The organism is Microbispora sp. NPDC046973 (assembly GCF_040644495.1).
GTDB lineage: Bacteria > Actinomycetota > Actinomycetes > Streptosporangiales > Streptosporangiaceae > Microbispora.
In genome coordinates this window covers 171,502-220,049 of record NZ_JBEYWQ010000015.1, presented here as the reverse complement: position 1 = coordinate 220,049, position 48,548 = coordinate 171,502, and the positions used below count along the sequence as shown (strand labels likewise).

Annotated in this window: 50 protein-coding genes (1 of these 50 running past the window's edge); 15 read left to right on the top strand and 35 right to left on the bottom strand. The window is 71.9% G+C overall.

The features are described 5' to 3' along the window. The first annotated feature begins 135 nt into the window (after nucleotides 1–135). A complete protein-coding gene (locus ABZ860_RS26400) occupies nucleotides 136–1,572 on the top strand; it encodes an aldehyde dehydrogenase (RefSeq protein ID WP_357224893.1) in 1,437 nt (478 codons plus the stop codon). Between the two features lie 217 nt (nucleotides 1,573–1,789). Here the strand turns inward: ABZ860_RS26400 and ABZ860_RS26395 are convergent, their stop codons facing one another. The 4 genes from ABZ860_RS26395 to ABZ860_RS26380 all read right to left on the bottom strand — a co-directional run bounded on the left by ABZ860_RS26395 (nucleotide 1,790) and on the right by ABZ860_RS26380 (nucleotide 5,086). Further along, complete coding sequence (locus ABZ860_RS26395) at nucleotides 1,790–2,545, bottom strand: alpha/beta fold hydrolase (protein ID WP_357224892.1); 756 nt, start codon at nucleotides 2,543–2,545, stop codon at nucleotides 1,790–1,792. A 66-nt stretch (nucleotides 2,546–2,611) separates the two neighbouring features. Then, nucleotides 2,612–3,394 carry a hypothetical protein gene (locus tag ABZ860_RS26390; protein WP_357224891.1) on the bottom strand — a complete coding sequence of 261 codons (783 nt, stop codon included), beginning with the start codon at nucleotides 3,392–3,394 and terminating at the stop codon, nucleotides 2,612–2,614. Between the two features lie 28 nt (nucleotides 3,395–3,422). Further along, a complete protein-coding gene (locus tag ABZ860_RS26385) occupies nucleotides 3,423–4,646 on the bottom strand; it encodes a divalent metal cation transporter (RefSeq protein ID WP_357224889.1) in 1,224 nt (407 codons plus the stop codon). Then, a complete protein-coding gene (locus ABZ860_RS26380; RefSeq protein ID WP_357224888.1) occupies nucleotides 4,643–5,086 on the bottom strand; it encodes a hypothetical protein in 444 nt (147 codons plus the stop codon). Before ABZ860_RS26380 ends, ABZ860_RS26385 begins: the two co-directional genes overlap by 4 nt. Before the next feature lie 305 nt (nucleotides 5,087–5,391). Here ABZ860_RS26380 and typA point away from each other — a divergent pair, with 305 nt between their 5' ends. Then, nucleotides 5,392–7,245 (top strand): translational GTPase TypA, encoded by a 1,854-nt coding sequence (typA, locus tag ABZ860_RS26375; protein WP_357224905.1) that lies wholly within the window; start codon nucleotides 5,392–5,394, stop codon nucleotides 7,243–7,245. A gap of 71 nt (nucleotides 7,246–7,316) precedes the next feature. Here the strand turns inward: typA and ABZ860_RS26370 are convergent, their stop codons facing one another. Beyond that, on the bottom strand, nucleotides 7,317–7,895 hold the full coding sequence (locus tag ABZ860_RS26370) for a PadR family transcriptional regulator (protein ID WP_357224886.1): 579 nt from the start codon (nucleotides 7,893–7,895) through the stop codon (nucleotides 7,317–7,319). Between the two features lie 106 nt (nucleotides 7,896–8,001). On the opposite strand from ABZ860_RS26370, the gene ABZ860_RS26365 reads away from it, so the two are divergent. Further along, complete coding sequence (locus tag ABZ860_RS26365; RefSeq protein ID WP_357224885.1) at nucleotides 8,002–9,162, top strand: FAD-dependent monooxygenase; 1,161 nt, start codon at nucleotides 8,002–8,004, stop codon at nucleotides 9,160–9,162. Between the two features lie 115 nt (nucleotides 9,163–9,277). Continuing rightward, on the top strand, nucleotides 9,278–9,925 hold the full coding sequence (locus tag ABZ860_RS26360; RefSeq protein ID WP_357224882.1) for a superoxide dismutase family protein: 648 nt from the start codon (nucleotides 9,278–9,280) through the stop codon (nucleotides 9,923–9,925). A gap of 50 nt (nucleotides 9,926–9,975) precedes the next feature. On the opposite strand, the gene ABZ860_RS26355 is transcribed toward ABZ860_RS26360, so the two are convergent. The 5 genes from ABZ860_RS26355 to ABZ860_RS26335 all read right to left on the bottom strand — a co-directional run bounded on the left by ABZ860_RS26355 (nucleotide 9,976) and on the right by ABZ860_RS26335 (nucleotide 14,039). Next, the gene (locus tag ABZ860_RS26355; protein WP_357224881.1) at nucleotides 9,976–10,602 is read right to left on the bottom strand and encodes a DUF2461 domain-containing protein; all 627 of its coding nucleotides are present in this window, start codon (nucleotides 10,600–10,602) and stop codon (nucleotides 9,976–9,978) included. Nucleotides 10,603–10,660: 58 nt separating this feature from the next. Continuing rightward, nucleotides 10,661–12,166: a helicase HerA-like domain-containing protein gene (locus tag ABZ860_RS26350; protein ID WP_357224879.1), complete on the bottom strand. Its 1,506-nt coding sequence runs from the start codon at nucleotides 12,164–12,166 to the stop codon at nucleotides 10,661–10,663. Continuing rightward, on the bottom strand, nucleotides 12,163–12,981 hold the full coding sequence (locus ABZ860_RS26345) for a polysaccharide deacetylase family protein (RefSeq protein ID WP_357224878.1): 819 nt from the start codon (nucleotides 12,979–12,981) through the stop codon (nucleotides 12,163–12,165). Before ABZ860_RS26345 ends, ABZ860_RS26350 begins: the two co-directional genes overlap by 4 nt. Before the next feature lie 34 nt (nucleotides 12,982–13,015). After that, nucleotides 13,016–13,321: a hypothetical protein gene (locus ABZ860_RS26340; RefSeq protein WP_357224876.1), complete on the bottom strand. Its 306-nt coding sequence runs from the start codon at nucleotides 13,319–13,321 to the stop codon at nucleotides 13,016–13,018. Between the two features lie 121 nt (nucleotides 13,322–13,442). Continuing rightward, the gene (locus ABZ860_RS26335; RefSeq protein WP_357224874.1) at nucleotides 13,443–14,039 is read right to left on the bottom strand and encodes an XRE family transcriptional regulator; all 597 of its coding nucleotides are present in this window, start codon (nucleotides 14,037–14,039) and stop codon (nucleotides 13,443–13,445) included. A gap of 98 nt (nucleotides 14,040–14,137) precedes the next feature. On the opposite strand from ABZ860_RS26335, the gene ABZ860_RS26330 reads away from it, so the two are divergent. Continuing rightward, the gene (locus ABZ860_RS26330; RefSeq protein ID WP_357224872.1) at nucleotides 14,138–14,941 is read left to right on the top strand and encodes a DMT family transporter; all 804 of its coding nucleotides are present in this window, start codon (nucleotides 14,138–14,140) and stop codon (nucleotides 14,939–14,941) included. Between the two features lie 113 nt (nucleotides 14,942–15,054). On the opposite strand, the gene ABZ860_RS26325 is transcribed toward ABZ860_RS26330, so the two are convergent. Further along, nucleotides 15,055–15,648, bottom strand: a complete 594-nt coding sequence (locus ABZ860_RS26325) for a sigma-70 family RNA polymerase sigma factor (protein ID WP_079312684.1) — start codon at nucleotides 15,646–15,648, stop codon at nucleotides 15,055–15,057. Nucleotides 15,649–15,975: 327 nt separating this feature from the next. On the opposite strand from ABZ860_RS26325, the gene ABZ860_RS26320 reads away from it, so the two are divergent. After that, on the top strand, nucleotides 15,976–17,046 hold the full coding sequence (locus ABZ860_RS26320; protein ID WP_357224869.1) for a PLP-dependent cysteine synthase family protein: 1,071 nt from the start codon (nucleotides 15,976–15,978) through the stop codon (nucleotides 17,044–17,046). Nucleotides 17,047–17,088: 42 nt separating this feature from the next. Here the strand turns inward: ABZ860_RS26320 and ftsY are convergent, their stop codons facing one another. The 12 genes from ftsY to ABZ860_RS26260 all read right to left on the bottom strand — a co-directional run bounded on the left by ftsY (nucleotide 17,089) and on the right by ABZ860_RS26260 (nucleotide 31,166). Next, complete coding sequence (gene ftsY / locus ABZ860_RS26315) at nucleotides 17,089–18,273, bottom strand: signal recognition particle-docking protein FtsY (protein WP_357224867.1); 1,185 nt, start codon at nucleotides 18,271–18,273, stop codon at nucleotides 17,089–17,091. Between the two features lie 176 nt (nucleotides 18,274–18,449). Next, on the bottom strand, nucleotides 18,450–22,193 hold the full coding sequence (locus ABZ860_RS26310) for an AAA family ATPase (RefSeq protein ID WP_357224865.1): 3,744 nt from the start codon (nucleotides 22,191–22,193) through the stop codon (nucleotides 18,450–18,452). A gap of 259 nt (nucleotides 22,194–22,452) precedes the next feature. Beyond that, nucleotides 22,453–22,647: a hypothetical protein gene (locus ABZ860_RS26305; protein WP_139580054.1), complete on the bottom strand. Its 195-nt coding sequence runs from the start codon at nucleotides 22,645–22,647 to the stop codon at nucleotides 22,453–22,455. A 188-nt stretch (nucleotides 22,648–22,835) separates the two neighbouring features. Further along, entirely contained in the window at nucleotides 22,836–23,117 is a 282-nt protein-coding gene (locus ABZ860_RS26300; protein ID WP_204047509.1) for an acylphosphatase, read from the bottom strand. An 87-nt stretch (nucleotides 23,118–23,204) separates the two neighbouring features. Then, nucleotides 23,205–24,080, bottom strand: a complete 876-nt coding sequence (gene mutM / locus ABZ860_RS26295; protein ID WP_357224862.1) for a bifunctional DNA-formamidopyrimidine glycosylase/DNA-(apurinic or apyrimidinic site) lyase — start codon at nucleotides 24,078–24,080, stop codon at nucleotides 23,205–23,207. Between the two features lie 19 nt (nucleotides 24,081–24,099). Continuing rightward, a complete protein-coding gene (gene rnc / locus ABZ860_RS26290) occupies nucleotides 24,100–24,849 on the bottom strand; it encodes a ribonuclease III (RefSeq protein ID WP_357224860.1) in 750 nt (249 codons plus the stop codon). Between the two features lie 264 nt (nucleotides 24,850–25,113). Then, entirely contained in the window at nucleotides 25,114–25,293 is a 180-nt protein-coding gene (gene rpmF, locus ABZ860_RS26285) for a 50S ribosomal protein L32 (protein WP_030506036.1), read from the bottom strand. 1 nt (nucleotide 25,294) lies between these two features. Then, entirely contained in the window at nucleotides 25,295–25,849 is a 555-nt protein-coding gene (locus ABZ860_RS26280; RefSeq protein ID WP_357224857.1) for a DUF177 domain-containing protein, read from the bottom strand. Nucleotides 25,850–25,919: 70 nt separating this feature from the next. Further along, nucleotides 25,920–26,396, bottom strand: coding sequence for a pantetheine-phosphate adenylyltransferase (gene coaD / locus ABZ860_RS26275; protein ID WP_079312696.1), 477 nt, complete (start codon nucleotides 26,394–26,396; stop codon nucleotides 25,920–25,922). A 17-nt stretch (nucleotides 26,397–26,413) separates the two neighbouring features. Next, nucleotides 26,414–26,983, bottom strand: coding sequence for a 16S rRNA (guanine(966)-N(2))-methyltransferase RsmD (rsmD, locus tag ABZ860_RS26270; protein ID WP_357224855.1), 570 nt, complete (start codon nucleotides 26,981–26,983; stop codon nucleotides 26,414–26,416). 409 nt (nucleotides 26,984–27,392) lie between these two features. Continuing rightward, on the bottom strand, nucleotides 27,393–29,555 hold the full coding sequence (gene recG / locus ABZ860_RS26265; RefSeq protein WP_357224852.1) for an ATP-dependent DNA helicase RecG: 2,163 nt from the start codon (nucleotides 29,553–29,555) through the stop codon (nucleotides 27,393–27,395). 36 nt (nucleotides 29,556–29,591) lie between these two features. Next, nucleotides 29,592–31,166 carry a DAK2 domain-containing protein gene (locus tag ABZ860_RS26260; RefSeq protein WP_357224850.1) on the bottom strand — a complete coding sequence of 525 codons (1,575 nt, stop codon included), beginning with the start codon at nucleotides 31,164–31,166 and terminating at the stop codon, nucleotides 29,592–29,594. A gap of 206 nt (nucleotides 31,167–31,372) precedes the next feature. Between ABZ860_RS26260 and rpmB the strand changes: the two genes are divergently transcribed. Together rpmB and ABZ860_RS26250 are read left to right on the top strand one after the other, a co-directional pair. Next, nucleotides 31,373–31,558, top strand: a complete 186-nt coding sequence (gene rpmB, locus ABZ860_RS26255; protein WP_079312702.1) for a 50S ribosomal protein L28 — start codon at nucleotides 31,373–31,375, stop codon at nucleotides 31,556–31,558. A 101-nt stretch (nucleotides 31,559–31,659) separates the two neighbouring features. Continuing rightward, complete coding sequence (locus tag ABZ860_RS26250) at nucleotides 31,660–32,520, top strand: NAD(P)H-binding protein (protein WP_357224848.1); 861 nt, start codon at nucleotides 31,660–31,662, stop codon at nucleotides 32,518–32,520. 4 nt (nucleotides 32,521–32,524) lie between these two features. Here ABZ860_RS26250 and thiD read toward each other — a convergent pair whose 3' ends face one another. The 3 genes from thiD to ABZ860_RS26235 all read right to left on the bottom strand — a co-directional run bounded on the left by thiD (nucleotide 32,525) and on the right by ABZ860_RS26235 (nucleotide 35,903). After that, nucleotides 32,525–33,331, bottom strand: a complete 807-nt coding sequence (gene thiD / locus ABZ860_RS26245; RefSeq protein WP_357224845.1) for a bifunctional hydroxymethylpyrimidine kinase/phosphomethylpyrimidine kinase — start codon at nucleotides 33,329–33,331, stop codon at nucleotides 32,525–32,527. 68 nt (nucleotides 33,332–33,399) lie between these two features. Next, on the bottom strand, nucleotides 33,400–34,626 hold the full coding sequence (locus tag ABZ860_RS26240) for a hypothetical protein (RefSeq protein ID WP_357224842.1): 1,227 nt from the start codon (nucleotides 34,624–34,626) through the stop codon (nucleotides 33,400–33,402). A gap of 326 nt (nucleotides 34,627–34,952) precedes the next feature. Further along, entirely contained in the window at nucleotides 34,953–35,903 is a 951-nt protein-coding gene (locus ABZ860_RS26235) for a thiamine-phosphate kinase (RefSeq protein WP_357224902.1), read from the bottom strand. 65 nt (nucleotides 35,904–35,968) lie between these two features. On the opposite strand from ABZ860_RS26235, the gene ABZ860_RS26230 reads away from it, so the two are divergent. Beyond that, the gene (locus tag ABZ860_RS26230) at nucleotides 35,969–36,202 is read left to right on the top strand and encodes an Lrp/AsnC ligand binding domain-containing protein (protein ID WP_030506047.1); all 234 of its coding nucleotides are present in this window, start codon (nucleotides 35,969–35,971) and stop codon (nucleotides 36,200–36,202) included. Nucleotides 36,203–36,225: 23 nt separating this feature from the next. Then, on the top strand, nucleotides 36,226–36,687 hold the full coding sequence (locus tag ABZ860_RS26225; RefSeq protein ID WP_357224840.1) for a DUF3515 domain-containing protein: 462 nt from the start codon (nucleotides 36,226–36,228) through the stop codon (nucleotides 36,685–36,687). On the opposite strand, the gene ABZ860_RS26220 is transcribed toward ABZ860_RS26225, so the two are convergent. From ABZ860_RS26220 to ABZ860_RS26210, 3 genes are all read right to left on the bottom strand, one after another. Next, the gene (locus ABZ860_RS26220) at nucleotides 36,688–37,803 is read right to left on the bottom strand and encodes a D-alanine--D-alanine ligase family protein (protein ID WP_357224837.1); all 1,116 of its coding nucleotides are present in this window, start codon (nucleotides 37,801–37,803) and stop codon (nucleotides 36,688–36,690) included. It abuts the gene before it with no gap. A 75-nt stretch (nucleotides 37,804–37,878) separates the two neighbouring features. After that, nucleotides 37,879–38,886, bottom strand: coding sequence for an NAD(P)H-dependent glycerol-3-phosphate dehydrogenase (locus ABZ860_RS26215; protein WP_357224835.1), 1,008 nt, complete (start codon nucleotides 38,884–38,886; stop codon nucleotides 37,879–37,881). 53 nt (nucleotides 38,887–38,939) lie between these two features. Beyond that, the gene (locus ABZ860_RS26210) at nucleotides 38,940–39,737 is read right to left on the bottom strand and encodes a lysophospholipid acyltransferase family protein (RefSeq protein WP_357224833.1); all 798 of its coding nucleotides are present in this window, start codon (nucleotides 39,735–39,737) and stop codon (nucleotides 38,940–38,942) included. A 77-nt stretch (nucleotides 39,738–39,814) separates the two neighbouring features. Between ABZ860_RS26210 and cofC the strand changes: the two genes are divergently transcribed. Continuing rightward, the gene (gene cofC / locus ABZ860_RS26205) at nucleotides 39,815–40,465 is read left to right on the top strand and encodes a 2-phospho-L-lactate guanylyltransferase (protein ID WP_357224830.1); all 651 of its coding nucleotides are present in this window, start codon (nucleotides 39,815–39,817) and stop codon (nucleotides 40,463–40,465) included. Between the two features lie 120 nt (nucleotides 40,466–40,585). Here cofC and ABZ860_RS26200 read toward each other — a convergent pair whose 3' ends face one another. Then, entirely contained in the window at nucleotides 40,586–42,049 is a 1,464-nt protein-coding gene (locus tag ABZ860_RS26200) for an MFS transporter (protein ID WP_357224828.1), read from the bottom strand. A gap of 199 nt (nucleotides 42,050–42,248) precedes the next feature. Between ABZ860_RS26200 and ABZ860_RS26195 the strand changes: the two genes are divergently transcribed. Then, complete coding sequence (locus ABZ860_RS26195) at nucleotides 42,249–43,004, top strand: TetR/AcrR family transcriptional regulator (RefSeq protein ID WP_357224825.1); 756 nt, start codon at nucleotides 42,249–42,251, stop codon at nucleotides 43,002–43,004. Here the strand turns inward: ABZ860_RS26195 and ABZ860_RS26190 are convergent. After that, the gene (locus tag ABZ860_RS26190) at nucleotides 43,001–44,233 is read right to left on the bottom strand and encodes an MFS transporter (RefSeq protein ID WP_357224823.1); all 1,233 of its coding nucleotides are present in this window, start codon (nucleotides 44,231–44,233) and stop codon (nucleotides 43,001–43,003) included. The two genes, ABZ860_RS26195 and ABZ860_RS26190, sit on opposite strands and share 4 nt — an antisense overlap. A gap of 71 nt (nucleotides 44,234–44,304) precedes the next feature. Here ABZ860_RS26190 and ABZ860_RS26185 point away from each other — a divergent pair, with 71 nt between their 5' ends. Beyond that, a complete protein-coding gene (locus ABZ860_RS26185) occupies nucleotides 44,305–44,505 on the top strand; it encodes a hypothetical protein (RefSeq protein ID WP_357224820.1) in 201 nt (66 codons plus the stop codon). A gap of 3 nt (nucleotides 44,506–44,508) precedes the next feature. Here ABZ860_RS26185 and ABZ860_RS26180 read toward each other — a convergent pair whose 3' ends face one another. Then, nucleotides 44,509–45,300, bottom strand: coding sequence for an SDR family oxidoreductase (locus tag ABZ860_RS26180; RefSeq protein ID WP_357224818.1), 792 nt, complete (start codon nucleotides 45,298–45,300; stop codon nucleotides 44,509–44,511). 111 nt (nucleotides 45,301–45,411) lie between these two features. Here ABZ860_RS26180 and ABZ860_RS26175 point away from each other — a divergent pair, with 111 nt between their 5' ends. Together ABZ860_RS26175 and ABZ860_RS26170 are read left to right on the top strand one after the other, a co-directional pair. Continuing rightward, complete coding sequence (locus ABZ860_RS26175; RefSeq protein ID WP_357224816.1) at nucleotides 45,412–46,026, top strand: helix-turn-helix domain-containing protein; 615 nt, start codon at nucleotides 45,412–45,414, stop codon at nucleotides 46,024–46,026. Nucleotides 46,027–46,324: 298 nt separating this feature from the next. Beyond that, nucleotides 46,325–46,507 carry a hypothetical protein gene (locus tag ABZ860_RS26170; RefSeq protein WP_357224814.1) on the top strand — a complete coding sequence of 61 codons (183 nt, stop codon included), beginning with the start codon at nucleotides 46,325–46,327 and terminating at the stop codon, nucleotides 46,505–46,507. A 16-nt stretch (nucleotides 46,508–46,523) separates the two neighbouring features. On the opposite strand, the gene ABZ860_RS26165 is transcribed toward ABZ860_RS26170, so the two are convergent. The 3 genes from ABZ860_RS26165 to ABZ860_RS26155 form a co-directional block, all read right to left on the bottom strand. Then, complete coding sequence (locus ABZ860_RS26165) at nucleotides 46,524–47,738, bottom strand: DUF6596 domain-containing protein (RefSeq protein WP_357224811.1); 1,215 nt, start codon at nucleotides 47,736–47,738, stop codon at nucleotides 46,524–46,526. Further along, nucleotides 47,735–48,106, bottom strand: coding sequence for a YciI family protein (locus ABZ860_RS26160; protein ID WP_357224809.1), 372 nt, complete (start codon nucleotides 48,104–48,106; stop codon nucleotides 47,735–47,737). Before ABZ860_RS26160 ends, ABZ860_RS26165 begins: the two co-directional genes overlap by 4 nt. 148 nt (nucleotides 48,107–48,254) lie before the next feature. Beyond that, nucleotides 48,255–48,548, bottom strand: partial view of a SpoIIE family protein phosphatase gene (locus tag ABZ860_RS26155; protein ID WP_357224807.1) — the final stretch only. The gene runs 1,713 nt beyond the window's last position; the window shows 294 of its 2,007 coding nt (coding positions 1,714–2,007); its start codon lies off the right edge, out of view; it ends in the stop codon at nucleotides 48,255–48,257.

Sequence of the window (48,548 nt, the reverse complement as noted above, 5' to 3'; positions counted from 1 at the left end):
TCCCCCCCCATCCCCCGCGCGGCCCGCCCCGCGCCGCCCGGCGCGGGCCGGACCCCGGCGGCTCTTGCCAAGGCCGAGCAGAACATGGTTCGGTCTGACTGAGTGCGCGATGACGCGCCCGATCAGGAGGCAGGCATGCTGCAGCACGACACGCTGTTCATCGGGGGCGACTGGGTGGCCCCCGCGGGCACGGGCACGATCGAGGTGATCTCGCCCCACAGCGAGGAGGTCGTCGGCCGGGTGCCGGACGGCACCGCCGCCGACATGAACCGGGCCGTCGCGGCCGCCAGGGACGCCTTCGACAACGGGCCCTGGCCGCGGATGACGATGGCCGAGCGCGCGGCGATCGTGGGCCGCCTGGCGGAGATCTACGAGGCGCGCCAGGCCGAGATGGCCGAGATCATCACGACGGAGATGGGCTCTCCGATCACGTTCTCCCAGCTCGCCCAGGCGCCGCAGCCGCTGGGCATGCTGAAGTATTTCGCCGGCCTCGGCGCGACGTTCCCCGTCGAGGAGGAGCGGCCCGGCCTGTTCGGCCCGGTGATCGTCCGCCGCGAGCCGGTCGGCGTGGTGGCGGCCGTCGTCCCCTGGAACGTCCCCCAGTTCGTCCTCATGACCAAGCTGGCTCCGGCGCTCGTCGCGGGCTGCACCGTGGTGATCAAGCCCGCCCCCGAGACGCCGCTCGACTCCTACCTGCTCGCCGAGATGATCAAGGAGTCCGGCATCCCCGCCGGGGTCGTCAACATCGTCGCGGCCGGCCGTGAGGCGGGCGAGCACCTGGTCTCCCACCCGGACGTCGACAAGGTCGCCTTCACCGGCTCGACCGCCGCCGGCCGCAGGATCGCGTCGATCTGCGGCGAGCAGCTCAAGCGCTGCACCCTCGAACTCGGCGGCAAGTCGGCGGCGATCATTCTGGACGACTGCGACCTGCCCTCCGCCATGGGCTTCCTGTCGATGGCCTCGCTCATGAACAACGGCCAGGCGTGCGTCGCGCAGACCCGCATCCTCGCCTCCCGCAACCGGTACGACGAGGTGGTCCAGGCCGTCGCCGAGATGGTGACGGGCCAGCAGGTGGGCGATCCCGCCGACCCGGCCACCGGGATCGGGCCGCTGGTGGCCAGGCGGCAGCAGGAACGGGTCGAGGGCTACATCAGGACGGGCATCGAGGAGGGCGCCAAGCCCGTCGTCGGCGGCCTCGACCGGCCGTACGACCGGGGCTGGTACGTCGCCCCGACCGTCTTCGCCGGGGCAACCAACGACATGCGCATCGCCCGTGAGGAGATCTTCGGCCCGGTGCTGGCGGTGATCCCGTACGAGGACGAGGCGGACGCGGTGCGGATCGCCAACGACAGCGACTACGGCCTGTCGGGCTCGGTCTGGACGGCCGACACCGAGCGCGGGATGGACGTCGCCCGCCGGGTGCGCACCGGCACCTATGGCGTCAACATGATGCACACGCTCGACCCGAACACGCCGTTCGGCGGCTTCAAGGCCAGCGGCCTCGGCCGGGAGCTCGGACCCGAGGGCCTGTCGGCCTACCTGGAGACCAAGTCGATCGCCCGCCTGGGCTGAACGGCTGAGCCCGACGCCTGAGCTGAACGCCTGAGCTCACGTCTGAGGAGAACGCGTCCCTCCGGCCCGGTACGGCGTGCGTGCCGCACCGGGCCGGTGAAACCGCCCAGCGCGCCCCCGCGACGCTGGGCCACACCCTGTGGAGGTGTGCGCCGATCCCCCAATCGGCGGTGCGGACGGAGGGGTTCCAGATCCGCACAATCCTCATAGACGACCCTTATGGGGTTTTGGTTCGCGAGATCCACTGACCAATTTTGCGGACCAGGTCGGGGGTGGCCGCCGCCTCCGCGTGGCCGTAGCCGGGCTCGATCCACAACTCCTTCGGCTCGGCGGCGCTCTCGTACAACTGATAGGCGTGCTCGGTGGGGAAGAAGGGGTCCCGGTCGCCGTGCACGATCAGCAGCGGCGTGGGCGCGACCAGCGCCGCGGCCTCGTACGGAGGAAGCGGGACCGGGTCCCAGCCGCCGCCCGCGATCCTGGTGCGCTTGGCCAGGCGGGCCGCCAGCCGGCCGTGCCAGCGTTCGATCGCCCAGTGGACCTGGCGCATCGGCTTGGTGCCGCGGTAGTACCAGCGGGCCGGGCCGCTCACCGACACCACTCCGTCCACGCCGCCGTGCAGCGCGGCGTGCCGCACGACCACGGCGGCGCCCATGGAGAAGCCGACGGTCGCGATGCGCCGGTAGCCGATCGAGCGGGCGAGCTTGACCGCCGCGTCCACGTCGAGGACCTCGAGGTCGCCCACTGTCGACCGGCCGCCGGAGCGGCCGTGCCCCCGGAAGTCGAACGACACCACGCCGCCGAACCTCGACAGGACGTGCACGATGCGCCGGGTGTCCGGTCCCCTCCACGTTCCGGTGAAGCCGTGCGCGACCACGATTCCCAGATCGAGTGAGCCGTTGGGCGTGTGCGCCGCGTCGATGCGGACACCGTCCGCCGTGCGCAGCATCGCTCCGAAAGCAGCAGCGAGAGCCATGCCCTCGACCTTATTTCCCCCCATGTCACAAATCCCCCACATGCCCCCCGCGCACGACGGGAACTGTCACAGGTCGGCCGTCGAGCGCAGCCGGTCCCAGGCGACCCCCAGCCTGACCTCCTCCCCGTCGAGCGACTCGATCTGGTCCCACTCGGCGTAGCGGATCTCGCCGTGCATGCGCCGCACGAGGGTGCCGAGCAGCGACGGCCGCCACAGCCCGGGGCCGCGCTCGTAGCCGAAGAGCTGCCCGGCACGCCGCCGGGCGATCAGCAGCCCGGCCAGGCGGAACGCCTGATGGACCTCCGCGAGCAGCGGCCCGTCCTGGACCAGGCGGACGTCCACGGTGTTGCCGGCGACCTCTCCCGACGGGCCGCGGACCGTACGGCCGAGCAGCCCGCCGAGCCGCATGGCGTCCGGCCTGTCCTCCCATCGCTCCCGCACCTGGAGGGTTCTCTCCGGAGCCTCCTGGTCCTCGGTACCCGAGGCTCCCGGGATCCGGCTGACGACGTTCCTGGTCAGCCAGCGCTCCAGTGCCAGGTCCTGCCGGTGGCCGGCCACCCGTACGGCGCTGCCGATCTCGGTCACCAGGCTCATCTCGATGCGGTAGGGCCCCGGCCGCTCCTCCCCGCGGAACAGCCCATCGGTCTCGGTCATCAGCCAGCCCGGCAGGCCGCCCAGCCGCGGGCCGAGCGCCAGCGGCCCGGACAGGATCGCGGTGACGTACGGCCGGTCGCCCGGCTGCACCTCCAGGTCGTCCACCTTGCACAGCAGGCGGTCGTCGCTCTCCCTGACGACCTGCCGGTCGAGCAGGTGCAGGCGGGCGTGCAGCACCCGCGCGCGCTCACTCATCGATGCCTCACCTCCTCGTGCCGGGCCGTCACTGTCCCGCCTTGGTCGCGAGCATCAGGGGGATGGCCGCGAGCGCCACGACGAGCAGCAGCACCATGTAGAAACTTCCCAGCACGTTGCTGAATCTGCCGTTGACCTTCTCCCCCATGTAGTCGGGATCGTTGGCGATCATGAGGACCGGCAGGTAGGTGAGCGGAAGGGCCGCGGCCGAGAAGACCAGCGAATACTCGGTCACCTTGATCGGATCGATGGTGGTGAGGATCAGCGCGGTCGCGACGATCACCGAGGCGAGCACGGTCACGTGGAACCGGGCGGCGCGGCCGGGCACCACGTACTTGCCCCACTGCCAGCCGAAATACTGGCTCAGCGAGTAGCCCGACGACAGGGCGGTCTCCAGCGTCGCGCCGAACGTGGCCGCGAACACCCCGAGGATCACCACGCCGAGCCCGACCTTGCCCAGCCCCTCGGCGACCGGCAGCACCATCTGCCCGAGCGAGTCGGGCTCGGCCTCGGCCGGCATGAAGACGGTCGCCGCGCACGCCGCGATCGCCAGCGACAGCACACCGCCGAGGGGGAAGCCGACGAACACGTTGGCCCGCGCCGTCACCAGATCCTTGCGTGTCCACCTCTCCTCCACGCCGCCCGAGGAGAAGAAGAACACCTCGTACGGCGTCATCGCCCCGCCGAGCAGCGCGATCGCGTAGTAGAGGTAGGTCGGCACGCCCTCGTCCTGCGGCGGCTGGACGAGCTGTGTGGTCAGCTCGCCCCAGTCGGGCCCGAGCTGCCACAGGGCAACGATGAACACGACGAGCGCGAGCCCGGCCAGCCCGAAGACGCGCTCCATGGTCTCGAACTTCACCCGCCACATGACCAGCCAGGCGACCAGGGCCACGGGCGGCACCCACAGCAGATAGTTGAGGCCGGTCACCAGCTCCAGTGCGAGCGCGGAGCCACCGATCTCAGCCGCGAGCGTGAGCACGTTGATGAAGAACGACGCGCCGAGGTTGACCAGCCCGGCGCGGGGGCCCATGCGCTCGCGGACGAGGTCGAAGACCGGCCGCTGCGACACCGCCGCGATCCTGCCGGACATCTCGGCGAAGACGCAGATCCCGACGATGCCGACGACCACCACCCACGCGAGGGACATCCCGAACCTCGAGCCCACGACCGCGTTGGCGACCAGGTCGCCGATGTCCACGAAGCCGCCGAAGGCCGTGAGGATGCCGAGCGTGACCGCGATCAGTTTCTTCACTTGTGCTTCTCCGCGAAGTCGCTCAGCTCGCTCGCGAGCCTGTCCAGCTCCCGTGCGGCCGCCACCGGGTCCTTCACCCCGTCGCGGCGCGTCTGGATGAGCAGGTCCTCCACCTCGCTCTCGGCCTTATCGGTGAGGCGCAACACCTCGTCCCTGATCCGGTCGGAGGCGTCCGAGGGCGGCTGCACGCCGCCGAACTGGTCGTTCACGCTGCTCAGGTCCTGCACCGCCTCGGTCAGCACCACCTCGGCGTACGGCCCGGTCATCCGGTCGCGGTAGGCCACGGCGGAGCGCGCGAACCGCAGGGCGGAGACGGCCGACTCGGCCGTCTTCCCGGCCTTGAGCGCGTAGTCGTGGTCGTCCCATGCGGGGCTGACGCAGCCGGACAGCAGGAGTGCCGTCAGGAGGGCGAGCGGCGCCAGCCGAGCCGGCGGGGTCATGTGCGCCGCCGCAGCAGGAGATAGGCGAGGACGAGGATCGGCACGAGTAACTCCGCCCAGGCGATCAGCAGCACGAGACCTTCATCCGTCACAGCCGACTCAACTGCCCGAACGCCGCGCTTTTAGGCAGGAAGGAATGCGAATCGCGGCCAAGGCGTTGCCATCGAGGGTCCCGTACGGCGGCGGCGTGTGGCGGCGATCGGGATCAACTAAAATGGCTTAGCCGTGTCATGCGGCGGATGTGCGTCTCGCTTCGGTCCCGGGACGCGGACGACACCCCGACGAACCAGAGCGAGATCTTCACTATGCCTATGAACACCCGCGACGACCTGCGGAACATCGCGATCATCGCGCACGTCGACCACGGCAAGACCACGCTGGTCGACGCCATGCTATGGCAGTCCGGCGCGTTCCGGGCCAACCAGGACGTCGACGAGCGGGTCATGGACTCCAACGACCTGGAGCGCGAGAAGGGGATCACCATTCTCGCGAAGAACACCGCGGTCAGGCACGGCGGCATGACCCTGAACATCATCGACACCCCCGGCCACGCCGACTTCGGCGGCGAGGTCGAGCGCGGCCTGTCGATGGTGGACGGCGTGGTCCTGCTGGTGGACGCCTCCGAGGGCCCGCTGCCGCAGACCCGCTTCGTGCTGCGCAAGGCGCTCTCCGCGAAGATGCCGGTGATCTTGTGCATCAACAAGGTGGACCGGCCGGACGCCCGCATCGCCGAGGTCGTCGACGAGGTGTACGAGCTGTTCATCGACCTCGACGCGACCGAGGAGCAGATCGACTTCCCGATCGTGTACGCCTCGGCCAAGGCCGGCCGGGCCTCGCTGGAGCGCCCCGCCGACGGCGGGATGCCCGACTCCCCCGACCTTGAGCCGCTGTTCGAGACGATCAAGAACACGATTCCGGCGCCGGTCTACGACCCGTCCGCGCCGCTCCAGGCCCACGTCACCAACCTCGACGCCTCCAGCTACCTGGGCCGGATCGCGCTGTGCCGCGTCCACCAGGGCACGATCCGCAAGGGCCAGCAGGTCGCGTGGTGCCGCACCGACGGCAGCGTGCAGCGCGTCAAGATCTCCGAGCTGCTGATGACCGAGGCGCTGGAGCGCAAGCCCGCCGAGGAGGCCGGGCCGGGCGACATCATCGCGATCGCCGGCATCCCGGACATCATGATCGGTGAGACGCTGGCCGACCCCGACGACCCGCGCCCGCTGCCGCTGATCACGGTCGACGAGCCGGCGATCTCCATGACGATCGGCACCAACACCAGCCCGCTGGTCGGCAAGGTCAAGGGCGCCAAGGTCACCGCCCGCCTCGTGAAGGACCGCCTCGACAAGGAGCTCGTCGGCAACGTCTCGCTGCGCGTGCTGGCCACCGAGAGCCCGGACGCCTGGGAGGTGCAGGGCCGCGGCGAGCTGGCCCTGGCGATCCTCGTGGAGCAGATGCGCCGCGAGGGCTACGAGCTGACGGTCGGCAAGCCGCAGGTCGTGACCAAGGTCGTCGACGGCAAGGTGCACGAGCCGGTCGAGCGCCTCACGGTCGACTGCCCGGAGGAGTACCTGGGCGCCGTCACCCAGCTCCTGGCCGTACGCAAGGGCCGCATGGAGCACATGACCAACCACGGCACGGGCTGGATCCGCATGGAGTTCCTGGTCCCGGCGCGCGGCCTCATCGGCTTCCGCACCGAGTTCCTCACCGAGACCCGCGGCACCGGCCTCGTGCACCACGTCTTCGAGACGTACGAGCCGTGGTTCGGCGAGCTGCGCACCCGCAACAACGGCTCGCTGGTCGCCGACCGCGCGGGCCAGGTCACCGCGTTCGCCATGCTCAACCTGCAGGAGCGCGGCACGCTGTTCGTCTCCCCCGGCACCGAGGTGTACGAGGGCATGATCATCGGGGAGAACTCCCGCTCCGACGACATGGACGTGAACATCACCAAGGAGAAGAAGCTCACCAACATGCGCTCCTCCACCAGCGAGGAGACCGAGAAGGTGATCCCGCCGCGCGTCCTGTCCCTGGAGCAGGCCCTGGAGTTCATCCGCGACGACGAGTGCGTGGAGATCACCTCGGAGACCGTGCGCATCCGCAAGGTCGTCCTCGACGCGGCCAGCCGTGGCCGCGCCGCCGCCCGCGCCAAGCGCGGCAACTGAGCCTCTTCACTCGGAAAGGCCCCATCACCCGAAGCCCCCGCCGACCCGGTCGGCGGGGGCTTCGGCCGTGGTCAGGAGGCTTCCGTGGGCCAGGTCAGCCGGCCCGCGCGCAGGTCGTCCGCGACCGACCGCAGCCAGCGCTCCTCCGCGTCGGCGACCGCGAGCATGTACTCGCTCTCGATGACGGCGACCCTGGGCAGGTCGCCCGTCTGCGCCGCCAGGGCGGCCTCCAGGCCCGCCCTCGTCTCCGCCAGCCGCTCGGCACGGCGTTCCAGCAGCCGCAGCGCGTCCTCCGGCGGGATCATCATCAGGTGTGACAGAGCCGCGGGGAACTGCGGGAACTCCTGTTTGGGCACGGCCAGCATCTCGTCCAGCCACTCGCGGGCGACGCGCCGTCCCGCGTCGGTGAGCTCGTAGACGGTCCGCTCCGGATAGGCCGGGTCGCGGGTCGTCTCGCGGACCGCGATCAGCCCCTCGGCGTGCAGCCGCTCGATCGTGCGGTAGAGCCCGGCCCGCTGGCTCACGTTGACGACCTGGTCCTTGCCCCACTGCTTGATCAGCCGCTGCACGGCGTACGGGTGCATCGGCTCGTGGTGCAGCAGCGCCAGCACGGTCAGCGCGAGCGGGGAGCTGCGGAGGGAAGCTCTCATGCCCCACATCCTAGCCTCAAACGAACTAGTTGACGAGCAACTAGTTTCAATGCAACTATACCACTGCGAGCGATCAACGACTCGCGGCAGACGAGGAGTGGTGAGCATGAGCAAGGTGACCAGCGCACTGGTGATCGGCGGCGGCATCGCCGGCCCCGTGACGGCGCTCGCCCTGGCCAGGGCCGGCATCCGGGCGACCGTGCACGAGGCCCACGACAGCGCCGCGGACGGCGTGGGGGCGATGCTCAGCCTGGCCCCGAACGGGCTCGACGCGCTGCGGATCGTGGGAGCGGACGAAGCGGTGCGGAGTGTGGGACAGCCGGTCCCCGGTGTGGTGATGGCCGACGGCGCCGGCAACCGGCTCGCCGAGTTCGGCGGGTTCCCCGGCCTGCCGCCCACCCTGGCGATGCCGCGCGCCGCCCTCTTCCGGGCACTCGCCGATCACGCGGTGGCCGCGGGGGTGCGGATCGAGTACGGCAGGCGGCTCGTCTCCGCCGAGGAGACCGCCGAGGGGGTGACCGCCACGTTCTCGGACGGCACCACCGCCACCGCCGACGTGCTGATCGGCGCCGACGGCATCCGGTCCACCGTCCGCACGTTGATCGACGCCGGCGCGCCGGGGCCCGAGTACGGCGGAGTCCTCAGCTTCGGCGGCTACGCCGACGACGGCGGCGTACGGGCCGAGCCCGGCGTCATGCACTTCGCCTTCGGCCGCACCTTCATCGGCTACTGGCGACTGCCCGACGGCCGGATCTGCTGGTTCGCGAGCCTGCCCCGCACCGAGCCTCTCGCCTACGCCGAGGTCGTCCGCGTTCCCGCCGCGGACTGGCTGGCCCGCCTGCGCGACCTCTACGCCGGTCACGTCCCCGGCGAGAAGCTGCTGGCGGGCACCGACCCCGGCGATCTCATGATCACCGGCCCGATGGAGCGCATGCCGTCGGTGCCCCACTGGCACCGCGGCCGCATGGTCCTCGTCGGCGACGCCGCCCACGCCCCGTCGTCCAGCTCCGGGCAGGGCGCCTCACTGGCCGTGGAGAGCGCCGTCGAACTGGCCCGCTGCCTGCGCGACCTGCCTCTGCCCGAGGCGTTCGCGGCGTTCGAGCGTCTCCGGCGCCCGCGGGTGGAGATGATCGGCGGCGACGCCGCGGCCAAGAACAAGGCCAAGGCCGGCCAGGCCGGCGACAGGCCCGCGATGCCCACCCCCGAGCAGATGTTCGCCCCCGTCCACCTCCACCACATCGACTGGGACGCGCACGTCACCGCCTGAGGCCGCACCGGCAAGACCGGGTAAACGGGCGGCACAGATGACGTCGTGTGCCGCTCCCCGCCGCGCTCCGCCGTGCTCTGCTGTCGCAGCAACGAGTGTCTGAGGAGGAGCGACCATGCCCCGCACAACCCGTTTCGCCCTGGCCGCCGGGCTCGCCCTGGGACTCGCCCCCGCGGCCGCCCCGGCCGTGCCGGGGCTGTCCGCCGGGATGGCGGCGGCCTCGGCCGCGCAGGCCGGCCCCAGTGAATCGGCCGGCGGGTCGGCGACCGCCGTCATCAAGAACACCGCCGGGCGCGCCCTCGGCACCGTGCGGGTCGAGCGGTACGACGCGAAGAAGTCGAGGGTCAGCGTCAGCGTGCGGGGGCTCACTCCCGGGTTCCACGGCTTCCATGTCCACGCCGCCGGCCTGTGCGACGCACGCTCCGTCGACCGGGCGACGGGCAGCGCGTTCTCCAGCGCCGGAAGCCACCTCGGTCCCGGGGAGCACGGCGACGGAGCAGGGGACATGCCGCCGCTGCTGGCGGCCGCCGACGGCACCGCCTCCGCATCGTTCGTGACCGACAGGTTCACCCTGGAGCAGTTGGGCGACGCCAACGGCAGCGCCTTCGTGGTGCACGCCGGGCCGGACAACCTGGCGCACATCCCGGACAGGTACTTCCACCGTCCCGACGCCACCGGTGCCACGGGCCCGGACGCGACCACGCGCAAGACCGGCGACGCCGGCGCCCGGATCGGCTGCGGGGTCGTCAAGGTCCACGCCTGATCCGGATCCGTCGCTTCGCGGGCGGCGTCAGGAGATCGTGGCGGGCGGCGTCAGGAGATGTGGCGGCGCAGCCAGTCGACCAGCGGGACCAGCGCCCGCCAGGTCGAGCGGACCCGGTCGAGGGTCTCGGGGGTGTGCAGCCACGGCTCCGGCTCGAACCGCCGCCCGGCGTGCAGCGTCTTGTGGCGGAGGAGTTCGAGCCGGGGGTGGTCCTCCGGCGTGCCGCGGGGACGGGTCTTGAGCCGGTCGCCGCCGACCGTAAGGTCGTCGGGCAGGGCCGCGAGGATCTCCTCCAGCAAGGGCCCGGCGGTGTCGTCGTCCAGGGCCTCGCGGAAGCGTGACACCTGCTCGCCCGGCATCCACCAGCCCGCCGCCACGTAGAGGCCGTCGGCGTCCACCTGCACGTAGTAACCGACGCCCTCCACGCCCGCTCCGCAGTAGGCCCCCTGATGCGTCTTGTACGGCGACTTGTCCTTGGCGAATCGGACGTCGCGGTGCGGGCGGAACAGGTGGGCCGGTCCGAACTCCGGCTCCAGCTCGTCCATGAGCGCGAGCATCGGCCCGCGGACCCCGGTCTCGTACAACTCCTTGTGGGCCGTCCAGTACGCCTTCGAATTGTCGGCGACGAGGCCCTCGTAGAAGATGAGCGCCTCGTCAGGGAACCCGCTGAAACCCATGCCACCCACCTTCGCACGCCCCACCGACAGTCCCGGGACCGGGACCGCGCGGACGCGCTCAGCGCCGCCGTCTCGCCGTGCCGAAGATCGACCTGGTGATCTCCCTGCCGAGCGCGGTCGCGGCGGTGCGGGCCAGCGACCTGAACTCCTTCGAGGCGAGCATCTCCTCGAGCACCGACTGCTTGGCGGTCTTCGCCGGTCGCTCCGCCGGTCTCTCGACCGGCGCCTCCCGCTCGGGCTCCTGCTGCCGGGCCAGCCGCGCGGCGAGGATCTCGTAGGCCGACTGCCGGTCCACGGCCGTGCCGTACTTCGGCAGGAGCGGGGACGCGGCGACGGCCCCCTGCACGACCGCCGGGGCGGACGGCGCCATGAGCGACCGCGGCGCGCGCAGCCGTGTCCAGGCCACCGGCGTCGGGGCCCCCGTCTCGGACAGGACCGTGACGACCGCCTCCCCGATGCCGAGCTCGGTGAGCAGCCGTTCGAGGTCGTAGGAGGAGGCGGGGAACGTCGAGACGGTGGCCTTGAGCGCCTTGGCGTCCTGCGGGGTGAAGGCGCGCAGGGCGTGCTGCACGCGTGCGCCGAGCTGGGCGAGGACGTCGGCAGGCACGTCCTTGGGCGTCTGGGTGACGAAGAAGACCCCGACCCCCTTCGACCGGATCAGCCGCACGGTCTGGGTGATCGACCTGAGGAACGCCTTGGACGCGTCCTCGAACAGCAGGTGCGCCTCGTCGAAGAAGAACACCAGCGACGGCTTGTCGGGGTCGCCCACCTCGGGCAGCGTCTCGAACAGGTCCGCGAGCAGCCACATCAGGAACGTCGAGAACAGCTGCGGCCGGTCCTGCACGGCCGGCAGCTCCAGGATGGAGATCACGCCGCGCCCGTCCGGCGTGGTCCGCAGCAGGTCGCGCACGTCGAACTCGGGCTCGCCGAAGAACGCCTCCGCCCCCTGGGCCTGGAAGTTCACCAGGGCGCGCAGGATGACCCCCGCGGTCGACGCGGACAGCCCGCCGATGCCGCTCAGCGCCTCCGGCGTCTCGGTCAGATAGCGGATGACCGCGATCAGGTCCTTGAGGTCCAGCAGCGGCAGCCCGTGGGTGTCGGCGAAGTAGAAGATCAGCCCGAGCGACGACTCCTGGGTCTCGTTGAGTTCGAGCACCCGCGACAGCAGCGTCGGCCCGAACGCGCTCATGGTGGCGCGCAGCGCGATGCCCTCCCCGACGCCGCCGAGGGAGAAGAACTCGGTCGCGCAGGCCTCCGGCGCCCAGTCCTGGCCCACGTCGGCGGCCCGGCGGGCGATCCGGTCGCCCGGCGTCCCAGGCGAGGCCAGACCGGACAGGTCGCCCTTGACGTCGGCGAGGAACACCGGCACGCCCTGACCGGCGAGCTGCTCGGCCATGAGCTGCAACGTCTTGGTCTTCCCCGTGCCGGTCGCCCCCGCCACCAGGCCGTGCCGGTTCATCATGCGCACCGGGATGCGGACGCGCTCGGAGGGGTCGGCCGTCCCGTCCTCGCGCACGAGCGCGCCCAGCTCCAGCGCCGGCCCCTCGAAGTCGTAGCCCTTCATCGGTTCGTGTACTTCTTGCCGGGTGTGGTGCCGCCGAGCAGCTCGGAAACGGTCACGTACGTGAAGCCCTTGCGGTCGAGTTCGTCGAGCAGGCGGGGCAGCGCCTGCACGGTGGTGGCGTGGATGTCGTGCATGAGCACGATGTCACCCGGTTTGGCGGCGGCGCTGCGCTGGGTGATCACCGTGGGGTTGCGGTTGAGCCAGTCGAGGGTGTCGACGGCCCACAGGATCTGCGCGAGCCCGGTCTGCTTCGTCTCGTTGTCCACCGCCTGGTTCGTCGCGCCGTACGGCGGGCGCATGAGCCGCATCGTCACGCCGGTCGCCTTCCGCACGGCCTCCTGCGTACGGTCGAGCTCGCGGCGCAGGGCGTCGGGCGACAGCCCCGGCAGCGAGGCGTGGTCCCAGGAGTGGTTGCCGATCTCGTGGCCCTCGGCCGCCATCCGCCGCACGAAGTCCCGCGTCTCATTTGTGATCATCTGCCCGAGCAGGAAGAACGTGGCCCGGGCGTGGTGGGCCGCGAGCAGGTCGAGGACGTGCCCGGTGTATTCGGCCGGGCCGTCGTCGAACGTCAGCGCCACGCATTTGTGCTGCCTGCAGTCGACGTGCCGCGGCGGAGGGACCGCCGGCAGGCGCGGCCCGGGCGCTCCCCTCTGCGTCCCCGCGAGCCGGAAGCGCAGCAGGTCGGCGTCGAAATGCCGCGGCGTGCCGAAGCGCGGGTGCGGCGCCACGGGACGTTCCCCCGCGACCGGCACGGTCCTCGCCTGGCCACACCCGCCGAGCAGCAGCAACGACAGCAGAACGGATCCGATCCGCATACGACCCCCCGGAGCAGGCGGGGGGCCACGAACGCTACGGATAGCCTCCGGCCGCTCCCCCCCGCAGAACCTTTTCCAGCTCCTCCCACCAGGGCGGCACCTCCGCCTTGAGCTCGGCGTACCTGCGAGCCACCCGGATTGCGCATCCTGCCGGGTCCGTACCCAGGTGCCGGCACTTCACGGCACCCTCGCACCAACGGTAAAAGCCCTCACGGAAGGTCACGACCAGGCCTATCCAGACGGAGAGGGTAGCCTCGTCACCGATCTCGTAGGCGTCGGCCACCCCGAGCGCGGCGAGTTCCGCGCGAAGTTTTTCCACCGCGACTCGCGACTCACTCACCGGCCACCGCCCCCTGCACAGCAGACACGCACAAAAAGGGATGTACCCAACCTTGGAGCGGCGCTTGCGGATTCATTCTGTAATCATCGGCTACTAAGAGTCACCACGCAGCCCTTACTCGTCAGTCATGTGCGGGTTCTCGGAGGTCCGGCGGCTCGGGTGGCTCGGTGACCACCATCACGAACCGCAGCGGCTCGTCGTGCTCGTTGGCGTACCGGTGCGGCCGGTCGGCGCTGAACACGACCGCGTCGCCGGACCCCACGACATGGCTCCTGCCGTACACGGTCAGCGTGAGCCGTCCCTCCAGCACGGTGAGCATCTCGCGGGTGCCGGCGGGGTGCGCGTCGCCGTCGTGGTGCTCGCCCGGACCGAGCCGCCAGTCCCACAGCTCCAGGATCGCGGGCGCGTCCGTCCCCACGAGCAGGCGGGCCGACCCTCCCCCGGGATGCCGGAACGTCACCACCTCGGACTCGTGCACGATCCGGACGACCGGGGTGTCGGCGACCTCCACGAGCCGCGCGAGGGTCACGCCCAGCGCGTCGGCGATCCGCGTGAGCGTGTTGACGCTCGGGTTGGTGCGGCCCTGCTCGATCTGAATGAGCATGCCGCGGCTCACGTTCGACCTGGCCGCGAGCTCGTCGAGGGTCATCCCCCGGTGGGCCCGCTGGCCCCGTACGTTCGCGGCGATGGCCGCGGTGATCGTCGCAGGATCCGGCATGAGTACAGCGTAGTGATCTCCTACTACAATCCATTGCACTATCGATGCAATCTCTTGGGGGATCTGTGACGGCGGTGGCGCTCGCTACGGCATGCGCGGTGATCTTCGGCACCGCCGACTTCTTCGGCGGCCTCGCCACCAGACGGTCGAAGGTGCTGGCCGTCGTCGTGCTGTCCCAGCTCGGCGGCCTGCTGCTGGTCGCCGCCCTGCTCCCGATGCTGCCGGGCCACGCGAGCACGGCCGCGCTGGCCTGGGGGATGGCCTCCGGGATCGCCGGCGCCTTCGGCATCGTGCTGTTCTACCGCGGCCTGGCCACCGGCATGATGTCCGTGATCGCCCCGACCACGGCCACGACCGCGATGGCCGTCCCCGTGGTGTTCGGCCTCCTCACCGGCGACCGGCCGTCCGCCCCGGCGCTCGTGGGCGTCGTGCTCGGCCTGTTCGCCGTCCTGCTGGTCAGCCGCGAGCCGAACGGCGGGGCGAGCGGCCCGAAGGCGGGGCCCATCCTCGCCGCCCTGGTGTCCGGCGCGGGTTTCGGCGGGTTCTTCGTGCTGCTCAAGCTGGCCCCGGCCGACTCCGGCACGTGGCCGCTGCTGGGGGCGAGGATCGCGTCGATCACGCTGGTCGCGCTGCTGGCCCTCGCGACCCGCAGGGGCCTGCGCCCGGTGCCCGGCAGCCTCACGGTGACGATCACGGCCGGGGTGCTCGACATGGCCGCCAACGTGCTCTATCTCTTCGCGGCACAGCGGGGGATGCTCACCCTGGTGGCCGTCCTGGTGTCGCTCTATCCGGCGAGCACGCTGCTGCTCGCGCGTTACGTCCTGGGCGAGCGGCTGAGCCCCGTCCAGATCACCGGCGTCGGCTTCGCGCTCGGCGCGATCGCCCTCATCGCCGCCGCCTGAACCACACCCGCGAGCGCCCCCGAGCGCGTCCCCGCCGAGGGCCCGCGGGACCACGTTCCGGCAGAGGGCCCGCGGGGCGTCCCGGCGCTCCTCACGGGCCCGTCAGGCACCGCTCAGGCCGCGCACACCTGCTCGGGGACGCGTACGACGCCCTCCTCGCGGGCGTAGTCCTCCAGCATCCCGCGGAGCTGGCGGCGGCCCCGGTGGAGCCTGGACATGACGGTGCCGATCGGGGTGCCCATCCGGTCGGCGATCTCCTTGTACGCGAAGCCCTCGACGTCGGCCAGATAGACGGCCACCCGGAAGTCCTCCGGCAGGGCCCGCAGGGCGTTCATCACGACGCTGTCCGGGATCTGGTCGAGCGCCTCGGTCTCGGCCGAGCGCAGCCCGGTCGACATGTGCGACTCGGCCGCGGCCAGTTGCCAGTCCTCGATCTCCTCGGCGGCCGACAGCTTGGGCGAGCGCTGCTTCTTCCGGTAGTCGTTGATGAAGTTGTTGGTGAGGATGCGGTGCAGCCACGCCTTGAGGTTCGTGCCCTCGCGGAACTGGTGGTAAGACGTGAACGCCTTCGCTACGGTCTCCTGGACCAGGTCCTCGGCGTCGGCGGGGTTGCGCGTCAGACGCATGGCGGACGCGTAGAGCTGGCTCGTCACCGGCACGACCTCACGCTCGAACCATGCCTGCCGCTGCTCGTCGGTCGAGATCATCTCTTCCCCCTACGGAACTTCTCCCCCGTTACCCGTCCGGCCGGAACACATGCGAGGTCACTCGTTCATCGTTGTGCCAAGGACATCGTGCCGTTTGGGGCCTAAGCACGGTGTTAATGTCGTCCGGCCTGGTCAGCGCCATCGCCGTAGAGACCAGGCCCACGCGGTCAGGTCACGCGCAAGCCGAACAAGTCTCGTTAGCGTAACACTGGAGCCTCAATCCGGAGTAAAATGTGGCAGATTTCACTGACCGGCGACGAGCGCAGGCCGTCGGAGCGGTGAACCGCTCTTTGGTGTTCATGCCGCGGGGCATGCCAGAGTGACGGCATGAACCACCTGGATCGGCACGATCCGGTCACGAGGGCATGGGTGGCCGACGCCATCCAGGCCGTCGAGGCCGACGCCAACCGAAGCTGCGACACTCACCTGCATGTGTTCCCGCTCCCCTCGCACTGGGGTGTCGACCTCTATCTGAAAGACGAGTCGGTGCACCCGACCGGTTCACTCAAGCACCGTCTCGCCCGGTCCCTCTTCCTTTACGGCCTGGCGAACGGCTGGATCGGGCCCACCACCACCATCATCGAGGCGTCCAGCGGGTCCACCGCCGTGAGCGAGGCGTACTTCGCCCGGCTGCTCGGCCTGCCGTTCATCGCGGTGATCCCGGCGAGCACCTCGCCGGAGAAGCGGGAGATCATCGAGTTCTACGGCGGCAAGTGCCATCTGGTGGACGACCCGAGAGCGATCTACGACGAGTCCCACCGGCTCGCCGCCGAGACCGGCGGGCACTACATGGACCAGTTCACCTACGCCGAGCGGGCGACAGACTGGCGGGGCAACAACAACATCGCCGAGAGCATCTTCCAGCAGATGGCGCTCGAACGGCACCCCGAGCCCGCGTGGATCGTCGTCGGCGCGGGCACCGGCGGCACCTCGGCGACGATCGGCCGCTACATCCGCTACCGCCGTCACCAGACCCGGCTGTGCGTGGCCGACCCCGAGGGCTCGGCGTTCTACCCGTCCTGGGCCTCGGGCGAGGAGCACGGCGGCGCCGGGTCGCGGATCGAGGGCATCGGCCGGCCGCGGGTCGAGCCGTCGTTCCTGCCGACGGTCATCGACCGGATGACCCAGGTGCCGGACGCCCTGTCGATCGCGGCCATGCACTGGGTCAGGGAGGTCACCCGCAGGGAGGTCGGCGGTTCGACCGGCACCAACATCGCGGCGGCGGTGCAGATCATCCGCGAGATGCGGGAGCGGGGAGAACGCGGCAGCGTGGTCACGCTGATCTGCGACGGCGCCGAGCGCTACCGCGACACCTACGGCGACCCACGCTGGCTGTCGAAGCAGGGCATCGACATCGCCCCCCACCTCGAAGAGCTGCGCGCCCTTCTCCGCGGCTGACGCCGGCGGGCCGGGAGATCCCGGCCCGCCGCCGCCTGCGTTTCAGTCGCCGAGCAGGGCGTCGACGAAGACCTCGGGGTCGAACGGCGCGAGGTCGTCCGGCCCCTCGCCGAGGCCGACCAGCTTCACCGGCACGCCCAGCTCGCGCTGGACCGAGATCACGATGCCGCCCTTGGCCGTGCCGTCCAGCTTGGTCAGCGCGATGCCGGTGACGTTGACGACCTCGGCGAAGACCTGCGCCTGGCGCATGCCGTTCTGCCCGGTGGTCGCGTCGAGGACGAGGAGCACCTCGTCCACCGCCGCCTTCTTCTCGATGACCCGCTTGACCTTGCCCAGCTCGTCCATGAGGCCGGTCTTGGTGTGCAGCCGTCCCGCGGTGTCGATGATGACGGTGTCCGCCTTGTCCTCGATGCCCTTGGCCACGGCGTCGAACGCCACGGACGCCGGGTCGCCGCCCTCCGGGCCGCGTACGACGCCCGCCCCGACGCGGTCACCCCACGTCTGGAGCTGGTCGGTGGCCGCCGCGCGGAAGGTGTCGGCAGCGCCGAGCACGACCTTCCCGCCGTCGCCGACCAGGACCCGGGCGAGCTTGCCCGAGGTCGTGGTCTTGCCGGTGCCGTTGACGCCGACGACGAGGACGACGGCCGGCCGCTCCCCGTGCGGCTGAGTGTGCAGGGTCCGGTCGAGGTCGGGCGCGACCTGCGCGAGCAGTTCCTCGCGCAGCAGCTTGCGCACCTCCTCGGGGGTGCGGGTGCCGAGCACCTTCACCTTCGTCCGCAGTTCCTCCACCATCGCACGGGTGGGGGCCACGCCGACGTCGGCCGTGATCAGAGTCTCCTCGATCTCGTCCCAGACCTCGTCGTCGAGCCGGTCACGCGACAGCAGTTCGAGCAGGCCCCGGCCGAGGACGTTCTGCGAACGGGCGAGCCTGCCGCGCAGCCGCACCATCCGGCCGGCCGAGGGCGGCGGGACCTCGATCTCGGGAGCCTTGATCAGCTCCTCGATCGGAGGGGCGGGCGGCGGCAGTGTGGTCGTCGTGCCGCCGTCCTCTTCGCCCAGCCCCGTCTTCGCGGGCTCCTCCACGACAGGGGGAGCCTTCGGCTCGGGCGGGGCCGGCGGCGCGGGCGGCAGATCCTTCGCCTTCGGCCGGAACAGCAGCCACAGGCCACCCACCGCCAATATGGCGACGATGGCCACGATCACGATGATGCCGAGGTAACCGTCCACACCATGCAGTTTCCCAGATCACCCGGATTACTCCGGCCAGGGCAACTCAATCGAGCGATCCGGAGGGGCGCGCCGCCGATCTGGACTGAGGAGCGCGCGGGAGCGAAGCGACCAAGCGCGACGAGGGAAGACGGCGGGTGTGAGCGCCCCGATGGTGAGCGGGAAACGCGCTCTCCTCAGACCTTCTCGCGGAGGCGCTGGCTGACGACCTGGGTGACGCCGTCGCCGCGCATCGACACGCCGTACAGCGCGTCGGCGATCTCCATCGTGCGCTTCTGGTGCGTGATCACGATGAGCTGTGAGGTCTGTCTCAGTTCCTCGAACAGGGTGAGCAGCCGCTGGGTGTTGGTGTCGTCGAGCGCCGCCTCGACCTCGTCCATCACGTAGAACGGCGACGGGCGCGCCTTGAAGATCGAGATGAGGAACGCGACCGCCGTCAGCGACCGCTCGCCGCCGGACAGCAGCGACAGGCGCTTGACCTTCTTGCCGGGCGGCCTGGCCTCGACCTCGACGCCGGTCGTCAGCATGTCCTCCGGGTCGGTCAGCAGCAGGCGGCCCTCCCCGCCGGGGAAGACCCGCTGGAAGATCCCCTGGAACTCGCGCGCCACGTCCTCGTAGGCCGCCGCGAAGACCTGCTCGACCCGGTCGTCGACCTCCTTGACCACGAGCAGCAGGTCGCGCCGGGTCTTCTTGAGGTCTTCGAGCTGCGAGGTGAGGAAGGCGTGCCGCTCCTCGAGCGCGGCGAACTCCTCCAGCGCCAGCGGGTTGACCTTGCCGAGCTGGGTCATCTGCCGTTCGGCCGTCCTGGCCCGCTTCTCCTGCTCCTCCCGGACGTACGGCACCGGCGGATCGCCGGGCACCGGCACGCCCGGCCCGTATTCGGCGATCAGCGGTTCGAGCTCGATGCCGTACTCCTCCAGGGCACGCTGCTCCATCTGCTCCAGGCGCAGCCGCCGCTCGGTCCTGGCCATCTCGCTGCCGTGCACCCGGTTGACCAGGGCGTCCAGCTCGGAGCTGAGCTCCCGTACGCGCAGGCGCACCTGCTTGAGCTCGGCGTCGATCTGCCCGCGCGCCCGCTCGGCCTCGTCACGCTCCTCGGCGGCCCGCGCGAGCGAGCCCTCCAGTGCGCTCAGGGCGGCACGCGCGCCGTCGGCCACCGCCGCGGCGACCTCCGCCTGCCTGCGGCGGCGTTCCCGGTCGGCCGCGGCCCGGGCGCGGTCCTGCCGCTCGCGCTGTGCCGCGCGCAGCAACGCGTCGGCCCGGCCCGCGATGCCCCGCACCCGCTCCTCGGCCGTACGGACCGTCAGCCGGGCCTCCATCTCGGCCTGCCGGGTGACGCCGCAGGCGGCGGCCAGCTCGTCGCGGGTGTCGGTGGTCGGCTCCGCCTCCAGCTCGGCGGCGTACTCCGCCTCGGCGAGCTGCTCCTCCAGCTCCACGACCGCGGCCTGGGCCTGCTCGCGCGCCTCCTGGGCGTCCACCACGGACCGGCTCAGCCGGGCCGCCTCGTCCTGGGCGGCCTTGACGGCGGCCTCCAGCCGGGCGAGCTGCTTGGCCGCCGCCGCGGCCCGCTGGTCCGCCTCGCGCTGCCTGCCGCGCAGGCGGTCGAGCCCGGCCTGCGCGGCGTTCAGCCCGTTCTGCGCGGCGTTGACGCCACTCTGGGCGGCGCTCACGCCGCTCTGCGCCTCCGTGACCCGCGCCTGCGCCGCCTCCAGGGCGAGCTGACACTCCCGCTCGGCGGATACGGCCTCGGCCAGCGCCTCCGCGTGCCGTTCGGCGTCGGCGCCGGCGGTGGCGAGATCGGCGGCGGCCTCGTCCAGGGCCCTGCGCATCTGCAGCAGGGAGGAGCCGCCGCCCGAGCCGCCGTGCGCGGCGTGGACGCCGAGCAGGTCGCCGGACGTCGTGACGGCCCGCAGCTCCGGGTGGGCGTCCACGACCTTGCGCGCGGTGAGCAGGTCGGGCACCACGACCACGTCGGACAGCAGCGCCTCCACCGCGGGGCGCAGCTCGTCCGGCACGGTCACCAGGTCGGCGGCCCATTCGGCGCCCGCGACGGGCGCCTCCGGCCGCGCTGCGCCACTCCGGCCACCACTGCTCCGGTCACCATCGCTCTGGCGGTCGCCGGCGATCAGCAGGGCGGCGCGGCCGGCGTCGGCCTCGCGCAGGTGCTCGACGGCGGCCACGGCGGCGGTGAGCGAGGCGACGGCCACGCCGTCCACGGCCAGCACGGCCGCGACGGCCGCCTCCGCCCCCGGACGTACGGCGAGCAGCGTGGCGATCGGGCCGAGCAGGCCGGGCAGGCCGGCGCCGAGCAGCGCGGCGGCCCCGTCCGCTCCCCCGGCCAGGCTCATCTCCAGGGCCTCGCACCGGGCCTGGAGAGCGGCGACCGCGCGCTGTGACTCCTGGTCGGCCGCTCGGGCCGTGCTCACGGCGGCCTTGGCGGCGGCCAGCGCGTCCCTGGGCGCCGCCAGCTCGGCCCGCGCCCGCTCCACGACGGCCTCGGCCTGCTCGGCCACGGCCCTGGCCTCCTCCACCGCCGCGCGGGCGAGATCCACGCCTTCCTGCGCGGCCTCCAGCTCGGCCGCGAGCTCGGGGTCGGCGGGCGGCTCGTCGAGCGCCTGCGCGTCGAGCTCGTCCTGGGCCTGCTCCGCGCGCCGGGCGGCGTCCTCGACGGCCTTGGTGAGCCTGCCGATCTCGTCTCCGGCGGCCCTGGCCCGGCTCCTGGCCGACTCGACCTGGCCGCGGAGCCGGGCGAGCGCCTCGCGGCGATCGGCCGCGGTGCGGGCGGCGACGGTCAGGCGCCGCTCCTCGGCGGCCAGCGCCTCCTCGGCCTCGGCGCGGACCTCGACGGCGGCCTCGAGCCGCTCGCGCGCCTCGTCCAGCTCCTCCGCCAGGACCCGCTCCTGCTCCCGCACCTCGGCGGCCTCGCGCTCCAGGTCCTCCGGGTCGCGCCCGCGCCGCTCGATGGACGCGGCGTCCGCGGCGTGCCGCCGCCGTTCGGCCGCGAGGCTCTCCACGCCGCGCAGCCGCTCCCGCAGGGCGGAAAGGCGGTAGAAGGTCTCCTGGGCGGCCTTGAGGCGCGGCTGGGCCTCGTTCTCGGCCGCCTCCAGCTCGGCCTCCCGCCGCTGGCCCTCGGCCAGCTCCGCCTCCACCTGGGCGCGCCGCGCCTGTACGGCCGCCTCGTCGGCCTCCTCACGCTGCAGCGTGTCGCGGAGGGTGATCACGTCGTCGGCGAGCAGGCGCAGCCGCGCGTCACGCAGATCGGCCTGGATGACGGCCGCCTTGCGGGCGATCTCGGCCTGCCGGCCCAATGGTTTGAGCTGACGGCGCAGTTCGGCCACGAGGTCCTGGACACGGGTCAGGTTGGCCTGCATCGCGTCGAGCTTGCGGAGGGCCTTCTCCTTGCGCTTGCGGTGCTTGAGTACGCCCGCGGCCTCCTCGATGAACGCCCGGCGCTCCTCCGGCCCGGCGTGCAGCACCTGGTCGAGCTGGCCCTGGCCGACGATGACGTGCATCTCCCGGCCGATGCCGGAGTCGGACAGCAGCTCCTGGATGTCGAGCAGGCGGCAGGTGTCGCCGTTGATGGCGTACTCGCTCTGGCCGGACCGGAACATCAGCCGGCTGATCGTCACCTCGGTGTAGTCGATCGGGAGCGCGCCGTCGCTGTTGTCGATCGTCAGGGTGACCTCGGCCCGGCCGAGCGGCGGCCGGCTGGAGGTGCCCGCGAAGATGACGTCCTCCATCTTTCCGCCGCGCAGCGACTTGGCGCTGTGCTCGCCCATCACCCACGCGAGGGCGTCCACGACGTTGGACTTGCCGGAGCCGTTGGGGCCCACCACGGCGGTGATGCCCGGCTCGAAGCGGAGGGTGGTGGCCGAGGCGAAGGACTTGAAGCCGCGTAAGGTGAGCGTCTTCAGATACACGTCCGCCCCCCTCGGTGCCGCCTGGCGTTCGGGGGGAAAGACTACAGCTCCCAAGGGCCGGGCACGCGGGATAGGCACCGGCGGACCGCTTGGGGAATGAATACGGGTAACCGCAAGCCGGACGGTTCGCCCATCCCGCTCACGGCTCGTTATTTATGATCGGTTAGCCGCCGAATCAATTGCCGGGGAACGACGGCGGAAATGGCAAGGGACGCCTTTGCGGGGCGTCCCTACAATCCTTTCCCGTTCCTGCCGGACCTCAGGTGAGAGCCGGCTCGCGATCCTGCAGCCGGACCAGGGCCTCGTCACGAGTTTGCGCCGAGAGCGCGTCGTTCTGGGCCTGGAGCCGGGTGAGTTCTGCCTCGAGGTCGCGGATGCGCTGCTGGAGACGGCGCATTTCCGAGATCATCCGAGGGTCAGGACCGCCGACGTGGCCGAGTAGAGCCTTCGCCATAGTAAAGGGTCCTCCACGCTGAGTGACCAGACTGGTTCGCGCACTTCATGCCGCGGGAGGGGTGCGCGTGGTTCCTCTCAAGAGTCGCACCGGCAATGGAGACGGTCAAGTTGAACGCTCCGCACAGACGTGCCGGTGGGCACTCTCGCTAGATAAATATACCGGATTTGAGGGGTTTGAGGGAAGCCCTACCTCTCGACAAACCCGGCGATACCTCTCTTCGCATCGCTCCAGCGCTCGACCACCCCCTCAACATGGCCGGGCGTGTCTCCGGTGCGTAACAACGATAGGAGCCTCTCGCACGACTCCCTCGGGCCCTCGGCGACGACCTCGACCCTCCCGTCGGCCAGGTTCGAGGCCCACCCGACGAGCCCGAGCTCGAGTGCGCGGGCACGGGTCCACCAGCGGAACCCCACACCCTGCACCCGTCCCCGGACCCATGCCGTCAACCGAACCACGCCTACAAGTATCCAGATCGACTTCGGCCGCCGCAGGCGGGGGGTGCCAGTGCCGCGACCGGCGGGATCCACCGGGGGCGCGGATAGGCGGGATGGACGCTAGGGGCGGGCGTTCCTCGGACGGGGCTGGCACTTCGGGCAGCTGTAGGAGGACCGGTTCATGAACGCCTCCCGCCGGATGGGCGTCCCGCAGCGGCGGCAGGGCTCGTCCCGCCTGCCGTACACCGCGAGCGAGCGGTCGAAGTAGCCGCTCTCGCCGTTCACGTTGACGTAGAGGCTGTCGAAGGAGGTGCCGCCCTGCCCCAGCGCCTCGGTCATGACCGCGCGGACGGCCGCCAGCAGTTCGGCGATCTTCGGCCGGGTCAGCGTCTCCGTCGGACGTGCCCAGTGCAGGCGCGCGCGCCACAACGCCTCGTCCGCGTAGATGTTGCCCACCCCGCTGATCAGCGACTGGTCGAGCAGCGCCCGCTTGATCCCCGTACGGCGCAGCCGCAGCCGCACGGCGAACTCGTCGTCGTCGAAGGCCTCCTCCAGCGGATCCGCGGCGATGTGCGCGATCGGCTCGGGCACCGGCCGCCCCCGCCCCAGGGTCATGGGCGCCACCAGGAGGTGCCCGAAGGTGCGCTGGTCGACGAAGCGTAACTCGAGGCCGCCGTCGGTGAAGCCCATGCGCACGCGCAGGTGCTTCTCGATCGGCGACAGCGGGTCCACGACGAGAAGCTGACCGCTCATCCCGAGATGGGCGATCAGCGCCTCACCGGGCTCCTCCTCGCCGGCGTCCCGCAGGGGCAGCCACAGGTATTTGCCGCGCCGCTCGGCCGACGTCAGCGCGCGGCCCTTGAGCTGGGCGGGCAGATCGCCGACGTTGCGGCGGACCGCCCTGGGGTGCAGGACCTCGGCCGCGGCCACCGTCCGGCCGGCGACCCAGCTCTCCAGGCCCCTGCGGACGACCTCGACCTCGGGCAGTTCGGGCATGCGCCGTCGTCTCCCGTGCTCAGGCGCGTACGGGACCGGCGCCCTCGCGGGCGTCGCGCAGCGCGCGGATCGCGGTCCAGGCCGCCTCGGCGGCCTGCTGCTCGGCCTCCTTCTTGCTGCGCCCGGAGCCCTTGCCGTACTCCTTGCCGCCCACGCGCACGGTCGCGGAGAACGACTTGGCGTGGTCGGGCCCGCTCTCGTCCACGTGATACTCCGGCACGCCGAGCATCTCGGCGGCGGTGAGCTCCTGCAGGGACGTCTTCCAGTCGAGCCCGGCGCCGAGCGAGGCCGACCGCGTGATGAGCGGGTCGAACAGCAGGTGGACGACGCGGAACGCCTCGTCGAGTCCCTTGTCGACGTACACGGTGCCGATCAGGGCCTCCAGCGTGTCGGCCAGGATGGACGACTTGTCCCGGCCGCCCGTGCCCTCCTCGCCGCGGCCCAGCCGCAGGTATTTGCCGAGGTCGAGCGTCCTGGCGACGTCGGCCAGCGCCCGCATGTTGACCACGGCGGCGCGCAGCTTGGCGAGCTGGCCCTCCGGCAGGTCCGGGTGGTTGCGGAACAGCGTGTCCGTCACCACGAGACCCAGCACCGAGTCGCCCAGGAACTCCAGGCGCTCGTTCGTCGGCAACCCGCCGTTCTCGTACGCGTACGAGCGGTGCGTCAGCGCCCGCTCGAGGATGCCGGTGCTGAGCCGGACATCCAGGATCTGGGACAGCTCGTCTCTCGCGACCTCGACGGGCACGGGCTTTACAGACGGCGCGGCCATGAAATCCTCCCAACTCCTAGGTGCAGGCAGGGCCGTGCACGGGAGGCAGGTGGACCGGCCGAAGGCCCGAAGGCGTGGTGGACGCCGGTCCGCCGGGAGCCGATGGCCCCGGCGTCCACCACGGCCGCGGGCGTGCATGTCGGTGCGTACCGTCCGACCGCCACCGCACGTTCCTTTGGAGCACGGTAACCCTTTGAAGCACGGTAACGCCGACCGGCTCGCTTTGACGATCCGGCCGGCGTCCCGACGTCCCTTACCGTGCGATCAGGCCGACGGCTCGACGACCTGACGGCGGTTGTAGGTGCCGCAGGTCGGGCATGCCACGTGCGGGCGCTTGGGCGAGCGGCACTGCGGGCAGCTCACGAGTGCGACCGCCGCCGCCTTCCACTGGGACCTGCGGGCGCGGGTGTTGCTCCGCGACATCTTCCGCTTGGGGACGGCCACGTCAACCCTCCTGATCGTCTTCCTGTTCCACAACCAAACCCTGCAGCGCCGCCCAGCGGGCGTCGATCGCTTCGTGCCGGTGGTCAGGGCCGGCCTCCGCCAGCCTGATCCCGCACTCCGCACACAGACCGGGGCAGTCCTCACCGCACACCGGGCTGAGCGGCAGTGCGAGCACCACCGCGTCACGGAATACCGGCTCGAGATCGAGCAGTTCGCCGTCGAGGAGCAGATCGTCCTCTCCGGCGTCCTCCGCCGAGTAGAAGTAGAGCTCCTGGAAGTCGACCTCGATCTCCGAGGTCAACGGGTCCAGGCAGCGCGAGCACTCCCCCGTCAGGGGAGTCTGCGCGGTGCCCGTCACGAGCACGCCCTCCATCACCGCCTCGAGCCGGATGTCCAGCTCGACGTCGGCGTCCTTGGGAACGCCGATCATTCCGACCGCGAGGTCCGCCGGTGCCGGGAGGACCGGGCTGAGCGTGCGCATCGATCCCGGTCGGCGCCCCAGGTCATGGGTGGAGATCACCCAGGGGGCTCGGGGATCGAGGCTGTGCAGACTCATCCTGCTCTCGTTAGGCATGGCGAATCACCGCCGTCGTGCAAGGCTGAAAGGCAAGAATACCAGCCCCCGTTCAGCCTCTGAGCCGCTCCACGAGCAGCTGGTGGACGAGGTCGGGAACCAGGCCCGAAACGTCCCCGCCGTATCGGGCGATCTCCTTGAGCCTGCTGGACGACAGGAACGAGTACTCCGGGTTGGTGGACATGAACAGCGTCTCGACACCCGACATCCGGTAGTTGAGCTGGGCCATCTGCAACTCGTAGTCGAAGTCGCTGACCGCCCGCAGGCCCTTCACGATGGTCGGGATGCCCTGCTGCCTGCAGAAGTCGACCAGCAGGCCGTGGAACTTCTCGACCCGGACGTTGCCGTACTCCTTCGTCACCGCCTGGAGCATCTCGATGCGCTCGTCGACGGTGAACAGGCTGTGCTTCTCGATGTTGATCAGCACGGCCACGACGACCTCGTCATACAGCCGTGACGTCCGGCCGATGATGTCCAGATGACCGTTGGTCACGGGATCGAACGACCCCGGGCAGACGACACGACGCAAGGCGCACCCCCATAGATTCACGGGTTCCCGGCTGCGCGACCGTACCAAACGGCCGCTTCGCCGTATCGACGGACCCTGTCTTCCGTGAAGCCCGCGGGCCACACCAGGTCCTTACCCCTCGACTCCCGCTCCACGGCCACGAGCGCGCCCTCCGCCAGCCAGCCGTTGTCGCGCAGCGATGTCAGCACCCGGGAGACCGCCTCGTCGGAGACGGCGTAGGGCGGATCGGCGAAGACGAAGTCGTACGGCTCCTCGCACGGCCGGCCGACCACCCGCTCGACCTTGTCGGCCCGCAGGGCCGCCCCGGGCAGCCCGAGCGACGCGATGTTCTCCCTGATCGTGCGTGCGGCCCTGCCGTCCGACTCCACCAGCAGCGCGTGGGCGGCTCCCCGGCTCAGCGCCTCGAGCCCCACGGCGCCCGACCCGGCGTACAGGTCGAGGACCCGGATCCCGTCCAGCGGGCCGAGCGTGGAGCCGACGGTGGCGAACAGGCCCTCCCGGGTGCGGTCGCTCGTCGGCCTGGTCGATCTCCCCGGCGGGACGGCCAGCCTGCGTCCCCCCGCCGTCCCTGCGATCACCCGCGTCACGCCTTCATTGTCCCGCCCGTGACGGCCTTCCCGGCACGCGGGCGAAGGGACTGGAAGATCGCCGGTGCCGCGGCCGAAAGGCGGGAGGGGCACGAGGTCAAGAGTGGGCAAGCGGCGGCGACGAATGAGTAAGAGCCGTATCGCGGGGTCCGCCACATGCGCATCATGAGTTCTGCGGCCTTCACGGTGACCCAGGGGAAGGCCGGCCGGCGTGGTCGTGAGCCCTTCCGCACGTCGGCGCCCTCGGCACCTGACCCGAGGGCGGGCCCAGCCGGGGACGGCATTCGGGGGGAGGCCGTCCCAAGGCTGGGCCCTGGGTCGTTAACGGGCGTCGTGTTCACACGGCGCCCGTTTCACATTTCCCGCCCGCACACTCCCGCCCGGCGCCTGCCCGCCCGCACGCCGGCGGTCACGCCTTCTCGAGGAACTCGGCGCGTTCGTCGGCGACCATGGTGTCGATCTCGGCGCGCAGGGCCGGGTGGGCCGACAGCTCGGAATCGGCGGACAGCAGGGCGGTCGCCTCGGCGCGGGCGGTCTCGATCACGTCCTCGTCGCGCAGGAGCTGCAGCAACTTGAGCGAGGACCTGCGCCCCGACTGGGCGGCGCCGAGCACGTCCCCCTCCCTGCGCTGCTCCAGGTCGACACGGGACAGCTCGAACCCGTCGAGCGTCGCGGCCACCGCGTCGAGCCTGCGGCGCGCCTGGGTGCCCTCCGGGGCCTCGCTCACGAGCAGGCACAGCCCGGGCAGGCCGCCCCGGCCCACCCGGCCGCGCAACTGGTGGAGCTGGGAGACGCCGAAGCGGTCGGCGTCCATGATGACCATCACCGACGAGTTGGGGACGTCGACGCCGACCTCGATGACCGTGGTCGCGACCAGGACGTCGATCTCGCCCCGGGCGAAGGCGCGCATCGCCGCGTCCTTGTCCTCGGGCGCGAGCTTGCCGTGCAGCGCCTCGATCCGCAGGCCGGCCAGCGGCCCCTCCCCGAGCATGCGCGCGACGTCGAGCACGGCCAGGGGCGGCCTGCGCTCGTCGTCGTCCTTCGCCAGGTCGCCCTCGTCGCCCTCCTGGTCGCCGATGCGCGGGCACACCACGTACGCCTGGCGGCCCAGGCCGACCTCCTCCCGCACCCGTTGCCAGGCGCGGTCGAGGAAGTGGGGCTTCTCCGCGGCGGGCACCACGTGGGTGGTGATCGGGGCCCGGCCCGACGGGAGCTGGGACAGCGTGGAGACCTCCAGGTCGCCGAACACGGTCATCGCGACCGTCCGCGGGATCGGCGTCGCCGTCATGACCAGCACGTGGGGACGTCCGCCGCCGCCCTTCTCGCGCAGCGCGTCGCGCTGCTCGACGCCGAACCTGTGCTGCTCGTCCACCACGACCAGCCCGAGGTCGGCGAACTGGACGTGCTCCTGCAGCACCGCGTGGGTGCCGATCACGATGCCGGCCGCGCCGGAGGCCGCGTCGAGCAGCGCACCGCGCCGCGCGGCGGCCCCCATCGAGCCGGTCAGCAGCGCGACCCCGGTGCCGCCGAACATCCCGCCGGCCGCGAGATCGCCCAGCATGTTCACGATCGACCGGTGGTGCTGCTGGGCGAGGACCTCGGTGGGCGCGAGCAGCACGGCCTGCCCGCCGGAGTCGACCACCTGGAGCATCGCGCGCAGCGCGACCACCGTCTTGCCCGCGCCGACCTCGCCCTGCAGGAGCCGGTGCATGGGGTGCTCGCGCGCGAGGTCGGCGGCGATCTCCTCGCCGACCTGCCGCTGCCCCTCGGTGAGCTGGAACGGCAGCCGCTTGTCGAACTCGCGCAGCAGCCCGTCGTCGCGCCCCGGGCGGGCTCTGGCGAGCCAGGCGGACGCGGCCATGCGCCGCCGCACCAGGACGGCCTGCAGGACGAACGCCTCGTCGAACTTCAGCCGGTCGTGCGACCGGGCGACGTCCGCCTGGCTCTTGGGCCGGTGGATCCGCCGCAGCGCCTCCTCGATCGGCAGCAGCCCCAGGCGCTCCCGCATCTCTGCGGGCACCGGATCGTCCAGGCTGAGCACGTCGAGCACCGTGCGCACGGCCCGGCGGATCTTCCAGCTCGGCAGCCCCTGGGCGGAGGGGTAGATCGGCACCAGCGCGGAGGCGAACTCCTCGGCCGTCTCCTCCGTCTCGTCGAACGACTCGTACTCGGGGTGGGTGAGCGAGACGCGCCTGGTCCTCCCGCCGACGAAGACGCCGACCTTGCCGGAGAACATCGCCTCGGTGCCCGGGGTGAGCCGCTGCTCGGCGACGTAGGCGCCCTTGCCGAAGAAGGCCAGGTGCAGCTTCTCCTTGCCGTCGGTCACCTCGATGTCGAGCCAGGTGCCCTGCCGGTTCTTCATCGGCCTGCGCACGGCCGCCGACACCTTGGCGACCACGGTGACGTGCTCGTCGTGCTCCAGTGACGCGATGGGGGTCAGCTCCCCCCGCTGCGCGTATCGCCGCGGATAGTGGCGCAGCAGTTCACCGACCGTGCTGATGCCCAGCGCGCTCTCGAGCGGGGCGGCCGACCTGCCGACCACCTTCTTGAGCGGCTCGTCGAAGCTCGTCACGACACCAATTACTACCCGTACGGGCCGACAATCCGGCTACTCGACGCCGATCAGAAGGGGATAGCCGCCCTGCCCGCCCTCGTACACGACGATCTCCAGGTCCGGGCGGACCCGCTCCAGATGGTCGCGTACGGCGTGCAGGAGCGCCTCGGCCGCGCCGGCGCCGGTGACGAGCGTGACCAGCTCGCTGCCGCCGGAGACCAGGCGCCGGACGACCTCGACCGCGGTCGCGGCCAGGTCCGCGCCGATCAGCGCGACCTCGCCGTCCACCACCCCGAGCACGTCGCCGGGGCGGCAGATCCCGGCGCTGGTCATCGCCTCGCGGTCGGCCACCCACACGTGCCCGTGGCGGGTGTGCCCGGCGGCGTCGGTCATCGCCACGATGTCGTCGTCGAAGCGGCGCAGCGGATCGTGCACGGCCAGCGCGGCCAGTCCCTGCACCGACGCCCGGGTGGGCAGGACGCTGACCGTCACGCCCTCCTCCCTGGCCATCTCCGCCGCGGCCACGGCGACGTCGTACACGGCCGCGTCGTTGGGCAGCACCGCGACCTCGGTCCCGGCCTCGCGGACGGCCCGCAGCAGGGCCGCGGCCGCCGGGGCCGAGCCCGGCTCGCGCCGCACGACCACCGCTCCCGCCTCCCGGAACAGCGCGGCCAGGCCGTCACCGGCGGCGACCGCGACGACGCCCCTCGCCGGGCCCGGCTCGTGCGGCCGTCCTCCGAGGTAGGTCACCTTGATCCGATGGGGGCGTCCCGCCCGCAGCCCGGCCTCGATCGCCGCGCCCGCGTCGTCCACGTGGACGTGGACGTTCCACAGGCCCTCCCCGCCGACGACCACCAGGCTGTCCCCCAGCCCGTCGAGCTCGTCCCTCAGCCGGTCCACCGCGTGCGCGCCGGCGTCCAGGAGGTACATGACCTCGTAACCGGGGCCGCCCGCGTCCAGCCGTCGGAGCTCCTCCGGCGCGATCCGCCCGGCCGGGGCGGGCACCTCGTGCCGCTCGCTGTACGCCTCGGTCACCACCTCGGCCAGACTCTCCAGCATGATCACCAGTCCGGCCGCGCCCGCGTCCACCACGCCGTTGCGGGACAGCACGCCGAGCTGTCCCGTCGTACGGCGCAGGGCCCGCCGCGCCTCGTCCGCCGCCCGGCAGGCCACCTCGCCCAGGTCGTCGGGCGCGTCGCGCGCGGCGTGCGCCGCGGCCGACAGCACGCTCAGCACCGTGCCCTCCACCGGGCGGACCACCGCCGCCCTGGCCATCTCGGCCGCCCTCGTGAGGCCGTCGCGCAGGTCGGCGCCGCCTCCCGGCGCCCGCCCGAGCACCTCGCCCATGCCCCTGACGGCCTGGCTCACGATCACCCCGGAGTTGCCCCGCGCGCCGAGCAGGGCCCCGCGCGTCAGGGCCTCCCACGTGGCGTCCGCCCCCGCGTCGCCGGGCAGCGCGTCCACCGCCTCGGCCGCCGACAGGATCGTGAGGTGCAGGTTCGTGCCGGTGTCCCCGTCGGGCACGGGGAACACGTTGAGCGCGTCGATCTCCGCCCTAGCCCGGCCGAGGGCCGCCGCGCAGTGGCGCGACCAGCGGCGGACCGCGGGGGGATCGAGCACCTTGAGCATCCGGCCGACCTTCCTTCCGCGCGCTCCCGCCCCTCGATGCGCTACCGTTGGCGGGTACGAGACTATCCCCGTTCGCCGGAGTCCCGTTTGGCATGCACCGGTGAACATCGGATATCCTCGTGTGGCCAGCCGGTTGTCCCGGCATTGCTCGGACGAGCCGCTGCACCGGCGCCGGGCCGATCGACTGATTCAAAGGAGCGATTACCGTGGCTTCCGTCTGCGACGTCTGCGCCAAGAAGCCGATTTTCGGCAACAACATCTCCCACTCGCACCGCCGCACCCGCCGCCGCTGGAACCCCAACATCCAGACCGTGCGCGCGGTGGTCAACGGGACGCCGAAGCGGATGAACGTCTGCACCTCCTGCATCAAGGCGGGCAAGGTCTCGCGCTGACCGTCTGACTCCCTCGAGAGCCCGTCACCGGATCGGTGGCGGGCTCTTGTGTTCTCCGGTGACCGGCGACGGCGGGGGCGCACCGGAATATCCGGCGCGCGGTGCTGTTGGTCACGGTCATGGCCCAGATTCTCGTGACGGGCGCGACCGGCAACGTCGGCCGGGAAGTCGCGGCCCGGCTCGTATCCGCCGGCGTCCCGGTGCGCGCGTTCGTCCGCGATGCCCTGACGACCCGCCTGCCGCAGGGCGTGGAGATCGCGACAGGAGACCTGTCCGAGCCGGGAACCCTGGAAAAGGCGCTGACCGGGATCACGACGGTGTTCCTGGTCTGGCCCTTCCTCACCTCCGAGGGCGCGCCGGCCGTCCTCACGCCGATCGCGGGCTCCGCCCGCCGCCTCGTCTACCTGTCGTCGTCCGGCGTGAACGAGGACGCCGAGCGGCAGACCGATCCGATCAACCGGCTCCACGCCGACATGGAGCGCCTCGTCGCGGCGTCGGGCCTGGAGTGGACCATCCTGCGGGCCGACACGATCGCGTCGAACGCTCTGGGATGGGCCGGGCAGATCCGGCGGGACGGTGTCGTACGCGGCCCCGACATCGCGCCCACGGCGGTGGTCCACCAGGCCGACGTGGCGGCCGTGGCGGCACGGGTGCTGACCGGCGACGGGCACGTGGGCGCCACGCACGTGCTGACCGGGCCGCAGGTGGTGAGCAGGGCCGACCAGGTCCGCATGATCGGCGAGGCGATCGGCCGCCCGCTGCGCTTCGAGAAGGTCCCCGTGGAGGTGGCGCGGGAGCGGATGCTCGCGGACGGAAGGCCGCCCGCCCTGGTCGAGGCACTGCTGGCCGGCACGCGACGGCCCCGCTCCGACCTGATCACCTCGACGGTGGAAGAGATCACGGGCAGGCCAGCACGGACGTTCCGGGAATGGGCCGCCGACCACGCCGGCGACTTCCGCTGACGACTCAGGCGTCCGCCCGCATCCGCCAGCCGTGGTCCACGGGGCCGATGCCCGCACCCAGGGGGAAGCCGTGCGCGATCGCGCCCGTCACGTACTCCTTGGCCTGCCGTACGGCGGCGGGCACGTCCTCGCCGAGAGCGAGGTAGGACGCGATCGCGGAGGCGAGCGTGCAGCCGGTGCCGTGGGTGTGCCGGTTGTCGTGCCGCTCTGCGGTGAGGCGGTACGCGCTCGACCCGTCGGTGAGCAGGTCCACCGGCTCTCCGGGGAGGTGGCCGCCCTTGATCAGCGCCCACTTCGGGCCGAGGGCCAGCACGGCCTCGGCGGCGCGGGGCATGTCGTCGGCGTCCTCGACCTTGACGCCCGTGAGCTGCTCGACCTCCCACAGGTTGGGGGTGACCACGGTCGCGGCCGGCAGCAGCACCCTCTTGACGGTCTCCACGGCCTCCGGCGCGAGCAGGCTGTCGCCGTGCTTGGACACGCCGACCGGGTCCACGACGACGGGCGCGGTCACGCCCGCGAGCACCTCCGCGACGGTCTCCACCAGCACGGACGACGCCAGCATGCCCGTCTTGATCGCCTGGGCGCCGATGTCGCCGAGGACCGAGTCGAGCTGTGCCCGCACCGCCTCGGGAGGCAGTTCCCAGTAGCCCTGCACCCCCAGTGAGTTCTGCGCCGTCACGGCCGCGATGACGCTCATGCCGTGCACGCCGAGGGCCAGCATGGTCTTCAGGTCGGCCTGGATGCCGGCGCCGCCGCCGGAGTCCGAGCCCGCGATGGTCAGGACACGTGGTGGGGTGGTCATGCGCCCCATCCAACCAAAGCGCCCACCACTCCCCCGAAAACGCCCCGTCCCCGGCCGGGCGGATGCGGTGCGGGTGGTCAGTCGCCGCGCCGGGACGCGCCGGGGCCGGTCACCTCGCATCGCCCCTCGGAGAGCGCGCAGTCGGCGGGTGCGGCCGACGCGCCGTCGGCGCGGACGGTGAGCGTCAGCGCGCCGCCCTCGTCCAGCGCGGTCCGCGCGCTCAGGGTCAGGGTGTCCCCCTGCTGCCGCCAGTCCGCCCCCTCGACCGCCGTCACCCGGCCGCCGACGGCCAGCCGGATGGTCCATGAGGGCAGGGCCGGCCCCTCGTTGCGTACGGTGATCCGGGCCGCGTACCCGGCCTCGTCACGGGTTGTCACCTCGAACCGCACCCGTACCGCCGGACCGCCGCCGGCGAGAGCGGACTCCGCCCGCACCGTGTTCGCGCGGTTCGTGCGGTTCGCGCGGTTCGTGCCGGTGTCGACCTGGTCCCCGCCCGCGGTGTCCCCGGAGGCCCCGCTGTTCCCGGTGTTCCCGGTGTTCTCGGCGTCGTCGAGCGCGGTGTCGCCGGGCGTCGCGTCGTCGGACACGGGGCCCGTCGTGTCGTCCGGGGCGGCCGTGACGGCGGCGGGACCATCGCCCACCCGCGGAGACGCGTGGGCCGACGCGCGCGGGGCGGCGGTGGACGGGGTGCGCGTGCGGGAGGACGCGTGGTCGCGGTCCCGGCCCTTCGAGGCCGCCGTGGGAACCGGTGTGGCCTGGGGAGCCGCCGACCCGCCCCGCCCGGTGTCCTTCGGCTCGGAACCGGTCGTGCCCGAGTCCTCCTGGCCCGGCTGGTCCCGGCCGTCCCGGACCGGGTCGCCGGTCGGAGCGCCGGTCGAGTCACCGGGCGCGGGCGTCTCGCCGAGGGCCTGGCCGGAGCCGGACGCACCGGACGGCCCGCCAGAGGCGGCGCAGTTCTCCGAGGTCGGGCAGGCCGTCGTCGGCTGCTCCATGGTCAGGGAGGTCCGCCCGGCGATGAGCCGTGCGCCGCCGGTCGTGACCCCCACGGCCAGCAGCACCGACAGCCCCGACACGAGCGCCAGCCGCCGCATGCGTCTCGGCTGCTTCGCGTGGTCGTCCCGGTCCTGCCCGGGAAGGCCGCCGTCCCCGGCGCCCCCGGACGCCGCCAGACGCTCGGACGGTGCCGGCCGCCCCGGCGATGCCAGGCTCTCGGACTCCAGCCTCTCGGGCGACAGGGCGGCGAACATCCGGGTCGTCGCCTCCGAGGGCGGCACGGGCCACAGCACGGCGCCGCCGGTTGTCACAGCGCCACCGCTTGTCACAGCATCGCCGCTTGTCACACCGGTCGTCGCCGGAGGCGGCGCCGGCCAGGGTGCGTCCCCGCCGCTCGGGCGCGCCCCGGGGTGGCCGATCCCGGTAAGGGTGTGCGGGCTGTCACCCGGCGTCGCCGGAGGACGGAAGGCCAGGTGGTCCGGGGCGGCACCCCTCCCCGAAGGGTCGTCCTGAGACGGAGAGGGCTGACCCTCTCGTGCCTTGCGTCCTGCCGTGTGACGGCCCATGACGGTCCTTCCTGTTGCCTGACCGCCATACTTAATAACAGATCTAATACGCCGATGTCACAAATTTCACATCATGCACGGAAGTGATCCCATCCCCCTTTCGTCCAGGTCTGTCCGTCGACTCGCACTCCGCTCCCCTCGGTGACCGCCCCTATGAGCGTCCATTCGGGCGGCAGCCGCACCTCGGGAGGGAACGTCGCGGCCAGAGCGTGGTCGTCGCCGCCGGTCAGCACCCACTCCAGGGGGTCCGCGCCGAGTTCGCGCGCCGCCGCGGACAACGCCTGCGGCACGGGCAGGGCGGCGGCGTCCAGTTCGACGGCCACGCCGCTCGCGTCCGCGACGTGGCCGAGGTCCTGCAGCAGGCCGTCGCTGACGTCGAGCATCGCCGTCGCGCCGAGCAGGGCGGCCCGCGGACCACAGGGGTACGGCGGCCGGGGACGGCGGTGCGCCTCCAGCAGGGTCACGAGATCCGGGGAATCACCGGTCGCTCCCGCACCGAGCAGCGCCAGGCCCGCCGCGGCGTGGCCGAGGCGGCCCGCCACCGCGACCACGTCGCCGGGACGCGCGCCCGACCGGGTCACCGGGGATCGGCCGCCGAGGTCGCCCAGCGCGGTCACGCCGAGCACGACGGTCTCCGAGCGGGCGATGTCGCCGCCCGCCACGGTCGCCCCCACCAGGTCGCACTCGTCGCGGAAGCCGTCGGTCAGGGCGTCCACCCAGTCGGCGCCGACGTCCGCGGGCAACCCCAGGCCGACCACGAGGGCGGTGGGATCGGCCCCCATGGCAACGATGTCGGAAAGATTCTGTGCCGCCGCCTTACGGCCGATGTCGTAGCCGCTCGACCAGTCGCGGCGGAAATGCCTACCCTCGATCAGCAGGTCCGTGCTCACGACAACCCGCCCGTCGGGGGCCTTCAGGACCGCGGCGTCGTCGCCGGGGCCCAGCAGTACGGCCGCAGTCTGCGGAAGGCGTCCTGATATCCGCTGAATTACTCCGAATTCGCCGAGATCTCCGACTGTGATAGCACACCCCTAGTGCATTCGAGGTACGGTTACGCTCCGGCACTGATCTCTACCCGGAGGGCGTCATGGTGCAGGCCTACATCCTTATCCAGACCGAGGTCGGCAGGGCCGCCAACGTGGCCGAGGAGATCTCCTCCATCCCCGGGGTGACACAGGCCGAGGATGTCACCGGCCCCTACGACGTGATCGTCCGCGCCCAGGCCAACAACGTGGACGAGCTCGGCAAGCTCGTGGTGGCCCAGATCCAGGCCGTGCACGGCATCACCCGTACACTGACGTGTCCGATCGTCCACATCTGAGCGGAACACGAGCCGGGGAGACGATGCGAGAGGCGAAGGGGCCCGTACGCGCCGGCGCCGCGCCGGCAGGCATGGTCCTGGCGGCGCTCGCCCTGCTCGCGGGCTGCTCGTCCACCGTCCACGTGGAGCCGCCCACGCCGACCGGCGAGGCGGCGGCGGCCTGCCGCAGGCTCGACGCGGCGCTGCCGAAGACGCTCGACGGGCTCGACCGGGTCGGCTCCGAGCCGCCCTCGCCGTACGTCGCCGTCTGGGGAGACGGCCAGATCGCCCTGCGCTGCGGCGTGCCCCGGCCTGCCGCGATGGAGCCGACCGCGGAGGTCGCCGACATCAACGGCGTCGGCTGGTTCCAGGACCCGCGCCGGCCCACGCTGTTCACGTCCACCAACCGGGTCGCGTACGTCGAGGTGACGATCGGGCAGGAGCACCAGGCGGGGGCCGTGCTGGTCGACCTGGCCGAGCCGATCAAGTCGAGCATCCCGGAGTGACTACCGCAGGCCCGCCGGCCGGCGCAGCGCGAGCTGGATCAGCCGCTCGACCAGGCCGGCGTACGGCAGGCCGGTGGCGGCCCACAGCTGCGGCGCGACCGACAGCGACGTGAAGCCCGGCATGGTGTTGATCTCGTTGACGATCAGGTCGCCGGACGGCGTGTAGAAGAAGTCGACGCGCGACAGGCCCTCGCAGCCGAGCGCCTCGAACGCGCGCACGGCCATGGACCGCAGTGTCTCGGCCACCTCGTCCGGGATGTCGGCCGGTGCCTGGAGCTCCATCTGGTCGGGGTAGTACTTGGCCTCGAAGTCGAAGAACTCGCGGTCGCCCCGGACGAGCACCTCGCCGGGGACGCTCGCCTCGGGGGCGGCGTCGCCGAGCGACTCCAGCACCGCGCACTCGATCTCCCGGCCGACGATGGCGGCCTCGACCAGCACCTTCGGGTCGTGCTCGCGGGCGAGTTCGATCGCCGCCTCCAGCGACTCGGGGTCGTGCGCCTTGGAGATGCCCTGCGACGACCCGGCCCTGGACGGCTTGACGAACACCGGCCAGCCCAGTTCCTCGATCTCCTTGAGCACCCGGCCGCGGTCGAGCCGCCAGTCGCGGTCGCGTACGACCACGAACGGGCCGACCGGCAGCCCGGCGGCGCGCAGCACGAGCTTCATGTACGCCTTGTCCATGCCGACCGCGCTGGCCAGCACGCCCGAGCCCACGTAGCGGACGCCGGCCATCTCCAGCAGGCCCTGGATCGTCCCGTCCTCGCCGAACGGGCCGTGCAGCATGGGGAACACGACGTCCACCCGGCCGAGCGCGCGCGGGATCTCACCGGATTCGAGGGCCACGAGAGCGCCGGAGTCTCCCGGGAGCGCGAGCGCCGTGCCGGAGTCGTCCACGACGGGCAGGCGGCCGGACTCGATCGCGTAGGACTGGTTGCCCGACGCCAGCACCCAGCGCCCGTCCTGGGCGATGCCGATGGGGATGACGTCGTACTTCGACCGGTCGATGGCCTCCAGCACACTGCCGGCGCCCATCAGGGAAACGGCGTGCTCGGAGTTGCGGCCGCCGAAGACGACTGCCACGCGCACGCGTGACGGGGACTCGCGATCCTCATTCATGATGCCCGAATCTACCGTGTTCGGGGCGCAAAACGGCTTGTCAGCCGCGCGCGTCGCGGAGGTCCGATTCCCTGATCAGACGCCGTAGCGCTCCGGCTTGGGAGTACGCGACATCAGCAGCACGGCGGCCTCACCGGGGGTCATGCCGTCGTGAACGACGCCGACGACCACCTCGGTGATGGGCATCTCCACGTCGTGCTTCCTGGCCAGTTCGAGCACCGACTCGCACGACTTGACCCCCTCGGCCGTCTGCTTCGTGGCGGCGACGACCTCGGCCATCGTCATGCCGCGGCCCAGGTTCTCCCCGAAGGTGCGGTTGCGCGACAGCGGCGAGGTGCAGGTGGCGACGAGGTCGCCCATCCCGGCGAGGCCGGCGAAGGTGTGCTGGTCCGCCCCGAGCACCGCGCCCAGCCGGGCGATCTCGGCCAGCCCCCGCGTCATGAGCGTCGCCCGCACGTTGTCGCCCAGGCCCATGCCGACCGCGACGCCGACGGCCAGCGCGATGACGTTCTTGACCGCGCCGCCGAGTTCGACGCCCACCACGTCGGGGTTCGTGTAGGTCCGGAACCACGGCAGGTGACACGCCTCCTGGAGCCGGGCGGCCACCTCCTCGTCGGAGCAGGCGACGACGGCCGCGGCGGGCTGCCGCTGGGCCAGTTCGGGGACCAGGTTGGGCCCGGAGACCACGGCCACCCGGCGCTCCGGCACCTCGGCCACCTCGCAGATGACCTCGCTCATCCGCTTGCAGGTGCCGAGCTCGACGCCCTTCATCAGGCTGACCAGCACGGCCTCCGGCGGAATGTGGGGCTTCCACACCTGGAGATTGGCGCGCAGCGTCTGGGACGGCACCGCGAGGACCACGAAGTCGGCGCCGTCCATGGCCTCGGCGGGGTCGGTCGTGGCGCGGATCGTGTCGGGCAGCCGCGTCCCCGGCAGATACTCGGGGTTCTCCCGGGTCTCGTTGATCGCGTCGACGATCTCCGCCCGCCTGCCCCACAGGGTCGTGGAGGTGCCGGCCTCGGCGAGGATCATCGCGAACGTGGTGCCCCACGAGCCCGTTCCGAAAACAGCCGCCCTGCTCACTGGCCGCACCACTCCTCTTGCTCCGCGCGCTCCTCCCTCACCGTACGCTCCGCTCAGCCGCCGGCCGCGTTCTTCGGGTCATAAGGGACCTCCGGCGCCTTCTCGTCCCGAATCTCGGCGAGCAGGTCGGTGATGGCGGCCGTGATGTCCGCGGTCGCGTCGCGCAGGACCGAGCCGCGCATGGGCTGCCCGGCGTACTTGGACAGGTCGACGGGCGGCCCGGTCAGCACGTGGAAGGTCTTGCGGGGCAGCAGCCGGGGCTTCTTCTCCCCGTACGGCAGCAACTCCTGGGCGCCCCAGTGGGCGATCGGGATGACCGGCACGCCGGTCGCGAGGGCCAGCCGGGCGACGCCGGTCTTGCCGACCATCGGCCACAGCTCGGGATCACGGGTGATCGTGCCTTCGGGATAGAACAGGATGCAGGCGCCCTTCCGCAGCCGCTCCTCCGCGGTCTTGAGCGACTTGGTGGCCTCGGTGCTGTTCCGCTCGACCGGGATGGCCTGGAGCTGGGCGACGGCGTGACCCAGCAGGGGGATCCGGAAGATCCCCGCCTTGGCCAGGATCGTCGGCCACCGCCCGTTGTTGTACAGGTAGTGCGCGAGCAGCACGGGGTCGGACCACGACAGGTGGTTGGCCGCGATGATCAGTCCGCCGCTGCGCGGGATGTGCTCCCCGCCGCGCCACCGGCGCTTCACGAACAGCCGCGAGATCGGCTTGACGACGACGACCGCGAGCGTCTCCCAGAAGCGCGGCGGCCGGCCGGCACGCCGGCTCACCGTTGCGGGGGCGGGGGCCGCGGGTGTGGCGGCAGGAGTGGTCGGGTCGGGCGAGGGCTCGCTGGGGTGGCTCACAGGGTCTCCAAATCACCGGGATCCGGGACAAGTCTCCCGGTTGGCCATGCGCGATGTCGAGGCGGGATGCTACAGGCATGCACCTCGCGCGATGGTCAATAGTGGTCCCGGTGAAGACCCTGATCCGGGCCAAGACGCGGCTCGCGGCGGCGGCCGGCCCGCACCGGGCCGATCTGGCGGTCGCGGTGGCCTCCGACACCGTGACGGCGGCGCTGCGGTGCCCGCTGGTGGCGCGCGTGGTGGTCGTGACGGCCGACCCGCTGCCCGCGCGGCGGCTGGCCGCGCTCGGCGCCCACGTGGTGGCCGATCCCGACCGGGGGCTGAACACCGCCCTGCGGACCGGGGCGGAGCAGGCCGTACGGCTCGCGCCCGACGACGCCGTCGGCGCCCTGCAGGCCGACCTGCCCGCCCTGCGGCCCGCGGAGCTGGAGACGGTGCTCGCGGCGGCGCTGGAGTTCGACCAGGCGTTCGTCCCCGACGCCGCCGAGGTGGGAACCACCTTCTACGGCGTGCGGCCGGGCGTGTCCTTCCGTCCCGGGTTCGGCGGCGAGTCGCGGGTCAGGCACCTGTCTCGCGGGGCCAAGGAGCTGACCCCTCCGGGGATCGCGTCCGTGCGCAGGGACGTGGACACCGTGGAGGACCTGCGCGACGCCCTGGCCCTGGGCGTCGGCCCCGCGACCGCCGAGGTCGCGGCCCTGATCCTCGGCGGCACCGGCCCGCGACTTTGATCCTCTGCGGCACTGCCCGGCGACTTTGATCCTCGGCCCTGACGGCTCGCGCTGGGCTCTGGAAAAAGGCGACCACGCCGGGCCCCCGCTCCGGCGTGGTCGGTCACCCGTGACGTCGCGTCAGTGGGCCGCCTCCGCGTTCTCGCGGGCCTGCTTGGGCAGGAGGAAGGCCACGACGAAGGTGAGCAGGAGCATTCCGGCGACCACCCAGAGGGTGATCTTCATGGCCTGGTCGAAGCTCCCTGCGGTGGGCACGTCGCCGAGCAGGTCGAAGAAGACCGTGCCGAGCAGGGCCACACCGAACGCGTTGCCCAGCTGCTGCACCGCCGTCAGCGTGCCGGACGCCGAGCCCGTCTCGTGCTCCTCCACGCCGGCGAGCACGATGTCGAAGAAGGGCGACATCAGCAGGCCCATGCCGATACCGCTGACGACCAGCGCGGGGGTGAGCTGCCAGGGGCTGACGTGCGTGCCCGCGATGTTCAGCGTGAGCAGGACGCCGAGCACGCCCAGCGTCATGACCAGGGTGCCGCCCTGGAGCAGCCTGCGCCCGAACTTCTGCAGGCCCTGTGCGAGCCCGAATCCGAGGATCATGCCACCCGACCAGGGCACCATCGCGAGTCCCGCCTTGAGCGCCGAGTAACCGAGCCCCAGCTGGCAGTAGAGGTTGAAGGCCAGCATGAACCCGGCCATGCCGGAGAAGAACACCATGCCGGTGAACAGGCCGCCGGTGAACGCACGCTTGCGGAACAGGCTCGGCACGATCAGCGGGTCGCCGCCCGCGCGACTGCGGCGGGACTGGAACCAGCCGAAGACGGCGAACACGAGCACCGAGGCGGCGAGCATGACGAACGCCCACGCGGGCCAGTCGTGCTCCCGGCCCTGCACCAGCGGGTAGATCACCAGGAAGGCGCCCACGGACGCGAGCGCGACCCCGGCCAGGTCGAGCCGCGGCGGCTGCGCAGACCGCGACTCGGGCAGGAAGCGCATCCCGGCGAGCAACGCGGCCAGACCGAGCGGCAGGTTGATGAAGAAGATCATCCGCCAGCTCGTGCCCCAGAAGTCGGCCGTCACGAGCCAGCCGGCGAGGATCGGGCCCCCGACGGCCGACAACCCCATGACCGGCCCGAACATGCCGAACGCCTTGCCCATCTCCGCGGGCGGGAACATCTCCTTGATCATGCCGAGGCCCTGCGGGAGCATGACCGAGCCGAACAGGCCCTGGATCACCCGGGCGCCGATCAGCATCTCGGGCGACTGGGCGACGGCGCACAGCAGGGAACCCACGGTGAATCCGGCGGCTCCGATCAGGAACATGCGCCTGCGGCCGAAGATGTCCCCGAGCCGCCCACCGGTGATCAGCCCCACGGCCATCGAGAGCGTGTAGGCGGCGCCCAGCCATTGGATGACGGCCTCGGAGCCGCCGAGGTCGGCGCGCATCTCGGGCGCCGCGATGTTGGTGACCATCGCGTCGAGAAGGTCCATGACCTCCCCGGCGAGGATCACGAAGAGAGCGGCCCAGCGCCAGCGGTACGGCGCCCCGGTCGCCGGCGCCGCGGACGCGGTCGCCGTGATGGGTTCCGACATCATCCCTCCCTAGGGGACTGAACAGTGTTCATAATAAAGTGAGCGCTGTTCTATCACCGATCAGTGTTCAGCGCCAAGTTCGATGTTCACCACGATATATCTCGTTTGCGCGAGGCACAAGATATATCTCGTTTGCAGAGCAGTGTTCGTGAACGCGGAGCGGTGTTCATAGCATGGGCGGAACAGCGGGAGGTCCTTCATGACACAGCCGGACATGCCCACACCGCCGTGGGAGCGTCCGCCCAGGCGACGTACGCCGGCCAGGGTGCCCCTCACCCGGGAGCGGATCGTCGACGCCGCCTTCACGATCCTCGACAGGGAGGGCTACGACCGGCTGAGCATGCGGCAGGTGGCCGCCGAGCTCGGCGTCGCCGTCTCGGCGCTGTACGTCCACGTACGCGACAAGGACGACCTGCTGCAGCTCATGTACACCCGGATGTTCGAGGGCTACGAGATTCCCGAGCCGGACCCCGAGCACTGGCAGGAGCAGGTCAGGGATTTCGCCCGCCGGGCGCGTGAGCGGCTGCTGAGCCGTCGCGACCTGGCGAAGCTCGCGATGGGGCACGTCCCGTTCACGCCGGAGCTGCTCCCCTATGTCGAGCGGCTGATGGCCGTCCTCGGCGCCTCCGGGATGCCACGGCGGGTTCTGGCCATCTCCGGCGACATGCTGTCGACGTACATCAACGGGTTCGCGCTGGAGGAGAGCCTCTGGCAGCAGCGTTACCGCGAGGCGCACACCTCGTGGCACAAGCTGCGCGAGGAGATCAACGAATACTTCGCCTCGCTGCCGCCCGACCGGTTCCCGAACCTGGTGGCGCTCGCCGACATCATGATGGACGAGTCGAACGACTACCGGTTCGAGCTCGGCCTGGAGATCATCCTGCGCGGCCTCGCCTCGTACATCGGCGAGCCGGACCCCGGCGAGGAGCACGGGGAGACGCACGGGGAGAGCTAGGAGACCTGGCGGATCCGCGGCGCGAGCAGGACCGGCAGGTGGGCGAGCGTGTAGGCCCCGCAGGCGGCCCAGAACGCGACACGCACCCCGGCGAGCTGGCCGAGCGTGCCCGCCAGCAGTCCGCCGAGCGGCATCGGGCCCCACATCAGGAACCGCATGGTGGCGCTCAGGCGGCCGAGCAGGTGCGGCGGGCAGATCGACTGGCGGTAGGCGCCCTGGGCCACGCTGAAGACGGTGGTCGCCACCCCACTGGCCGCCAGGGCCACCGGAAGGATCAGCAGGCGGGGGCCCGCCGCCGTCAGCGCGAGCGGGGCGGTGCAGACCGTGGCCGCCCATGCCGCGGCGTACATGGCCCGGCCCGTTCCCAGGCGGGCCGCGATCCGCGGGGCGAGCCAGGCGCCGGCCACCCCGCCCACCGCGCCGGCCGACAGCAGCGTCCCGTACGCGCCGGGGCTGGTGCCGACCTCGCGGACGAGGTAGAGCGGCACCGTGGCCGACCACAGGCCGAACGACAGCATCATCAGCGCCCCGACGGCGGCCACCCGGCGCAGGACCGGCTGCCCGGCGACGAACAGGAGCCCTTCGGCGATCTCCGGCCACAGCCGGCCTCCGCCTCGGACGTCCCTTTCGCCGGGCTTCTCGTCCGCCCGTACGCCGAGGAGCAGCAGCGCGGATCCCGCGTAGCTGAGGGCGTCGGCGACCACCGCGATCGGGGCGGTGAGCGCCTGCACCAGCCAGCCGCCGATCCCCGGGCCCGCGAGCTGGGCGAGCGACTGGTTCGCGGCGAGCGCGCCATGCCCGCGGGCGAGGTCCTCCCGGCCGACGATGGACGGGAGGTAGCTCTGGTGGGCGACGTCGAAGAAGACCGTGCACAGCCCGTCCAGCAGGGCCACGGCGTACAGCTGGGGCAGGCCGAGCACGCCGAGCACGGCCGCGGCCGGGATCGACAGCAGCGCCAGCGCGCGGACCGCGTCGGCGGCGACCAGCACGGGACGGCGCCGCATCCGGTCCACCCAGGCTCCGGCGGGCAGGCCGGCCAGCAGGAACGCCACCATCGTGGCGGCGGTGAGCAGCCCCACCTGGAACGGGCTCGCGTGGAGGGTGAGCGCCGCCGTGAGCGGCAGGGCGACCAGGGAGACCTCGCTGCCGAGCTTGCTGATCGCGTCGGCACCGGCGTATCGCCGGAAGTCACGGGCGCGCCACAGGCTCCTCGGTGCCGCCTCGGTCATGGCGGCACATGCTGGCAGAGGGAAGATCTACTGGTCAAAGGATTTTCCGCGGGCGGCGGTAGGCTTGCGGCGTGCAGGCGACGGTGCAGACTTTCGACCCCGCGACCCGCTCGGGCTGGGTCTTCCTCGACGACGGCACCCGGATCCCGTTCGAGGGTGAGGCGTTCGACGCCGGGCCGCTGCGGCACCTGCGCCCCGGCCAGCGGGTCGCCCTCGTCATGACGGACGGCCGCGTCACCTACGTGACGCTCTCCACGTTCCCGACGCCCTGATCTTCAGACCGTCTTGATCGCTCCCCCGTCGATCACCAGGTCCGCGCCGTTGACGCTCGCCGCGTGCGGGGAGGCGAGGTAGGTCACGAGGGAGGCCACCTCCGCCGGTTCGACCAGCCGTCCCGTGGTCATGCCCGTCTGGGCCGGCAACCCGGCCAGCAACTGCTCGTGCGGCACCCCCAGCGCCGCCGCCAGCTCGGCGCCGTAACCGTCGGGCGCCTCCCACATCGCGGTGCGCACCGCACCGGGCGAGACCGTGTTCACCCGCACCCCCTGCGGCCCGAACTCCTCCGCCAGGGCCTTGCCGAACGCGGTGAGCGCCGCCTTCGCCGTGGTGTACGGCACCGGACCCGCGTGCGGCATGCGGGCGCCGTTCGAGGAGATGTTCACGATCACGCCGCGACGGCGCAGGACGCCGGGCAGCGCGGCGCGGGTCGTTCGGACGGCGGCGAAGAAGTTGAGCTCGAACCAGGTGAGCCACTCGTCGTCGGCGAAGCCGAGGAATCCCCGGACGGCGTTCGCGCTGGGGTCCCCGCCGCCCACGTTGTTGACCAGCAGGTCGAGGTCCTCCCCCAGCTCGGCGACGGCGCGCTCGACCAGGTGCGCCGGGCCCTCGGGCGTCGAGAGGTCCACCGGCACGGCGATCGCGCCGGTCTCCTTCAGCTCCGCGGTGACGTTCCGCGCCGCCGCCACCACGCGGACGCCCTCCGCGGCGAGCGCGGCGACGGTCGCCAGCCCGATGCCGCGGCTGGCACCCGTCACCAGCGCCGTACGTCCCTTCAGCCCCATGTCCATACCGAACTCCTCACGCAGTAGGCGCAACTCCGATGACACAGAAACACTATTACTCGCTACATTCATGTTGCAAGTACGGAGACAGTCGGAGCCGTTCGGTAGCATGTGACGGTGACGACAGCCCAGCGGTCTTCGCAGCAGGGGACACGTCCGCTCCGGGCCGACTCGGAGCGGACGGTGCGGACGATCCTCGAGGCGGCCGAGCGCGTGTTCGCCGCCAACCCGGCGGCCACCATGGAGCAGGTCGCCCAGGCGGCGGGAGTCGCCCGGACGACGGTCCATCGCCGCTTCGCCACCCGCGAGGCCCTGGTGGAGGAGCTCACCGGCTGGGCCGCCCGCCAGTTCGCCGAGGCCGTCGCATCGGCCCACACGGACAGCACCCCGCCCCTCGTCGCGCTCTACCAGGTCACCGCCAACGTCCTGCGCGTGAAGACGGACTGGTGGTTCGCCATGGGCCGTACGGCCGACGGCGCCCATCCCGAGGCCGCCCGCGTGCACGCCGAGGTCCGCGACGGCTGCGACCGGCTGTTCCGCCGGGCCCGCGAGGCGGGCGTGCTGCGTCCCGACGCCGATCTCGACTGGACCCGCCGCGTCTACTACGCCCTCATCCACGAGGCCGCCGCCGAGGGAGCGTCCGGGGGAGGGGACGCCGAGGCCCTCGCGACCCGGGTCGTGGACACCCTGCTGCGCGGGTTCGGCTCCGCCGCCGCGCCGGTCATCGCCTGACCGCGCCCTCACCCCTCCCTGACCGCGCCCTCATCAGGGCGGGTTTGACCCGATCAGCGGGCCGGGGTTCTACTGGAAAGGCCCTTACGCGAGGGGTCCGAGATCGACAGACGCCGCGGGCGACCGTGAGGAGGTGGTCGGGATGACTTCCGGCAGTGGTCCGCAACCAGCCCGTCCCGTCACCTTCCCCGGCACGACGCGCGGCTCCGGCGTCGCCGAGGCGGTCACCGGCCGCTGTCACGCCAGGTGACGGGTTCTCATCCGTGCCGGACGCCCGGCACGAGACAGGAGGTCCGTCATGACGATCACGATTTCCGTTCCGTTCGCGCTGCCGCAGATCCTGCGCCGGACGGCCCGTGTCCTGTTCCCCGTCCTGATGCCTCTCGCCCTCGCGCTGGTGGGTTCCGCCGAGGCGGGGCTCGGCCTGCAGGTGGGGCTGGAAATCGCGCTGCTGGTCCTCCGGCACCTGCTGGGGATCTGAGGGTCGGGGGCGGAGCCTATGCCCTCACCCGACCGGCCCGGGACTCCAGATAGCGCTGCTCGGCGATGCTGGCGGTGGCCTTCGCGGCGCGCCGGTAGTGCTCGTACGCCCCGGCCGTGTCGCCGGTCTTCTCCAGCAGATGCGCGCGCACGGACAGCAACCGGTGATGCCCGGCCATCCGCTCGTCGTCGTCCAAGGTGGACAGCAGGGCCAGCCCGGCCCGCGGGCCCTCGATCTCGGCGAGCGCGATCGCCCGGTTGAGGGTGACCATCGGGTTGGGCGCGATCCGTTCCAGGATCAGATAAAGGGCGTGCACCTGCGACCAGTCGGTCTCCCCGGCCGTGGCCGCGTCGGCGTGCGTGGCGGCGATCGCGGCCTGCAGCTGGTAAGGCCCCAGCGCCGGGCCGGCCAGCGACGCCTTGACCAGCTCGACGCCCTCCTCGATGAGCCCGCGGTCCCACTTCGTGCGGTCCTGCTCGTCGAGCGGCACCAGGTCGCCCGCCGGGGTCGTACGGGCCTGCCTGCGGGCGTGGGTCAGCAGCATCAGCGCGAGCAGCCCGGTCACCTCGCCGTCCTCGGGCAGCTGGGCGTGCACCATCCGGGTCAGCCGGATCGCCTCGTGCGCGAGGTCGGCGCGGTGCAGCGCGCTGCCTGAGGAGGCGGTGTAGCCCTCGTTGAAGATCAGGTAGAGCACGTGCAGGACGACCAGGAGCCGCTCCTGGAGCTCCGCGCCGTCCGGCAGGCGGAAGGAGCTGCCGGCGGCCCTGATCCGCTGCTTGGCCCGGCTGATCCTGGCCGCCATCGTGGCCTCGGGCACCAGGAACGCGCGGGCGATCTCGGCGGTGGTCAGGCCGCCGACCGCCCGCAGCGTCAGGGCGATCTGGGAGGCCGCCGTCAGCGTGGGATGACAGCACAGGAACAGCAGGACGAGCGTGTCGTCGGTGTCCGGCACCTCCTCCGGCGGCACCTCGACGGCGGCCGTCGCCGACTCCCGCTCGCGGCGCGCGTGGTCGCTGCGCAGCTGGTCGATCAGCCGCCGGGACGCGACGGTCAGCAGCCAGCCGCGCGGGTTGTCCGGCACGCCCTCGGACGGCCACTGCACGGCGGCGGCGAGGACGGCCTCCTGCACGGCGTCCTCACAGCCTTCGAACTGGCCGTGCCGGCGTACCAACGCGCCGAGGACCTGCGGCGTGAGCTCGCGCAGCAGGTCCTCGGCAATCGGTGCTGTCATGCCTCCAATTGTCCGTCGGCGAACATGACCTGCCGCACCTCGATCCCGAGACCCTCGATCGCGGCGTCCGGGATCTGCGCCGCCAGTTCGATCGCCCGCTCCTTGTTCTCGCAGTCGAGCAGGTAGAAGCCGCCCAGATACTCCTTGGACTCCAGGAAGGGACCGTCGGTGACCACCCGCCGGCCGTCGCGCACCGACACCACCGCCGCCTGCGACGGGTCGACCAACGCCTGCGTGGTGATCAGCTCGCCGGACTGCTTCAGCGCCTCCATGAACCTGCCGTGGCCCTCGCCGATCGCCGCCCTCTCCTCGTCGGTCAGCGCGTCCAGCACGGCCGGGTTGATGTGCAGGCTGATCAGAAACTTCATCTCGTTCTCCTCGTGGCTCGCGAGCCCCCTCGGGCCCTTCCACCCATTGGTCGGAGCCGCCGCCGCCGTCTTGACACCTACCCGTGTCGAAAAACCGCCCGGTGCTCCGGCCACTCGCTGGGACGTCGAGCGGGTGAGGATCACCGGCTCAGCGCCCTGCCGCCGGCACCCGCAGCGCGATCATGGCGACGTCGTCCTCTCCCGCCATCGGCATCCTGGTGAGCAGTTCGTCGCAGAACCGGTCCAGTGGTTCGCGGGCGAGCGGCTCCGCGCACCGCCGCAGCCGCTTCAGCCCTTCGCAGAGATCCTCTCCCCGCCGCTCGACGAGGCCGTCGGTGTAGAGCAGCAGGGTGCTGTGCGGCGGCAGCGGCTCCACGGCGCTGATCCACGGCTGGTCGTGGCTGAGGCCGAGAAGGGGGTTGCCCGCGTCCTGGAGGAATCG

Bases quoted from the DNA above. Each gene is read 5' to 3' on its own strand.
- ABZ860_RS26170 (WP_357224814.1), top strand. From the start codon at position 46,325: ATGACGATCACGATTTCCGTTCCGTTCGCGCTGCCGCAGATCCTGCGC.
- ABZ860_RS26355 (WP_357224881.1), bottom strand. From the start codon at position 10,602: ATGGGTTTCAGCGGGTTCCCTGACGAGGCGCTCATCTTCTACGAGGGC.
- ABZ860_RS26370 (WP_357224886.1), bottom strand. From the start codon at position 7,895: ATGAGAGCTTCCCTCCGCAGCTCCCCGCTCGCGCTGACCGTGCTGGCG.
- ABZ860_RS26400 (WP_357224893.1), top strand. From the start codon at position 136: ATGCTGCAGCACGACACGCTGTTCATCGGGGGCGACTGGGTGGCCCCC.
- ABZ860_RS26380 (WP_357224888.1), bottom strand. From the start codon at position 5,086: ATGACCCCGCCGGCTCGGCTGGCGCCGCTCGCCCTCCTGACGGCACTC.
- ABZ860_RS26345 (WP_357224878.1), bottom strand. From the start codon at position 12,981: ATGCGGATCGGATCCGTTCTGCTGTCGTTGCTGCTGCTCGGCGGGTGT.
- ABZ860_RS26180 (WP_357224818.1), bottom strand. From the start codon at position 45,300: ATGGACATGGGGCTGAAGGGACGTACGGCGCTGGTGACGGGTGCCAGC.
- cofC (WP_357224830.1), top strand. From the start codon at position 39,815: ATGCACCTCGCGCGATGGTCAATAGTGGTCCCGGTGAAGACCCTGATC.
- ABZ860_RS26325 (WP_079312684.1), bottom strand. From the start codon at position 15,648: ATGATCTCGACCGACGAGCAGCGGCAGGCATGGTTCGAGCGTGAGGTC.
- ABZ860_RS26395 (WP_357224892.1), bottom strand. From the start codon at position 2,545: ATGGCTCTCGCTGCTGCTTTCGGAGCGATGCTGCGCACGGCGGACGGT.
- ABZ860_RS26160 (WP_357224809.1), bottom strand. From the start codon at position 48,106: ATGAAGTTTCTGATCAGCCTGCACATCAACCCGGCCGTGCTGGACGCG.
- ABZ860_RS26335 (WP_357224874.1), bottom strand. From the start codon at position 14,039: ATGCCGGATCCTGCGACGATCACCGCGGCCATCGCCGCGAACGTACGG.
- ABZ860_RS26200 (WP_357224828.1), bottom strand. From the start codon at position 42,049: ATGTCGGAACCCATCACGGCGACCGCGTCCGCGGCGCCGGCGACCGGG.
- ABZ860_RS26390 (WP_357224891.1), bottom strand. From the start codon at position 3,394: ATGAGTGAGCGCGCGCGGGTGCTGCACGCCCGCCTGCACCTGCTCGAC.
- ABZ860_RS26190 (WP_357224823.1), bottom strand. From the start codon at position 44,233: ATGACCGAGGCGGCACCGAGGAGCCTGTGGCGCGCCCGTGACTTCCGG.
- ABZ860_RS26165 (WP_357224811.1), bottom strand. From the start codon at position 47,738: ATGACAGCACCGATTGCCGAGGACCTGCTGCGCGAGCTCACGCCGCAG.
- thiD (WP_357224845.1), bottom strand. From the start codon at position 33,331: ATGGGGCGCATGACCACCCCACCACGTGTCCTGACCATCGCGGGCTCG.
- rnc (WP_357224860.1), bottom strand. From the start codon at position 24,849: ATGGCCGCGCCGTCTGTAAAGCCCGTGCCCGTCGAGGTCGCGAGAGAC.
- ABZ860_RS26320 (WP_357224869.1), top strand. From the start codon at position 15,976: ATGAACCACCTGGATCGGCACGATCCGGTCACGAGGGCATGGGTGGCC.
- ABZ860_RS26220 (WP_357224837.1), bottom strand. From the start codon at position 37,803: ATGAATGAGGATCGCGAGTCCCCGTCACGCGTGCGCGTGGCAGTCGTC.
- ABZ860_RS26280 (WP_357224857.1), bottom strand. From the start codon at position 25,849: ATGAGTCTGCACAGCCTCGATCCCCGAGCCCCCTGGGTGATCTCCACC.
- ABZ860_RS26350 (WP_357224879.1), bottom strand. From the start codon at position 12,166: ATGAAGGGCTACGACTTCGAGGGGCCGGCGCTGGAGCTGGGCGCGCTC.
- ABZ860_RS26260 (WP_357224850.1), bottom strand. From the start codon at position 31,166: ATGCTCAAGGTGCTCGATCCCCCCGCGGTCCGCCGCTGGTCGCGCCAC.
- ABZ860_RS26195 (WP_357224825.1), top strand. From the start codon at position 42,249: ATGACACAGCCGGACATGCCCACACCGCCGTGGGAGCGTCCGCCCAGG.
- ABZ860_RS26305 (WP_139580054.1), bottom strand. From the start codon at position 22,647: ATGGCGAAGGCTCTACTCGGCCACGTCGGCGGTCCTGACCCTCGGATG.
- mutM (WP_357224862.1), bottom strand. From the start codon at position 24,080: ATGCCCGAACTGCCCGAGGTCGAGGTCGTCCGCAGGGGCCTGGAGAGC.
- ABZ860_RS26230 (WP_030506047.1), top strand. From the start codon at position 35,969: ATGGTGCAGGCCTACATCCTTATCCAGACCGAGGTCGGCAGGGCCGCC.
- typA (WP_357224905.1), top strand. From the start codon at position 5,392: ATGCCTATGAACACCCGCGACGACCTGCGGAACATCGCGATCATCGCG.
- ABZ860_RS26360 (WP_357224882.1), top strand. From the start codon at position 9,278: ATGCCCCGCACAACCCGTTTCGCCCTGGCCGCCGGGCTCGCCCTGGGA.
- ABZ860_RS26225 (WP_357224840.1), top strand. From the start codon at position 36,226: ATGCGAGAGGCGAAGGGGCCCGTACGCGCCGGCGCCGCGCCGGCAGGC.
- ABZ860_RS26365 (WP_357224885.1), top strand. From the start codon at position 8,002: ATGAGCAAGGTGACCAGCGCACTGGTGATCGGCGGCGGCATCGCCGGC.